The organism is Clostridium sp. C2-6-12 (assembly GCF_009928485.1).
Taxonomy (GTDB): domain Bacteria; phylum Bacillota; class Clostridia; order Clostridiales; family Clostridiaceae; genus Clostridium.
The window spans coordinates 1-57,671 of record NZ_JAABNP010000029.1 but is presented as its reverse complement, the minus strand read 5'-3'; the positions used below and the strand labels follow the sequence as shown (position 1 = coordinate 57,671).

53 protein-coding genes (1 of these 53 running past the window's edge) are annotated in these 57,671 nt (G+C 29.5%); 40 read left to right on the top strand and 13 right to left on the bottom strand.

Annotated features, from left to right (window positions below; translation table 11 throughout):
* Nucleotides 1–889, top strand: partial view of an aldo/keto reductase gene (locus tag GXK56_RS20485; protein WP_160690890.1) — the 3' portion only. It extends 122 nt beyond the left edge of the window; 889 of the gene's 1,011 nt are visible here — the last part of the coding sequence; its start codon lies off the left edge, out of view; it ends in the stop codon at nt 887–889.
* Nucleotides 890–1,118: 229 nt separating this feature from the next.
* Here GXK56_RS20485 and GXK56_RS20480 read toward each other — a convergent pair whose 3' ends face one another.
* A complete protein-coding gene (locus GXK56_RS20480; RefSeq protein ID WP_160690888.1) occupies nt 1,119–2,171 on the bottom strand; it encodes a LacI family DNA-binding transcriptional regulator in 1,053 nt (350 codons plus the stop codon).
* Between the two features lie 361 nt (nt 2,172–2,532).
* Between GXK56_RS20480 and GXK56_RS20475 the strand changes: the two genes are divergently transcribed.
* The 8 genes from GXK56_RS20475 to GXK56_RS20440 all read left to right on the top strand — a co-directional run bounded on the left by GXK56_RS20475 (nt 2,533) and on the right by GXK56_RS20440 (nt 11,181).
* Complete coding sequence (locus GXK56_RS20475) at nt 2,533–3,477, top strand: ABC transporter permease subunit (RefSeq protein ID WP_202127923.1); 945 nt, start codon at nt 2,533–2,535, stop codon at nt 3,475–3,477.
* 18 nt (nt 3,478–3,495) lie between these two features.
* On the top strand, nt 3,496–4,386 hold the full coding sequence (locus GXK56_RS20470) for a carbohydrate ABC transporter permease (RefSeq protein ID WP_160690918.1): 891 nt from the start codon (nt 3,496–3,498) through the stop codon (nt 4,384–4,386).
* A 33-nt stretch (nt 4,387–4,419) separates the two neighbouring features.
* Complete coding sequence (locus GXK56_RS20465; protein WP_160690886.1) at nt 4,420–6,033, top strand: ABC transporter substrate-binding protein; 1,614 nt, start codon at nt 4,420–4,422, stop codon at nt 6,031–6,033.
* A gap of 65 nt (nt 6,034–6,098) precedes the next feature.
* Entirely contained in the window at nt 6,099–7,586 is a 1,488-nt protein-coding gene (locus GXK56_RS20460; RefSeq protein ID WP_160690884.1) for a glycoside hydrolase family 32 protein, read from the top strand.
* Nucleotides 7,587–7,692: 106 nt separating this feature from the next.
* Entirely contained in the window at nt 7,693–7,899 is a 207-nt protein-coding gene (locus GXK56_RS20455) for a hypothetical protein (protein ID WP_202127922.1), read from the top strand.
* Nucleotides 7,900–7,927: 28 nt separating this feature from the next.
* Nucleotides 7,928–8,866 (top strand): carbohydrate kinase, encoded by a 939-nt coding sequence (locus GXK56_RS20450; RefSeq protein ID WP_160690882.1) that lies wholly within the window; start codon nt 7,928–7,930, stop codon nt 8,864–8,866.
* A 161-nt stretch (nt 8,867–9,027) separates the two neighbouring features.
* Nucleotides 9,028–10,851: a methyl-accepting chemotaxis protein gene (locus GXK56_RS20445; RefSeq protein ID WP_160690880.1), complete on the top strand. Its 1,824-nt coding sequence runs from the start codon at nt 9,028–9,030 to the stop codon at nt 10,849–10,851.
* Between the two features lie 108 nt (nt 10,852–10,959).
* A complete protein-coding gene (locus GXK56_RS20440) occupies nt 10,960–11,181 on the top strand; it encodes a hypothetical protein (RefSeq protein WP_160690878.1) in 222 nt (73 codons plus the stop codon).
* 32 nt (nt 11,182–11,213) lie between these two features.
* Here GXK56_RS20440 and GXK56_RS20435 read toward each other — a convergent pair whose 3' ends face one another.
* The gene (locus GXK56_RS20435; RefSeq protein ID WP_160690876.1) at nt 11,214–11,867 is read right to left on the bottom strand and encodes a flavodoxin family protein; all 654 of its coding nucleotides are present in this window, start codon (nt 11,865–11,867) and stop codon (nt 11,214–11,216) included.
* Nucleotides 11,868–12,012: 145 nt separating this feature from the next.
* Here GXK56_RS20435 and GXK56_RS20430 point away from each other — a divergent pair, with 145 nt between their 5' ends.
* Nucleotides 12,013–12,381, top strand: a complete 369-nt coding sequence (locus GXK56_RS20430; protein WP_160690874.1) for a helix-turn-helix domain-containing protein — start codon at nt 12,013–12,015, stop codon at nt 12,379–12,381.
* A gap of 242 nt (nt 12,382–12,623) precedes the next feature.
* Here the strand turns inward: GXK56_RS20430 and GXK56_RS20425 are convergent, their stop codons facing one another.
* Together GXK56_RS20425 and GXK56_RS20420 are read right to left on the bottom strand one after the other, a co-directional pair.
* A complete protein-coding gene (locus GXK56_RS20425) occupies nt 12,624–13,862 on the bottom strand; it encodes an MFS transporter (protein WP_160690872.1) in 1,239 nt (412 codons plus the stop codon).
* Between the two features lie 83 nt (nt 13,863–13,945).
* A complete protein-coding gene (locus GXK56_RS20420) occupies nt 13,946–14,344 on the bottom strand; it encodes a PTS sugar transporter subunit IIB (RefSeq protein ID WP_160690870.1) in 399 nt (132 codons plus the stop codon).
* A gap of 236 nt (nt 14,345–14,580) precedes the next feature.
* Between GXK56_RS20420 and GXK56_RS20415 the strand changes: the two genes are divergently transcribed.
* The 6 genes from GXK56_RS20415 (at nt 14,581) to GXK56_RS20390 (ending at nt 19,534) form a co-directional block, all read left to right on the top strand.
* The gene (locus tag GXK56_RS20415) at nt 14,581–15,507 is read left to right on the top strand and encodes a phosphotransferase (protein ID WP_160690868.1); all 927 of its coding nucleotides are present in this window, start codon (nt 14,581–14,583) and stop codon (nt 15,505–15,507) included.
* A gap of 92 nt (nt 15,508–15,599) precedes the next feature.
* Nucleotides 15,600–16,130, top strand: a complete 531-nt coding sequence (gene idi / locus GXK56_RS20410) for an isopentenyl-diphosphate Delta-isomerase (RefSeq protein WP_160690866.1) — start codon at nt 15,600–15,602, stop codon at nt 16,128–16,130.
* Nucleotides 16,131–16,363: 233 nt separating this feature from the next.
* Nucleotides 16,364–17,530 carry a putative heme d1 biosynthesis radical SAM protein NirJ1 gene (gene nirJ1, locus GXK56_RS20405; protein WP_160690864.1) on the top strand — a complete coding sequence of 389 codons (1,167 nt, stop codon included), beginning with the start codon at nt 16,364–16,366 and terminating at the stop codon, nt 17,528–17,530.
* 43 nt (nt 17,531–17,573) lie between these two features.
* Nucleotides 17,574–18,557, top strand: coding sequence for a putative heme d1 biosynthesis radical SAM protein NirJ2 (nirJ2, locus tag GXK56_RS20400; RefSeq protein WP_160690862.1), 984 nt, complete (start codon nt 17,574–17,576; stop codon nt 18,555–18,557).
* Nucleotides 18,558–18,605: 48 nt separating this feature from the next.
* Nucleotides 18,606–19,067, top strand: coding sequence for an AsnC family transcriptional regulator (locus tag GXK56_RS20395; protein WP_160690860.1), 462 nt, complete (start codon nt 18,606–18,608; stop codon nt 19,065–19,067).
* Nucleotides 19,067–19,534 carry an Lrp/AsnC family transcriptional regulator gene (locus GXK56_RS20390; protein ID WP_160690858.1) on the top strand — a complete coding sequence of 156 codons (468 nt, stop codon included), beginning with the start codon at nt 19,067–19,069 and terminating at the stop codon, nt 19,532–19,534. The genes GXK56_RS20395 and GXK56_RS20390 overlap by 1 nt, the downstream gene beginning before the upstream one ends.
* A 76-nt stretch (nt 19,535–19,610) precedes the next feature.
* Here GXK56_RS20390 and GXK56_RS20385 read toward each other — a convergent pair whose 3' ends face one another.
* Complete coding sequence (locus GXK56_RS20385; RefSeq protein WP_160690856.1) at nt 19,611–20,348, bottom strand: NADPH-dependent oxidoreductase; 738 nt, start codon at nt 20,346–20,348, stop codon at nt 19,611–19,613.
* A gap of 439 nt (nt 20,349–20,787) precedes the next feature.
* On the opposite strand from GXK56_RS20385, the gene GXK56_RS20380 reads away from it, so the two are divergent.
* The 11 genes from GXK56_RS20380 to GXK56_RS20330 all read left to right on the top strand — a co-directional run bounded on the left by GXK56_RS20380 (nt 20,788) and on the right by GXK56_RS20330 (nt 37,177).
* A complete protein-coding gene (locus tag GXK56_RS20380) occupies nt 20,788–21,204 on the top strand; it encodes a 3D domain-containing protein (protein WP_160690854.1) in 417 nt (138 codons plus the stop codon).
* A 515-nt stretch (nt 21,205–21,719) separates the two neighbouring features.
* Entirely contained in the window at nt 21,720–24,992 is a 3,273-nt protein-coding gene (locus GXK56_RS20375) for a response regulator (protein ID WP_160690852.1), read from the top strand.
* Nucleotides 24,993–25,007: 15 nt separating this feature from the next.
* A complete protein-coding gene (locus GXK56_RS20370) occupies nt 25,008–26,432 on the top strand; it encodes an HD domain-containing phosphohydrolase (protein ID WP_160690850.1) in 1,425 nt (474 codons plus the stop codon).
* Nucleotides 26,433–26,629: 197 nt separating this feature from the next.
* Nucleotides 26,630–27,718, top strand: a complete 1,089-nt coding sequence (locus GXK56_RS20365; RefSeq protein ID WP_160690848.1) for a hypothetical protein — start codon at nt 26,630–26,632, stop codon at nt 27,716–27,718.
* A gap of 176 nt (nt 27,719–27,894) precedes the next feature.
* Nucleotides 27,895–28,353: a hypothetical protein gene (locus tag GXK56_RS20360; protein ID WP_160690846.1), complete on the top strand. Its 459-nt coding sequence runs from the start codon at nt 27,895–27,897 to the stop codon at nt 28,351–28,353.
* A 179-nt stretch (nt 28,354–28,532) separates the two neighbouring features.
* A complete protein-coding gene (locus tag GXK56_RS20355) occupies nt 28,533–29,000 on the top strand; it encodes a spore coat protein (RefSeq protein WP_160690844.1) in 468 nt (155 codons plus the stop codon).
* Between the two features lie 336 nt (nt 29,001–29,336).
* Nucleotides 29,337–30,608, top strand: coding sequence for a glucuronoxylanase (locus GXK56_RS20350; RefSeq protein ID WP_160690842.1), 1,272 nt, complete (start codon nt 29,337–29,339; stop codon nt 30,606–30,608).
* A gap of 298 nt (nt 30,609–30,906) precedes the next feature.
* On the top strand, nt 30,907–32,652 hold the full coding sequence (locus tag GXK56_RS20345; protein ID WP_160690840.1) for a methyl-accepting chemotaxis protein: 1,746 nt from the start codon (nt 30,907–30,909) through the stop codon (nt 32,650–32,652).
* 202 nt (nt 32,653–32,854) lie between these two features.
* Complete coding sequence (locus tag GXK56_RS20340) at nt 32,855–33,964, top strand: DNA (cytosine-5-)-methyltransferase (RefSeq protein ID WP_160690838.1); 1,110 nt, start codon at nt 32,855–32,857, stop codon at nt 33,962–33,964.
* Nucleotides 33,965–34,011: 47 nt separating this feature from the next.
* Complete coding sequence (locus tag GXK56_RS20335; RefSeq protein ID WP_160690836.1) at nt 34,012–34,806, top strand: class I SAM-dependent methyltransferase; 795 nt, start codon at nt 34,012–34,014, stop codon at nt 34,804–34,806.
* 262 nt (nt 34,807–35,068) lie between these two features.
* Complete coding sequence (locus tag GXK56_RS20330; RefSeq protein WP_160690834.1) at nt 35,069–37,177, top strand: methyl-accepting chemotaxis protein; 2,109 nt, start codon at nt 35,069–35,071, stop codon at nt 37,175–37,177.
* Nucleotides 37,178–37,774: 597 nt separating this feature from the next.
* Here the strand turns inward: GXK56_RS20330 and GXK56_RS20325 are convergent.
* The gene (locus GXK56_RS20325) at nt 37,775–38,395 is read right to left on the bottom strand and encodes a DUF3267 domain-containing protein (protein ID WP_160690832.1); all 621 of its coding nucleotides are present in this window, start codon (nt 38,393–38,395) and stop codon (nt 37,775–37,777) included.
* A gap of 311 nt (nt 38,396–38,706) precedes the next feature.
* On the opposite strand from GXK56_RS20325, the gene GXK56_RS20320 reads away from it, so the two are divergent.
* Nucleotides 38,707–39,390, top strand: a complete 684-nt coding sequence (locus GXK56_RS20320) for a Crp/Fnr family transcriptional regulator (RefSeq protein WP_160690830.1) — start codon at nt 38,707–38,709, stop codon at nt 39,388–39,390.
* 433 nt (nt 39,391–39,823) lie between these two features.
* Here GXK56_RS20320 and GXK56_RS20315 read toward each other — a convergent pair whose 3' ends face one another.
* Nucleotides 39,824–40,351 (bottom strand): flavodoxin family protein, encoded by a 528-nt coding sequence (locus GXK56_RS20315; RefSeq protein WP_160690828.1) that lies wholly within the window; start codon nt 40,349–40,351, stop codon nt 39,824–39,826.
* A gap of 40 nt (nt 40,352–40,391) precedes the next feature.
* Here GXK56_RS20315 and GXK56_RS20310 point away from each other — a divergent pair, with 40 nt between their 5' ends.
* The 5 genes from GXK56_RS20310 (at nt 40,392) to GXK56_RS20290 (ending at nt 43,404) form a co-directional block, all read left to right on the top strand.
* Entirely contained in the window at nt 40,392–40,586 is a 195-nt protein-coding gene (locus tag GXK56_RS20310) for a hypothetical protein (protein WP_160690826.1), read from the top strand.
* Nucleotides 40,587–40,651: 65 nt separating this feature from the next.
* Nucleotides 40,652–41,164 (top strand): cupin domain-containing protein, encoded by a 513-nt coding sequence (locus tag GXK56_RS20305; RefSeq protein ID WP_160690824.1) that lies wholly within the window; start codon nt 40,652–40,654, stop codon nt 41,162–41,164.
* Between the two features lie 126 nt (nt 41,165–41,290).
* Nucleotides 41,291–42,190: a YafY family protein gene (locus tag GXK56_RS20300; RefSeq protein ID WP_160690822.1), complete on the top strand. Its 900-nt coding sequence runs from the start codon at nt 41,291–41,293 to the stop codon at nt 42,188–42,190.
* A 9-nt stretch (nt 42,191–42,199) separates the two neighbouring features.
* A complete protein-coding gene (locus tag GXK56_RS20295) occupies nt 42,200–43,078 on the top strand; it encodes a hypothetical protein (RefSeq protein WP_160690820.1) in 879 nt (292 codons plus the stop codon).
* 41 nt (nt 43,079–43,119) lie between these two features.
* Nucleotides 43,120–43,404 carry a GNAT family N-acetyltransferase gene (locus GXK56_RS20290; RefSeq protein WP_160690818.1) on the top strand — a complete coding sequence of 95 codons (285 nt, stop codon included), beginning with the start codon at nt 43,120–43,122 and terminating at the stop codon, nt 43,402–43,404.
* Nucleotides 43,405–43,634: 230 nt separating this feature from the next.
* On the opposite strand, the gene GXK56_RS20285 is transcribed toward GXK56_RS20290, so the two are convergent.
* The 6 genes from GXK56_RS20285 to GXK56_RS20260 all read right to left on the bottom strand — a co-directional run bounded on the left by GXK56_RS20285 (nt 43,635) and on the right by GXK56_RS20260 (nt 50,236).
* The gene (locus tag GXK56_RS20285) at nt 43,635–44,192 is read right to left on the bottom strand and encodes an HAD-IA family hydrolase (RefSeq protein ID WP_243156197.1); all 558 of its coding nucleotides are present in this window, start codon (nt 44,190–44,192) and stop codon (nt 43,635–43,637) included.
* A 131-nt stretch (nt 44,193–44,323) separates the two neighbouring features.
* Entirely contained in the window at nt 44,324–44,950 is a 627-nt protein-coding gene (locus tag GXK56_RS20280) for a hypothetical protein (RefSeq protein WP_160690816.1), read from the bottom strand.
* Nucleotides 44,951–45,219: 269 nt separating this feature from the next.
* Nucleotides 45,220–47,811: an FtsX-like permease family protein gene (locus tag GXK56_RS20275; RefSeq protein ID WP_160690814.1), complete on the bottom strand. Its 2,592-nt coding sequence runs from the start codon at nt 47,809–47,811 to the stop codon at nt 45,220–45,222.
* Nucleotides 47,808–48,491, bottom strand: coding sequence for an ABC transporter ATP-binding protein (locus GXK56_RS20270; RefSeq protein ID WP_160690812.1), 684 nt, complete (start codon nt 48,489–48,491; stop codon nt 47,808–47,810). Before GXK56_RS20270 ends, GXK56_RS20275 begins: the two co-directional genes overlap by 4 nt.
* 82 nt (nt 48,492–48,573) lie before the next feature.
* Nucleotides 48,574–49,563, bottom strand: a complete 990-nt coding sequence (locus GXK56_RS20265) for a HAMP domain-containing sensor histidine kinase (protein WP_160690810.1) — start codon at nt 49,561–49,563, stop codon at nt 48,574–48,576.
* Nucleotides 49,550–50,236: a response regulator transcription factor gene (locus tag GXK56_RS20260; RefSeq protein WP_160690808.1), complete on the bottom strand. Its 687-nt coding sequence runs from the start codon at nt 50,234–50,236 to the stop codon at nt 49,550–49,552. Before GXK56_RS20260 ends, GXK56_RS20265 begins: the two co-directional genes overlap by 14 nt.
* A 353-nt stretch (nt 50,237–50,589) precedes the next feature.
* Between GXK56_RS20260 and GXK56_RS20255 the strand changes: the two genes are divergently transcribed.
* From GXK56_RS20255 to GXK56_RS20225, 7 genes are all read left to right on the top strand, one after another.
* Nucleotides 50,590–52,140, top strand: a complete 1,551-nt coding sequence (locus GXK56_RS20255; protein ID WP_160690805.1) for a diguanylate cyclase — start codon at nt 50,590–50,592, stop codon at nt 52,138–52,140.
* A gap of 141 nt (nt 52,141–52,281) precedes the next feature.
* Entirely contained in the window at nt 52,282–52,896 is a 615-nt protein-coding gene (locus GXK56_RS20250; protein WP_160690803.1) for a cyclic nucleotide-binding domain-containing protein, read from the top strand.
* A 219-nt stretch (nt 52,897–53,115) separates the two neighbouring features.
* The gene (locus tag GXK56_RS20245; RefSeq protein WP_160690801.1) at nt 53,116–54,840 is read left to right on the top strand and encodes a methyl-accepting chemotaxis protein; all 1,725 of its coding nucleotides are present in this window, start codon (nt 53,116–53,118) and stop codon (nt 54,838–54,840) included.
* A 266-nt stretch (nt 54,841–55,106) separates the two neighbouring features.
* Nucleotides 55,107–55,949: an AraC family transcriptional regulator gene (locus tag GXK56_RS20240; protein WP_160690799.1), complete on the top strand. Its 843-nt coding sequence runs from the start codon at nt 55,107–55,109 to the stop codon at nt 55,947–55,949.
* Nucleotides 55,939–56,886, top strand: a complete 948-nt coding sequence (locus GXK56_RS20235) for a DMT family transporter (RefSeq protein WP_160690797.1) — start codon at nt 55,939–55,941, stop codon at nt 56,884–56,886. Before GXK56_RS20240 ends, GXK56_RS20235 begins: the two co-directional genes overlap by 11 nt.
* The gene (locus tag GXK56_RS20230) at nt 56,846–57,172 is read left to right on the top strand and encodes a DUF2000 domain-containing protein (RefSeq protein ID WP_160690795.1); all 327 of its coding nucleotides are present in this window, start codon (nt 56,846–56,848) and stop codon (nt 57,170–57,172) included. Before GXK56_RS20235 ends, GXK56_RS20230 begins: the two co-directional genes overlap by 41 nt.
* 64 nt (nt 57,173–57,236) lie before the next feature.
* Nucleotides 57,237–57,470 (top strand): MerR family transcriptional regulator, encoded by a 234-nt coding sequence (locus tag GXK56_RS20225; RefSeq protein WP_160690793.1) that lies wholly within the window; start codon nt 57,237–57,239, stop codon nt 57,468–57,470.
* Nucleotides 57,471–57,671: the final 201 nt, after the last annotated feature.

Sequence of the window (57,671 nt, the reverse complement as noted above, 5' to 3'; positions counted from 1 at the left end):
CGGAATTGATTTTTTTGATACAGCAAGAAGTTATACTGATAGTGAGGAAAAATTAGGCCTTGCTTTAAGTGAGGTTAGAGAAAAAATAATTATAGCAACCAAAACTCCATCAACAACTGTTGAAGGTTTTTGGAGTGATTTAGAAAAAAGTCTTACTATGCTTAAGACAGATTATATTGATATTTATCAATTCCATAATCCAAGCTTTTGTCCTAAACCAAATGATGGAACAGGTCTCTATGAAGCTATGTTAGAAGCAAAAAAGCAAGGGAAAATTAGATTTATAGGAATTACAAATCATAGACTTCCAGTGGCAATTGAAGCTGTGGAATCAGGACTCTACGATACATTGCAATACCCATTTAGTTATCTTGCTCACAAGAAGGAAGAGGATTTAGTAAACTTATGTAAAGAAAAAAATATAGGTTATATTTGTATGAAAGCTTTAGCTGGAGGGCTTATTACAAGAAGTGAAGTGGCTTATTCATACCTTGCTCAGTTTGATAATACTTTACCTATTTGGGGAGTTCAAAGAGAAAAGGAACTTGATGAATTTATTTCTTACATAGAAAATCCACCAGTGATGACTGAGGAAATTAAGGACTATATTGAGGGTGAAAGAAATGAACTTTCAGGTGAATTCTGTCGTGGCTGTGGATATTGCATGCCATGTCCAGCAGGAATAGAAATAAACAATTGTGCAAGAATGTCTCTTTTGCTTAGACGTTCTCCATCAGAAGGACACCTTTCAGAAGAAGGACAGGCTAAGATGAAAAAGATTGAAGACTGTATAGAGTGTGGAAAGTGCAAAGCTCATTGTCCTTATGGATTAGATACTCCAAACCTTTTAAAGAGAAATTATGAGGACTATAAGACTTTTTTAAACTAATAAGTTAGAAATTAAAAAGGATTTATTTTAACTAATTTTATCAAAATATATAAAATAGTTCTTAAAATACCCATATAAAGATAAGCAAAGCATTTATCTTTTTACTTTGAAATTTAAGATATAGGTTTTATTGTATTAAATGAGGTATGTTTAAAATTATTTTAAAACATCATATTATTTAATATTATATATAATGATATAAAAAAACCTCTGTTTAATAACAGGGGTTTTATTGTATTATATCTCCAGTGGATTCTCGGAATTTAGGTGAAGTTCGTACATGTATTGTTCTAAAAGGAATAGCAGGATTATCTATTCTTGAAAGTAATAAATTTGCGGCAATATCACCCATTTCATAGCTTGGAATACTAACAGTAGTAAGATGAGGTTCGATTATTTTTGATTCCATTGAATCATCAAAACCGCATATTAAAATGTTTTCAGGTACAGAAATATTTTTATGCTTTAAAGCACGTATAACATCAATTGCAATAAAATCATTTGCACATATAAAAGCATCAGGAAGAACTGAGATTTCAATTATTTTATTTCCAAGCCATTCAGGATCACCATAAGGTTCTTTGTCCTTTTCGAGAATACAATTATTAGTATCAAGGGAAATGTTAGAATCTAATAAAGCAGAACAATATCCTTTCCAACGCTCATAAAAGCTTTCGCAATGAAAAATATCTCCAACAAAACCAATGTTAGTTTTATTGTTATTAATTAAAGTTTTTGTAATATTATAAATACTGTGATAGTTTTCCATCAATAGAATGTCGGAATTCACGGGTGAAATGTTATGGTTGCTAGGTGAATCAACAAATAATGTTGGGATGTCTAATTCACATATGAGATCACTATATTTTTTATCAAACAACTCTATGCATATTATAGCATCAACAGATTCTGGTTTGAAGTTAAATGGTAGGTTTAAGGAATTCAATTCATTATCACGAATAACGTACATAGACAGTCTATACCCCTGATTACTAATTTTTTCTTCAAAACCTGATAAAAGGTGTGATCCAAAATGGGAACTATTTGGCATACTGCGTGTAAATAGTGCTATCTCTTTATTTAAAGGTATGTTTGAGGAAATTGATGGTGTATTGTTTATGTAAGCAAATTGCTTGTAACCCATTTCTATTGCTTTTTGAATAATCTTAGATTTTGTAGCCTCTGCTAGAGAACCTGTATTATTTAAGGCTTTGGAAACAGTATTTCTTGAAATGCCTAATTCATCAGCAATATCTTGAACTGTTATTTTCTTGTTTGGCATTATTAAATGCTCCCTTCTTTTTTTATAAAACTCCATATTAATATTTAAGTAGTGTATTGAAATTAGTATAACAAATAAAGTGTCAAATGTAAAATTTAATAATGCTATTTATATAAATGCAAATATATAGATAGGAAAAGTAAATGATTAGTGTGCAAATGTAAAAATAACAATATTACAAAATGTAAAATAAATATTGACAAATGTAATAATAATTTGTTAATATTTATTTGTAAGTTGTAGATAAGGTTTACAACTATGAAGAAAAAATAAAGTGTATTTGCAAATGCAAAAAAGGTTAGGTTTCAAATGTAAAAATGTGTTTCATGTTTTTATAATCAAATGAAAGGAGAAGGTAATTTTGAATGAAGTAAAAAGTGTATTGCCTAATATTAACAAAAAACACACCCAACTATACAGCAACTTGAAATATATCAAAAAAAATTATCAATTATATCTTTTCTTCACGTTGCCGCCACTAATACTATTAATTATTTTTAAGTATATTCCAATGGGAGGAGTACTAATTGCGTTTGAAGACTATAGTGCAATTTTAGGAGTTTTTAATAGTCAGTGGGTAGGATTAAAACATTTTGAAAGATTTTTAGCTTCACCAGATTTTATGAACTATCTTATGAACACTTTAAAGATAAGTTTGTATGGACTATTATGGGGATTCCCAATACCAATTATACTTGCATTATTTTTAGCAAGAATAAAGAGTGAAAGAATAAGAAAAAAAATTCAATTGATTCTTTATGCTCCAAATTTTATTTCTGTAATTGTACTATCAGGTATGATTATTATTTTCTTGTCACCTGCTGGACCACTTAATAAAATGCTTGGAACAGCAACTAATTTTATGACAATGCCAAGTGCATATAGAACAATATACATAGCTAGTGGAATTTGGCAGGGAGCAGGATGGGCGTCAATTATTTATACAGCTGCTTTATCTAGTGCAAGCAAGGAATTGACTGAAGCAGCTGTTATAGATGGTGCAAATATTTTTCAACAAATTTTAAATGTTGATTTACCAGCTATAAAACCAATCATGGTTATTCAATTTATTTTATCAGCAGGAAATCTTATGAGTATTGGTTTTGAAAAAGCATATGCTCTGCAAACAGATTTAAATTTACCTGCATCAGAAATTTTACCTACTTATGTATATAAAATGGGCCTACTAATGGGTGATTACAGTTTTTCAACAGCTGTAGGGTTATTTAATTCTGTTATTAATATAATTTTACTATTAGTTGTAAATTCAATTGTTAAAAAATTAAACGAGGGAGAAGGAATATAGAAGATGAGTAATGTGAGAATGAAAAAATTCAAAAATTTATCCTTTTCTGATAAGTCCATTACAATAGGTGGTCATGTAGGAGTGATGCTTTTTGTACTAGCTATTATTATACCACTAGTATATGTAGTAGTTGCATCTTTTATGGATCCTACTGAATTAAATAATAATGGTTTGACATTTAATTTAAGTAAATGGTCATTAGATGGATACAACAGAATATTTAAAGATGACATGATATTGAGAGGTTTCTTTAATTCTGTATTTTATTCTATTGGATTTGCTGTGATTTCAGTTGCTGCTACTCTTTTAGCTGCGTATCCTTTATCTAGACCAGATTTTGTAGGAAAAAAACTTATTACTACACTATATGTTATTACTATGTTTTTTGGAGGCGGATTGATGCCAACATATCTTTTAGTAGATAATTTAAAGATGCTTAATACAGTATGGGCAATTCTGCTTCCGGGAGCAATTAATGTATGGAATATTATACTTGCAAGAACTTATTTTCAAAGTTTGCCAAAAGAATTAAGAGAAGCATCAGCCATAGATGGTGCAAGTGATGTTACACATTTTATTAAAATCATGCTACCGGTATGTAAACCAATTATTGCAGTATTACTTTTATATCAATTTGTAGGTCAATGGAATAGTTACTTTGACGCAATGATCTATTTAGATGATTCTAAGTTGCAGCCTTTACAATTAGTGATCAGATCAATACTAATTCAAAATACACCAAGACCAGGTATGATATCTGATATCCAAAGTACAGCAGCAATGGCTAAAATTGCAGAGCTATTAAAATACTCTACTATTGTTGTTTCAAGTTTACCTCTACTAGTCATGTATCCATTCTTCCAAAAATATTTTGACAAGGGAATAATGGCAGGATCAGTAAAAGGTTAAATAATATATATGTTAAGGAAGGGGAAAAATAATATGAGAACAAGTAAAATCAAAAAATTAGTTAGCATTTCATTAGCATTGCTAACAGTATTATCATTCACAGCATGTGGCAATGGAGCAAGTAAGAAAGAGGAAAAAAGTGCACTAAAGGATGTTTCATTTCCATTAAAAGAAGCAGCATCTTTAAAAATGCTTACAAGTGCACCAGCAATTTCTACTCAAAATCCAAATGAAAGGCTTATTTTTCAGAGATTAGAGAAAGAAACTAATGTTCATATTGATTGGACATGCTATACAGACGATCAGTATGCTGATAAGAAAAATTTAGCATTATCAAAGAAAGATTCGCTTCCAGATGTATTATTTAATGCTGGTATGAGTAACTATGATTTACTTCGCTATGCTAAACAAGGAGTTATAGTTCCTGTTGAAGATTTAATAGATAAATATATGCCGAATTTATCCAAGGTTTTAACAGATAAGCCAGAATATAAGAAAATGATTACTGCACCAGATGGTCATATTTATTCGTTTCCATGGATAGAGGAATTGGGAAGCGGAAAGGAAGCCATACAAGCAGTTGCAGATATCCCTTGGATAAATAAAAAGTGGCTAGATGAATTAGGACTTCAAGTACCAAAAACAACTGATGAATTAGTTACAGTTTTAAAAGCTTTTAGAGATAAACATCCAGAAGGTAAAAATGATGTAATTCCTATGTCATTTATTATAAACAATGGAGACCAAGACCCTGCTATATTGCTTGGAGCTTTTGGTTTAGGTGATAATGGAGATCATTATTTAGTTAGTAATGATAAAAAAGTTGTCTATTCAACTACCCAAGATGGTTATAAAGATGGTATTAAATGGCTTCATAAGCTTCAAGAAGAAGGGCTTATAGATCAAGAAGCATTTACACAAAAATGGGATACATTTGTAGCAAAGGGAAAAAACAATCGTTATGGTATGTTCTTTACATGGGATAGAGCTAATGTAGCTGTAAACAAAGAAGACTATATACCTCTTCCAGCCCTTGCAGGATCTAATGGCAATGTAAATGTTCCTAGATCAAATGGATATGGTTTTGATTTAGGAAGATGTGTTGTAACATCAGCCAATAAAAATTTAGAATTAACAGCAAAATGGGTAGATAAGTTATATGAGCCACTTCAATCAGTACAAGATAACTGGGGAACATATGGTGATGAAAAGAATCAAAATGTATTTGAATTAACTGCAGACAAAACTCTAAAACATTTACCTCTAGGGACAGCATCGCCATGGGAAGTTCGTGCAAATCAATTTGTTGGTGGACCAGCTGCAATTCTTAATGATTATTATGGGAAATATACAACATCACCAGATGATGCACAAGAAAGATTAGATATACTGCACAAAACTTATGTTAAAGATATGAAAGCTGAATATAATTATCCACCTGTATTTATGTCTCAAGAAGATATAGAAAAACTTACACAATATGAAACCGCAGTAAAAGCATATACAGAACGTAAAAAGGCTGAATGGATTTTAAATGGTGGTATTGATGAAGAATGGGATTCTTATTTAAAAGAAATGGATAATCAAGGTTTATCAAAAATATTAGAAATTAAACAAAAATACTTAGATGCATATTTTGCAAAATAACTAACCTTCATAGGCGACTTTAGGGTCGCTTATGTAATATCTAGGATAATTGAAAGGAAATGATTATGAATAATATAGTGAGAAATAATAGTGAAGTTTTAGACAAAGCAAGAGTTTTTGAAGAAGAAGGTATTAATAGTATTCCTGAAGAACAGAGACCATTATTTCATTTATCTGCACCAATAGGCTGGATTAATGATCCAAATGGATTTTCAAAATTTGCAGGGGAATATCATCTTTTCTATCAATATTATCCATATGATACTAAATGGGGACCAATGCATTGGGGGCATAGCAAAACAAAAGATTTTATAAAGTGGGAACAGCTTCCAGCGGCGCTTGCACCAGATCAAGAATATGATATGGGAGGATGTTTTTCAGGAAGTGCTGTAGAGTCAGATGGTAAGCATATACTTATGTATACTGGAGTGTTAGAGAAAGTTGAAGAAGATGGTACTCATCTTATTAGACAAACTCAATGTATTGCTATTGGAGATGGTATGGATTATGAAAAATTAGATTGTAATCCTGTTATTACAAGTGATTCATTGCCAGAAGGCAGCAACCTAGAAGATTTTAGAGATCCTAAGATATGGAAAGAAGGAGATGACTTCTATTTTGTAGTCGGCAGTAGACATGCTGATGGAAGTGGACAAATTCTTTTATATAAATCAAAGGATTTAAGAGGATGGACCTTTGTTACTATTCTTGATAGGAGTGAAAATAAAATAGGTCGTATGTGGGAATGTCCAGATTTTTTTAATGTTGATGGAAACGATGTTTTGGTGATTTCGCCGATGGAAGTAAAGGCACAAGAGCTAAAATTTCATAATGGCCACAATACAGTATATTTAATTGGTAAATATGATAAGGAAAATCATAAATTTAATAGAGAGAATTATGGAACTATAGATTTTGGTTTGGATTTTTATGCTCCTCAAACCCTTGAAGCAGAAGATGGAAGAAGAATTATGATAGGGTGGATGCAATCTTGGGAAAATAATATTGTTCCAAGGGACCTTAAATGGTGTGGGATGATGAGTATTCCTAGAGAACTTACAATAAAGGATGGTCATTTAATTCAAAATCCAATTAGAGAAATTAAGAATTACTATAAAAACACTGTTAAATATGAGAATGTATCAATTAAGGATGAGGTGCAATTAGAAGATATATCAGGCAGAGAATTAGATATGTCTGTTGAAATTAATGGTGAAGCTTGCAAAGAATTTATAATTAAGATTGCTAAAAATAAAGAATATGAAACATTAATAACTTTTGAGCCAATAAGAAATATAGTTTCATTTGATAGAAGTTATTCGGCAAGACTTAGTGATACTTTACATAAGAGAGAAATGAATGTAAGGAATCAAAATGGAAAGGTTAAGTTAAGATTAATCATCGACAAATATTCTGTAGAGATTTTTGTGAATGATGGTGAACAAGTAATGACATCTACTTTTTACACTGCTTTAGATGCAACAGATATTTCATTTTATGCTAAAGGAGAGGCTGAAATAAATATTCAAAAACATAGTATTGTTTTAGACTAAAGATTATATTCAGATGTATTTAAAAAGTGACTAAATTAGATTTTATAATTTAGCCACTTTTAAATGTATAAAGAGTTTCTAGCAAAAAATATTAGTATTAAGAAACATGGAAGCAGAAATTGAATTTATTAGAGATGAATACGTAAGATTCACACTATATAAAGTATACTTATACCTTATTGAGGTAATAGAGTGTAATTATAGACAATATCTAGGTGAAGATGGAGACAAATGGGCAAGATCGCAGATTAATCAAGCATTAAAAGAATTAGAAAAAAATACACTTAGAAGATTAAGTTTAGTAGCTAGATGAAATATGAAGTAAATATGGAGGGATAAATATGAGTAAAAATATTTTTTGTATAGGAGAGCTTTTAATTGACATGGTTTGTGTTGATAATAAAGGGTTAATAAACGGAGAAAAATTTGAAAAAAAAGCAGGTGGAGCTCCTGCCAATGTAGCGGCTTGTATTTCTAAATTAGAGGGGAATGCTTATTTTTTAGGTCAAGTAGGAGATGACTTTTTCGGAAAACATCTAATTCAATTATTAAAGGACTTGAGGATAAACACTGAAATGACTGTGGAAAAAGGTAGTACAACAATAGCTTTGGTTGGAATTGATGAAAATGGAGAACGTAACTTTGATTTTTTAAGAGGAAGCGATGGTGAGTATTCATTTAACAATATTGATTTATCAAAGATAGCAAGCTCAGATATAATTCATTTTGGCTCAGCCACTGGATTTTTAGATGGTGAATTGAAGAAAACATATATTAAATTATTGGAATATGCAAAAAACAATAATATATATGTATCATTCGATCCAAATTATAGAGATGCATTAATCACAACAGATAAGTTAGCACAATTTATAGAGGATAGTATTTTTTTCATCAAACAAAGTGATTTCACTAAGTTAAGTGATGAAGAGTTATTTTTATTAACTAAAGAAAAGGATATAACAGCAGGAGTCAATAAGTTACATGAATTAGGCGTTAAAGTTGTAACTATTACACTAGGTTCTAAAGGAACATATATAAGTGTTAATGGAGAGAATGAAATAATTCCATCTATTAGAATTAAGCAGGTAGATTCAACAGGTGCTGGAGATGCATTTGTTGGAGCTGTATTAAAACAAGTATCTGATATTGAAGATAAGCAAAATATAAGCTTTGAAGAATGGAAAAACATAATTATATTTGCTAATAAAGTGGGAGCAATTACATGTACAAATTATGGGGCAATAGATTCTATGCCTAAATTAAGTGATATAAAGTAAAGAAGGAGATTATCATTATGAGAAATAGAATTAAGAATGAAATTCCGAAATAGTAATAAGTCTTTTGGATTAGATGGAAAATGTTTTACTGAAGTTAATGGCAATGAACTTACAATCAATTAATGAAAATTTAGGTACGCTACTTTGGAGGTTGTGCTAGAATGGATAAAAAATTAAAAAAACAAAGAGTTTTTGATGCAAATTCCAAAAATTTAAAAAATAAATATTTAAAGAATAGATTCTCTAAAAGCATTTTTGCAAAGCTATCATTAAAAAACATAACTATAATTAGAAGTTTTAAAGTTATATGCTTTATTTCAATTCTAACTACTTTCATTATTGGAATATCATCATTTTTTACTATTAATGCGACTCATAATAATCTTAAGCTAATGTATACAAGCTCTCTTCAACGAGACATACTATTAAGTTCTATTAATATGCACTTAAATGATTTGAGAAATGATATTCCAAGCCAAATAGAAAATCCAAAAGAATTGTATAAAAATAATATTAATAAGGCAATTGAGGGTATTTCTTCAGATTTGACTCAATATAAGTCATTAGAGTTTACATTCGATAACAATGAAACAAATGAGCTTATAGATCAACTATTTCTTACTTTAAAAGATAACTGTGAGGATATAACTAAAACTAAAAATAATGATGTGATTAGTACTTATACAAGAAATTTAAATAAATCCAATTTTGAAAAAAATAATTATAATTTTTCAGATGTGATTTCTTCGGCAGTTATTAAGAATAAAGCTGATGCAGAGAAATTATTTAATAAAACAGATAAAGATTATGTAAATGGAACTATTACTTTGATAGTGCTTTTTATTGTTTCAATTATTTTAATATTATTAATTGCAACTACGGTTATTAAATTATTAAAGAAATCTATTAGTTCATTTAACGGTATTTTAGATACTTTAGCTGGGGGAGATTTTACAGTTAAAATTGAAAGTGATGAAAAATCTGAAATAGGACTAATGAAAAAGGAATTAGCAGTTACTATAAATTCGATTTCTTATATATTAAAGTTAATTAAGGATGGCAGCTTATTAACTTTAGAAAAGTCTAAATCACTGGCATCTGTATCAAAAGGAATGGAATCTATAATGCAGGAGGTTGCCGCTGCAATACATAGAATCGCTGATGGGGCTACAGTTCAATCAAATGAATTAATAGTAATAAATGATACATTTTCTAAATTAGATGATGAAATTGTAAACATTACTGCATCAATTAAGGATGTTGATGAAAATACGACATCAGTTAATAATATGGCACAAAGTAGTAATGCTCAACTGTCTGCTCTTATTGAAGCAATAAATACTATCAGCAACTCATTTGGTAATGTTAGTAGGAAAATTCAAGGATTAGGCAAAAAAATTTCAGAAATTAATAAAATAACGGATGTTATAAACAGTATTGCAGAGGAGACTAATTTATTGTCATTAAATGCTTCAATAGAAGCAGCTAGAGCTGGAGATGCAGGTAGGGGATTTTCGGTTGTTGCTGAAGAAATTAGAAAATTAGCAGAACAATCAAAGAGATCATCTAATGATATTAATAAGTTAATTCAAGATATCTCTAAGGAAACAACCATGGTAGTAAGTACCACAAATGAAGTTAATTATGATTTAAAACAGCAAACAAATGTTGTAGAAATTTCGGTTGATAATTTTAAGAAAATAATTGAAGCTATTAATACAATTCTTCCACAAATAGAAGCAATTAATTCTACGGTTGAAGAAATTAATAATGAAAAAGATCAAATTGTTGAAAGAATACAATCTACGGCCAGCATATCAGAAGAGAATTCAGCTTCTTCTGAAGAAATAGCTGCTTCAACTCAAGAAGTCACTATATCAGCTGAAAATTTAGCAAATACCGCACAATTACTTGCACATACTTCTAATAATCTTATTAAACAAGTTAATAATTTTAAATTAAAAGAAGACATTAAACAATTGTGACACAGTGGGGAGTCTACTTCAAATAATAGAATTGAAGTAGACTCTAGTTTATTAGGTAAGGCTCGTAAATATTAATAATAAAAATTCTTATTTTGGAGGTCAAATATTATGAAAGGATATATATATAATAAAGATACTATGACAATAGTAACAATAATTAATAATGTTGTATCTTGTAATGGTACTACAATAAAGGGTGACAGTATTGCTGTATTAGGAATTGGTGAATATTTGGTTACAGATTTAGAATTTAATGAAGGTGATATATTACCAGTTGGTGTCGTTGATAAAAGGTTAGAAATAACTATGTTATATGCACATGATAAATAACTGGGAATTAACGATTATTTGTATAATTCGTATTACTTTATTAAATTTACACCTAGTTCAAATGCTTTTTCGCAATCTAAAGGAAATTGAAGTTTTCTATGTGCTGCTTTTACTTCTTCAGAAAAGGCACTAGATTCATATTTTGAGTAATCATCAAATTGGTAAGTATTATTAGAGTACATAACTAATGGTTTTGTGAGTATACGTCCAAGGATAGATTCGATTTTACTAAAAGTTGACAGGTAACCAGCTTTATCCATTAATTCCTCTTGAACATTCATTGTATAAATGAATGCTGTCGGCATCTTCTTTGGTGCAATTGTAGAATAGTTCTTATCATACACTAAATTGGGAAATAATAATCTTTCTAAAAATGACTGTAATTGACCTGTTATGTTGCCAAAATATATTGGAGAGCCAAAGATAATTCCATCAGCTTGAGATAGTTTTTCTAAAACTTCATAAATATCATCTTTTATAGCACATTTTCCATAACTTGTACCGCCAAGTCTTTTGCATGCAAAGCAACTTTTACATCCAGTATAGTTTAAATCATATAAATTAATAATTTCAGTTTCAACTTCCTTATCTTTTGCTGATTCTTTAACTCCATCTAAAGCTTTTTGAAGTAATGTAGCTGTATTTTTATTTTTTCTTGGACTTCCGTTAATAGCATAAACTTTCATAGTAGAGCTCCTCTTTCTTTATAATGTTTTATTTTTAATTTTTCTGCTATAATTAATATAGCATAAGGTCATAAAGATACAAGTATGCAGTTTTTTCTGTGTTAGTATAAAAAGTATACTAATGTAATTTAAAGGAGTTGTAATTATGAATAAGGATACAGATTGCAATGTAGAAGTTCATAGTGATAATATATATGATATTAAATGTCCTCTTATATATGCATTAGAGATTATAGGACAAAAGTGGAAGCTTCCTATTATGTGGTATTTATTTGATAATGAGTTCACTAGATATAATGAATTAAAACGAAAAGTTAAAGGTATTACTAATATGATGCTTACAAAATCTTTAAAAGACTTAGAAGAACATAATCTTATTGTTAGAATCCAATATGAAACGATTCCTCCTAAAGTAGAATATGCTCTGACAGAACGAGGTAAAGCACTACTTCCTGCATTGAGCGAATTGTCTAAATGGGGGGAAGAACAAATAAAACTTGATAAATCAAAATAAAATTATATGCAAGTATAGTTATTAGATGTTAGAGCTACATGTAGAAGAGAAAAATTTATATTTTGTGTCAGAAAATATGATTCATTAACGAATAGTATATTGAGTAATAGTAATAACCCAATTACCTAAACCCATAACCAATTACAATACATCCATTAAATAGGTGATTGAGGTATACTTCTAAAATTTTAATATTTATACCACAAAAAACCACTCGTATCCCCACGAGTGGTTTTAACTTTTTATTCTTGTACTGAATCTACTTGATTTTCAGATGAAACGTTAAATATTAAGGAAGTTAATATGGCACCTAACATAAACAGTACACTTGCTCCAATGTAAAGAATTGATAGAGAAAATTGACTTTTAAGCCATCCAGTAAGGGACATTGTGATTACCATAAAGCCCATAAACATAGGATTTAGAACTCCGTTTACTCTTCCTACAAATTCTGATTTTGTAAGCTTTAGAATCAATGTATTTATACCGATTTGAATACAAGGCATAAAAAAGCCGTTAAGAAATTGAAATAATAGTGTAACTAGCCAATTTGAAGATAGTCCCATTCCAACCATAGAAATTGAATTTACTATAAGTCCTATGGCTAGAAGCTTTTGAGGCATTATCTTTTTTGATACGGTCATAATAAGGCCGCCCCCAATAAACATTGCTGCTCCATTTACCATGAGTAATATTTGGAGGTTTTCTTTAGGCAATCCTAATCTTTCTACAATTAAGAAAACTCCAAGTGGTTGTATAATTCCAACAGCAAGACCAGATACTGCAAAGACAGAGCCTAATATAGTAAGAGCTCTTTTTTCCCAAACATAAGCAAAACCTTCCTTTAACTCTTCCACGAAATTAGAAGCCATTTCTTTTTGCTCGATTTTTTTATCAGAAGGTAATAAAGTTAAAACTGAAGCTGATAAAAGAAAAGCTACTCCCATAATAGCAATAGACACATCTATTCCAAATTTTTGAAAAACAATTGTCCCAAGCATTGGTCCGATAATCATAAAAATAGACATGAGAGTTTGGAAAATAGCCATTCCTGTTTGCATAAATTCTTCAGGTACATGGTATTTAAATAACTTCATTGCAGAAGGTTGAGAAAATTGAGATAAAATTGCGGAAATAAAGGTTACAAAAAATACAGCCTGCCAAATTCCTAAAATAATTGTAAGCAAAACTGCAAAAACTGAAATGGCACTTAATAGATCACACCAAACCATAGTGCGCTTAGGACGCCATCTATCTGCAAAGGTTCCACCTATAAATGAAAATATAAATATAGGCGCAAATTCAGCTACTGAAATTAAAGAAACTGCAACTGGATCATTATTTGTCTTATCCATTACAAATAACAATATTGCAAAGTTTCGAACCCATATTCCTATCTGCAGAAAAATAGATGAGGCCATAATTACTTGGACAAATCTATTTTTAAAAAATGTAGATATAGACATTGAAGAATTTGTCATAATAGTTACTCCTTTTAATCTGTTATTATTATCATAAATTAGATATACAATTATATCATAATATAAAATATCCGCAAATAAATTTATCTGTTTCTATAAGCTACATTTCTTGTAATTAACATAGTGTTTTCTTCGCCAGGAAAATGAACTGGATTTACTTTATTTTTATTATATAAGTTAATAATATCTGTCACATCTAAGGCTAATTCTTTTATACTAAGTAATCCATACATTCTTGGTGGAAGAATATAGATAGGTATATTAGGAGTTGATTTTTTTAGAAGTTTATTTACATCAGGAATTAAATGAGGACAACAGACTATTATATCAAATTCTGAACTTTTCTTTAATGCTAATATAAAGGGGGAAAATTCAATGTGAAAATCATTTTCCATATTATTTTCTTTTATTTCCTTTTCTGCCTTGCTGGCTAAGGCGCTTGAAGAAAAACCACCGCCACAGCATAAGAGTATTTTTATCATTATTAGGTACCTCCGTTTTATATAAAATAATATCTTTTTATGAATAAATCATATCAAAATTAATATATTCATACAATAGTGGATAATTTAGTATAAAAATTTATGCTGTTAAATTAATTATCTTTAGCCTTATATGTATATATGCTATTTTAATAATTGACAATTGTAAATTCAAAATTTATGAACTTAATTACAACTTATATATGATGAGATGAATAGAAAGTAGGAAATAGTATATGAAAGCATTTATTGAAGAAAATAAAATCTTAGCTAATTGGGGAATTTCAAATGAATCAGTCAAACAAATTTATGGTTCTGCATGGGATATAGGGGGCAGGTATGTTTTAAAAACAGGAACTAATTTTGCATCCTTAAACAGTAATTTATCGTTGATGAAAGTGTTAGCAGCTCAGGATATACCAGTAGCTTCAATAATAAAAACTCTTGATGGAGCAGAATATATAACACGAGATAATTCTTATTACTTTTTAAGCAAAAAAATTAAGGGAGAACATATTAATAATATTTATGGAGAAGATTATAAAGTATTGTCATTATTAATAGGACAAGTAATTGGCAAACTGCATATTGGATTTGAGAAATGCCAAGATATATTGCCTTGTAGGGACAATAATTTTTATGATGAAATAACTGGCTGGGTATTAAGTACTATAAGAGAGAAAGAAGTAAATCTAATTCCTAAAGATATTATTAATGAATGTATTTTGCAATTAGAAGCTATTTATTATAAACTCCCAAGACAATTAATCCATAGAGACATTCATTTAAACAATATGTTATTTTATAATAAGGTTTTAACAGGATATATTGATTTTGATTTGAGTCAAATTGATGTGCGCATTTTTGACTTGTGTTATATGGCATTAGGGCTTCTTATTGATAATATTAATGATGATAATAAAACAGCAAAATGGTTTGAGATAGTAAAAAATATTGTAGAAGGTTATAATGAAAAGATACCATTAACTATGGAAGAGAAAAAAGCTATGCCAGTTATTATGATGGCTATTGAAATGCTTTTTGTAGCATACTTTACTAATGAAAATAACAAGGTTTGTGCTGATGGGGCAGCGGAAATGCTAATATGGCTTTGGAAAAATAAAGAGAAGATTGAAGGTAGGGCTATAAGCAATGATATTTAACAATATATTATTAAATTGTATTTAAGCATTGTTAAAATAGATTTTATACTTTACACTTTAGAAGTAATAATATAAATTGAGGTGAAAATTTTATGGCAGAATATATAATAGCTGTTGATGAGTTTGATAAGGAAATAGGTTCTATTGAAAAAATGGAAGCTCACTATAAAGGGATATTGCATAGAGCTTTTTCTATATTAGTATTGAACTCTGATAATCAATTACTATTACAAAAAAGAAGTGTGCAAAAATATCATTCCCCTGGATTATGGACTAATACTTGCTGCAGTCATCCTCAATTTGGTGAGGACTTATATACGGCAGTTTATAGAAGGATAAAAGAAGAAATGGGCTTTACTTGTAACCTTAAAGAAATGTTCAGCTTTATTTATAAAGTAGAATTTGAAATTAATCTTTTTGAAAATGAATATGATCATGTATTTATTGGAAAATATGATGGAGAAGTAATTCCCAATAAAGAGGAAGTTGATGATTTCAAGTGGGTTGATGTTGATTATATTAAGGAGGATATTAAGGTTAATCCAGACATATATACTTATTGGTTTAAAACCTTAATGAATAAAATAGAAACTAAGGATATATTGGATTTTATTAATTCATAATGCTGAGTTATATTAGAATGATACACGCTATTTAGAAAATAAGTAGCGTGTATTTTTATTTAAAACAAGAACGTATTATATTATAGGGCATAAAAATTAGTAATGTAAATGAATACAAAATATAAGCAAATAAGGTTTACATAATTAAGTGTATGTGGTAATTTATTCTTAACATATAAAGTAAAAAATTGGTGAATACAGCAAGTGAAATATACATGAGAGGTATTGGTAAAATGATAAGTATAACTAAATTATTATGTGATTCTAAAAATTATGGCGATAACTTAAGATACGTGGAAGGAGCTTCAACAGAAAAATATGGAGTTAGTCCTGGACGAGGGCCAGTTGTGGCTTGGAACTGTACAAAAACCTGCAATTTAAAATGCAAACATTGTTATGCAAGTGCAGACAATAAAAAGCATGAGGGAGAACTTTCTTTAGAGGAAGCAAAACAATTCATTGATGATTTAAAGGAATTTAATGTGCCAGCCTTACTATTTTCCGGTGGAGAACCACTTATGAGAGAAGATATTTTGGATATATTAGAGCATGCTAATCAAAGAAAAATAAGGAGCACAATTTCAACAAATGGAACTCTTTTAGATAAAGATATGTGTAAAGCCTTAAAGAAGATTGAATTGGGGTATGTTGGAGTAAGTATTGATGGAATAGGAAGTAATCATGATAGATTTAGAGGAGTTCAAGGTGCCTTTGATAGTTCTTTAAGAGGAATTCGAAATTGTATTGAGGTTGATCAAAAAGTTGGACTTAGATTTACTATAAATAAAAATAATTATAAAGATTTAGAAGATGTGTTTAATTTAATAAAAGAAGAAAAAATTCCTAGAGTTTGTTTTTACCATTTAGTATACTCTGGCAGAGGTAGCAAAATGATGGAAGAGGATATTTCAAAGGAAGAAACAAGAGAGGTCATGGACTTAATAATAAGAAAGGCTATAGAATTTGGACCAGCAGTTGAGATACTAACAGTAGATAATCATGCAGATGCTGTTTACACTTATCTTAAAGCTTTAGAAAAATATGAAGACAAAGCTGAAAAGGTATTAAATCTTCTAAAAACTAATGGTGGAAATAGATCTGGTATGGCTTTTGGTAATGTGGATTTTTATGGGAATGTTCATCCAGATCAATTCACATGGCAATACACTTTTGGAAATGTGAAAGAACAAAAATTTGGAGACATATGGAGAAATTCAGAACACGAAATATTAAATGGTCTTAGAAATAGAAAGGAACTTCTAAAGGGAAGATGTGCTAAATGCAGCTGGTTAAGCGTTTGTAATGGGAATTTTAGAACAAGGGCAGAAGCCGTATATAGTGACTTTTGGGAAGAAGATCCAGCTTGTTATCTTAAGGATGAGGAAATATTTAATCTTTAAAATAACTATCCAGCTTAGTACATATGATGGGGGAGTGAAATAAATGATAATATCGTGGAATACTACAAATAAATGTAACTTAAAGTGTAGCCACTGCTATAGAGATTCAGGCAGAGAAAGTGAAGGAGAATTAACCACAGTACAAGCAAAATTACTTATAGATCAAATTGCAGAAGCAAATTTTAAAATAATGATTTTCTCTGGCGGAGAGCCTTTAATGAGAGAAGATATTTTTGAATTAATAAATTATGCTGCTAAAGCAGGTTTAAGACCTGTACTTGGAACAAATGGAACTCTTATTACTAAGGAAATGGCATTAAAATTAAAAGAAGCTGGAATTTCTGCACTTGGAATAAGCTTAGATAGCCTTGACTTTAAAAAGCATAATGATTTTAGAGGTCATGAAACTGCTTTTAGAGACACAATTTACGCTATGAAAAACTGTAGGGATTTAGGAATTAAATTTCAAGTTCATACAACAGTAATGGATTGGAATAAGGAAGAAATAATAGGCTTAACTGATTTTTCAGTTGCAATGGGAGCAGCAGCTCATCATATCTTTTTCCTTGTGCCTACAGGAAGAGGAAAAAATATAGAAGATGAGTTATTAAAGCCAAAGGAATATGAAGAATTGCTAACTAAAATAATGGAAAAGCAAAAAGAAGTTGATATAGAAATCAAACCAACCTGTGCACCACAATTTGTTAGAATAGCTGAAAAGTTAGGCATAGATAGCAGATTTAAAAGAGGCTGTATTGCAGGAACAAGCTATTGTATTATTAGTCCTAAAGGGGATGTGCAAGCTTGCGCATATTTAACGGAAGCAGCTGGAAATGTTAAAGAAACTCCTTTTAATGAAATATGGAAAAACAGTGAATTCTTTAAGCGTTTAAGAACTCAAGAATATAGTGGAGTTTGCAATGACTGTAAATCAAAAAAGAATTGCGGAGGCTGTAGAGCAAGGGCAGCATATTATAATGATGGGGATTATATGGCATCGGATAGAATATGTATTTATAATAATTAAATAGTTTTCTTAAACAAATGGTATGAATGGGTACAGGGAGGGAATCTTATGGATAAAATAGACGAAAAATTGCTCAATTTAATGCAAGATGAAATACCAATAGATAAAAGACCTTTTAAGTTGCTAGGGGAAAAACTCTTTATAACAGAAAAGGAAGTTTTGAGAAGAATAAACAATTTAAAAAAAGAAGGACTTATTAGGCGGATTGGAGGGATTTTTAATTCAAGAAAAATTGGATATACTAGTACTCTCTGTGCAGCTAAGGTCCCGGAAGATAAAATAGAAGAAACAGCTTTGTGTATTAATGGATATGACGAAGTTACGCATAATTACTTAAGAGAAGATGAATATAACATGTGGTTTACTGTAATTACTTATTCTGAGGAAAGACTAAGTAGCGTTATCCAAGAAATAAAGGATAAAACTAACTTAGAGGACATAATAAGTCTGCCATCAATAAAATTATTTAAGGTTAAAGTAGCTTTAAATTTTCAAGGAGAGGATAAGTAATGATTGAGAACTTAGATAAAAAAATAATAGGAAGGCTTCAAGAGAATATTTCAATAACAGAAAATCCCTATAAAGAAATTGCAGATGAATTTAGCTTGAGCGAAGATGAGCTTATAGGAAAAATAAAAAGCTATAATAAATCTGGAATCTTAAAAAGAATAGGAGCTATACTTTATCATAGAAAGGCTGGCTTTAATGCTAATGCCATGGTAGTATGGAAAATTGAAGATAATAATTTAGATGAAGTCGGTAAGTATATTGCATCAATAGATAAAGTAAGTCATTGTTATGAGAGAAAGCCTTGTTCAGCTTGGAATTATAATCTTTATACTATGATCCATGAAAAAGATAGAGAAAGCTGCGATAAAGTCATTAAAAGCATTGCAGATAATATTAGAGTTAAGGACTATAAAGTTTTGTATAGTACAAAAGAACTGAAAAAAACTAGTATGAAATATTTTAGGTGAAATAATAAATTCCCAAAGTAGTATGCTTTTTGCTATACTACCTTGGGAATTATTACTTTTTTGACTTTGCCAAGTATTATGATTTAAAGCCTTGCTTATCCATTGCAGGTTTTACTTTTGGATAATACACTGATTGGTAAACTCTCGAAGTGAAAGTACTCCAATTTGTTTCCTGTTCAGATCTTCCGATATCTTTTAGATATTCACTCATTTGATTGTCATATACATCTATAGATTCTTCAACGGCTTTAGCGTTATAACTTTCTTTGTGTCTAAAGCTGTCAAATGGAACTCTTGGTTTTGTATGAGATTCATTAGCAGGATATCCAACTACTAGACCAACCATTGGGAATGTATATTTAGGTAATCCTAAAAGTTCAATTACTTCTTCAGGATTTTTTCTTATACCTCCAATTGGGACAATTCCAAGTCCTAGTGATTCAGCAGCAATTATAGAAGTTCCTAAAGCTATTCCAGCATCTACAGAACCAGCCTCAATACCTTCAATATCCTCATGTATTACTTGTTTCATGCCAGTTTTTTCACCAGCAAGATATGTTCTATAAAAGTCCATTACAAAGACTAAAAATACAGGTGCTTTTGCAACATAAGGCTGGTTACCTACAAGCTCAGCAAGCTTTTCTTTCTTTTCCTTATCTCTCACAACTATAACACTTGTTTGTTGACCATTAATTGAGTTAGGCATAGCTTGGGCAGCTTTTACAATTTCATCAACAATTTCATCTGGAATGTCCTTGTCTAAATATTCTCTTATTGATCTATGGTTGTTAATAGTTTTTATAATATTATTCATAATTTGTCACCTCATAATTTAGTTTTATTTTAATTCGTTTATTTTGTTGACTTAATAATACTCTTACTGAAAAAGAAAGTCAATAGTACTTAATTAAATTTTATAAAATTTAATTTTAAGCGTAACATATGAACTTTAAGAAATATCATTCATTAAGCTGTAAGTTTTGAATTAGGTAGGAAGCGAAAGGTAAAAGCGAATAGTTGAGGAAGAAAAGCCATAGGCTTTTCAATAATAAATTTTGTAGAAATTCCTTTAATGGATTTCATCTACAACTCTTATTTCTTAACTTTTATCTTTTACTTAATCAAAAAATTCAACTTTTTATGAATTTAATTAATTTAAACGTATAAAAATTAAATTATAAAAAAGTCTATACGTTTACATAAATATATGTTATAATTTAAACCATAGTTTGTGAATTGAAGGGAGAAATTGGATGTTGAAGGGTTATAAATGGAGAAAAGTTATAAAGAAATCAGCTGCATTTGCAGCAGCACTAAGTATTTATTTAGGAACAGGAATGGCTTTTTCAGTTAATGAAGTAAAAGCAGCAACACCAAATGAAATTATTTGTTCATCCACAGCATATACTGCAAGGGCTGGAAGCTTAACAGCAAGTGGACTAGCAGTATCAAGAGATCCTAATGGTATAAGCACAGTTTCAGTTGATCCAAGTGTAATTCCATTTGGAACATATTTATATATTGATGGATATGGATATGCAATTGCAGCAGATAGAGGAAGTGCAATAAAAGGAAACGAAGTAGATGTATTTTTTACTAGTAATAGTGAATGTAACAACTGGGGAAGGCAAGATGTTAAGGTAACCATATTAGGAGATCATTTAAATTAATAAACATATTAAATAATATAATAACTTAACTGAGTAAATGAAGCATACATACACTTAAATTTGTAGCTGTATATAGAATATGAAAAAATAAACAAGGAATAAAACGAATATAAACTAAGCTGATATTGATTATTGTGGCTAGTTTGTATTCGTTTTTTTATATATTTTTATCGTAAGTTACAGTGGGTAAAAGTAATAAGTTTAATATGGGTGTAGAAAAATGTGGAAAATAGGGAGAAAAAAGGTGGAAAAATTTAAAGGGAAAAAAGAGATATATGTAGAAATAATTTATTTAAGGGTAATCCAAGTTTAATATCGTAAATGTATGAAAAAAATAGATGTTTAATATTTTATATAGAAGATGACATAAAGGATTAGTTGCACTATAGTTAAAAAAGCAGCTAATCCTTATGTCTTTTTATGAAAGGAAAAATATAGTTTAAATGCTATTATGACAATGTTCCAATAGCATCATATTTACAAAGAAAGTAAAAAAATAAATGAGGGGAAGGTTTATGTTTAAGATACCAAGAGTAGAAAGAATTCTTAAGGTTCTTAAAAAGGGATCGTTAAGGCTGTTAATAAGTGCCTTATTTATTGCACTTATGACGATTACTGTAGGAATTATAACTTTTATTATAATTAATAATTGGAAGAGTTCAATAGATAATACCATAACAAAAATGGAGGAAAATTCAAGTAAAGATACTTTTGATGAAATACAATCCCTTTTTAGCGTACCTTTATATAATAATGAGATTAATCATAATTTAATAGAGTATGGAATTATAGACATACACAATAAACAACAAAGAGACGCTTTTTTTGCAGGTATTATTGAATCAAGTAATGAAGAAATATATAGCTTTAGTTATGGAAACGAAGATGGGGAATATTATGGTGCAAGAAAAAACGAAAAAAATGATATTGAAATATATAGAAGTAACCCAGAAACTAATGGGAATTCAATGTATTATAGCATTGATAATGAGTTACGAGAACAAAACTTTATTAAAGATTATGGTAAATTTGATCCTAGATCAAGAGATTGGTATATAAAGGCTAAAGAAAGTGGAAAGCCAGTATTTTCAGATATTTATAAACATTTTATTAAAGACGATTTAGCCTTATCTGCAGCTTATCCCATTTTTGATAAAGATCATAAGCTTAAAGGAGTAATGGGTACTCATATAACTTTAGCAAAACTTAATGAGTCATTAAAAAAAATTGGTGATAACAATTTGGCTACAACTTATATAATAGAAAAGAAATCAGGATATCTAGTTGCTAATTCTGTTAATGAGTCTAATTTTAAAACACTTTCAAATGGAGATATAGAAAGAACTTCAATTGAAAATAGTGAAAATAAATCAATTTCTGAAGCATATGAAAATTATATAAATACTTCAGATTCTAGTTTTATTTCTCAAATAGATGAGGAGAAGTATCACATAAAGATAGTCGAATATGAAAAAGAAGGTTTAGACTGGCTTATAATAACTTCTATCCCCGAAAGTATCTTTACTAAAGAAATAAAAAATAATATTAATATTGCAATGATATTGATAATTATTGCATTTATTTTAGCAAGTATTATTCACATAGAAAGTACGAGATTTATATTAAAACCAATTGATAATTTAATATTAGTTTCAGATAGGCTTTCTAAAGGTGATTTATCTCAAAGAGCAAAGATTTTTAGAAATGATGAAATAGGAAGTTTAGGTAAGGCTTTTAATAGTATGGCAGAAGAGTTATTTTCATTAATAAATAATCTTGAAGAAAAAGTAAAATCCAGAACAAATGAACTGATGACGGAAAAAGAAAAAGCTGAAGAAGCTAATATGGCAAAGAGTCAATTTTTAGCAAACATGAGTCATGAGATAAGAACACCTATGAATGGTATTGTAGGGTTTTTAAGTCTTTTAGAAAAAACTGAAATGAATGATATACAACGAGATTATATTAAGATAATAAAATCTTCTTCTGAAAGCTTAGTTTCAGTTATTAATGACATATTAGATATTTCTAAAATTGAAGCTGGAAGAATGGAAGTTGAAAAAATTCCTTTTGAAATTAGACCTGTACTTGAAAGTACTGTATTTTTATATGATGCAAAAGCAAATGAAAAAGAAATTGAGCTAAATATGCTTATAAATTCTAATATACCAAGCATTCTTATGGGAGATCCAACTAAATTAAGACAGGTAATGAGTAATTTAGTAAGTAATGCAGTTAAATTCACACATAAGGGAGAGATTTTCATAGAAGTATCTTTGATTAGAGAAGAAGAAAAAGCTGTGGAAATATTATTTAAAGTTGTTGATAGTGGAATAGGGATTTCAGAAGATGAAATAAAAAAATTATTTAAGCCATTTAGCCAAGCAGATTCTTCTTCTACAAGAAATTATGGAGGAACTGGTTTAGGTTTGGCGATTTGCAAGAGAATGATTGAAATGATGGGGGGAACAATAGGTGTTGAAAGTAAAAAGGGTATAGGAAGTACTTTTAGTTTCAATTTAACCTTACAAAAGGGAAAAGATTCAGTTATTCCAGCAATGCCAAACTATTCAATGCTTAAAGGCAAAAACATTTTAGTAATAGATGATTACGAAATGAATAGGTATATAGCAAGGATTTATCTTGAGGAAGTTGGATGTATAGTCACTGAAGCAGAAAATTTAGAAAGTGTTTTAGATAATTTTTTTATAAAGCAAAAAAGATATGATGCTATTTTAGTAGACTATCAAATGGATGGAATCACAGGTTTTGAAATGGCAAAAATTATAAAGAAAAATGAGTTTTTGAAAAATACTCCATTAATACTTTTAACCTCTGTTACAACAAATCTAGAATTAAAAGTAGCAAAACAAAATGGTTTTTCAGGATATATTTCTAAACCTTATAAGAGAAATGAATTACTTGATTGTGTTTCTATGGTAGTTGAAGGTAGTAGTTCAAAAATGGAAAATAATCAGGTTTTCATTACTAAATATAGCGCTGGAGAAGCTAAATATAACAAAAAAATAAAGATTCTATTAGTTGAGGATAATGATATAAATATAAAATTTTTTGTTAATAGCTTAAAGTTAATTGAACTTACTTGTGATGTAGCTATAAACGGAAAGGAAGCTTTAAAAGCATATAAAGATAATGAATATGATGTAATATTTATGGACTGTCAAATGCCTATAATGGATGGTTATGAAGCAACAAGGGAAATAAGAAAAATAGAAAATTTAAAAAAGCATATTCCAATTATAGCTATGACTGCATATTCAATGAAGGATGATGAAGATAAATGCTTAGAGGCTGGAATGGACGGCTATTTGAGCAAACCTTTTGATTTTGATCAAGTTATAACTATTCTAAAAAAACATGTTATTTCATTTATAGAAAGCAATACGAAAGAGGAGGAAAATAATTTTAGGAAGTTAGATGAAGTTGTTTTACAAGAAAATATAGCTAGTAATTTTCATGAAATTGTGAAGTTATTTAAAGAAGAATCAGGATTTGATGAAGAGTTTTGCAGGGAACTAGTAGAGGAATTTATAATTCAAGCAGAAAAGCTTATTGTTGATATTAAGGAAAGTTTAAACGACAATAATTTTAAAGAAATAGCTATGATTCTTCATAAGTTAAAGGGTGCAGCAGGTACTGTAAGAGCTGAGAAAATAGCAAAGAATGCAGTAGAAGCTGAAGCAGCGGCTAAAAATCAAGATAAAAATTCATTAATTCAATATGTAATAAGAATAGAGGAAGAAATAAAAAAATTACAGCAAGATTGAAAGGAGGAGTAAGCAATGGGAGGAAATATATTAATTGTTGATGATTCTCCGATTGAAAGAAGAATAATTGGACAAGCGATAAAAAAGAAGTTGAAGGATATTACAATTTTCGAAGCTGAAGATGGCTTGAATATTTCAAATAAACTTTTGCAAAATGATATTAATGCATGTATTTTAGATATACTTATGCCAATAAAAAATGGATTTGAAGTCTTAGAGGAAATTAAAAAAGATTGTAATCTAATGGATATACCTGTTATCGTATGTACAGGTATTTCGGATAAGGAGGCAATAGAAAAAGCATTAAATCTTGGGGTATACGACTATTTTTCTAAACCTTTAAGTGAAGAAGCTATAAAAATTGCTCTTCCTTTGAAAGTTAAAAATGCTATTGATTTAATGCGAAGGAAAGAGGAAATAGTATATTTAAGTTATCATGATCAACTTACTGGATTATACAATCGAAGATTTTTTGAGGAAGAACTAAGAAGACTTGATAATAAAGAAAATCTTCCGTTAACAATAGTAATGGGGGATTTAAATGGATTAAAACTCATAAATGATTCATTTGGACATGCTATGGGAGATGAAATCATTAAGAGAGTAGGAAAAATAATAAGTTCTGAGGGTGCTAAAGTAGGTATCTCCGCTAGGCTTGCAGGTGATGAATTTGTTATAATATTGCCTAAGAGTAAAGCTTCAGAAGCAGAAGAAGTTATTGATAAAATTAAAGAAGCAATAGAAAGAGAAAAAATTGAATCCATAGAAATATCAGTTTCTTTTGGTTATGGCTGCAAGTATTATGAAGAGGAAGAAATAGAAGGTATATTTAAGATTGCTGAAGATAGTATGTATGAAAAAAAATTATTTGAAAGTCAAATTATGAGAGGGAAAACAATTAAAACAATAATTAATGTCCTTCGTGAAAAAAGCAATATTGAAAGAGAACATTCATACAGAGTTTCTGAATTATGCAAAAGTATGGCAGAGGTTTTAAATTTATCAAAGACTGAAATCGATCAATTAACAATGGCAGGAGAGTTTCATGACATAGGTAAAATTGCTTTAGAGGATAAAATAATAAATAAAGAGGGGCCGCTAACTGAAGACGAATGGAAGGAAGTTAAGCATCATCCTGAAATAGGCTATAGGATGATTAATAATGTTAATAATATGTCAGCTATAGCTAATTATATCTTATATCATCATGAACGCTGGGATGGAAAAGGATATCCTAAAGGATTAAAAGGTGAGGAAATTCCTTTTATGTCAAGGATTATAACAATAGCTGATTCTTATGATGCTATGGTTAGCAAAAGATGCTATAAAGATTCTTTGCCAGAAGAATTTGCTATAAAAGAGTTAAAAGAGAATTCAGGAAGGCAATTTGATCCACAGCTTGTTCACATATTTATTGAAAAAGTATTAATGGAAAGATAAAAATTACGCTTATAAACTGATATGTAAAACAAGTAAGTTTATAAGCATAATTTTATTATTAATATTTAATTAATTTACTTAGCAAATCTAAACAACACTTGCCAGACTTGTCTTACTCTTGACTAATATAATTAGACTTTGTAAAATTAAGATAAATAAAGAAAAACGAGGTAGTAAAGAAGTGAGGCGATTATATAATGAAAGATGACTTACTATGCTCTGAGGATAATAAAATAAATAATAAATTTTTTATAGATGTCTTTAGTGAAAAAGTAAATAAAATAAAAAATTCAATTAACTATAGATTAAGAAAAATCAATTTTAAAGAAAAAGAAAATTCAAAATTAGAATCAGTGAAAAAGCAATATGAGGAACTTAAAGCTAAAAAACAGGAATTTGAAAAGTATGAAGATGATTTATTAAAGTATGATGACGAGTTGAAGGATATGGATTATTGCTTAATAAAAGCTAATGATTTAAATTCAGTTATTACCTGCAAAAAGAATAGTATATCACAAAGATTTTTCAAATATGAAAAGATTAAGATGGATAGTAAAGCTATAAATGCTTTGATGTTCTTTAATAAGGAAAGTGTTATAGTTATAGAAGAAGTAATAAAAAAGCTAAATAATGATGAGTTGTTAATAGAAAAAACTTATAAATTAAATAAATTTTATATTGAAAATGTATGTAATTTATATATAAGTTATGAAAATAACCAATATGTAATTAAGAATATTGAAGCTTTTGATAAAGAAATATCAGAGACTATAAATGAAATTGGAAATAAATATGAAGAATATCATTTGCAAAATAAAGAAATAAGGGATAAATTTATACAAGCTTTTTCAGATGCTAAATATGAACTTAATATAGCAAGTCCATGGATGAATAATTATGTAGTTAATGATAAATTAATGAATAAGATGGAGAAGTTTTTGCTTAGGGGAGGAATTATTAAAATAATATATGGAATAGAAGAGAATAATTCATTTTCTAATTTTAAAAGAGACAGAAATAGCAAGAATGAAAACAGTGATAGAATAGCAGAAAAGCTAAGTGAAAAATTTAAATGTTATAATGATGGCTTTAAAATAAAAAAAGTTAATTCACATAATAAGCTTTTAATTTGCGATGAAAGTTATTATATAGAGACAAGTTTTAATTTATTATCTTTTTCAGGAGAATATGATGAAAATTCCAATGACACTAGAGATGAAGGGGCAACATATAGCACTAATATAGAAGTTATAAAAGATTTACGAAATAGATATTTTGATTTTTAATTATTCGTAGAGTGGATAATTTTAATAAACCTAGTAAAAGGCACTTGGCTTGGTACTAGGTTTATTTTTATTATGGACAATTGTAAGGTGAACAAATATACTGTGGGATGAATAAAATAATATATATGAAATGGTTACTCATGAATAAAAAGCGATTAACTTAAGCAGGTGTTAATATGAGTGATATATTTAACAAAATTATGTTTAATATAAATAGAGGATATTACTGTTATATTGGTTCTGGTTCAAGTAGAGATGTATTTGATTTAAATAATGGTTACGTGATAAAAGTTGCAAAGAATATAGCTGGAATTGCGCAAAATCAAACTGAATATGTCATTTCATATTATGATGATTCAGATTTATTTGCAAAAGTTGTTCAAGCTTCAAATGATTTTTACTTTTTAATTATGGAAAAGGCAGATAAAATAAATAATATTTCAGAGGTATTCAAGTATTTTAACGTCAGCGACAAAAGGGAATTGTTCCACCTAAAAGAAATACAAAATATAAAAAAGAAATATAATTTGCTATTGGGCGATTTTGATAGGAAAAGAAACTGGGGAATTATTAAGGGAAGACCTGTTATTATTGATTATGGTTTTACAAGAGAAGTCAGTGACAGATATTATTGATTTATTTTATGGAAGGATAATATTTTTATATCCGTCCATAATACATAATAAGAGTATATAGTGTGAAAATATAAATACGCTACTAATTTTTATGATATATAGAAAAATAAATATTTTATTCTAATTATTGAGGTATAAAAATATAATAACTCCACAAAATAGTGATGGAGGTGTTAATTATGCAAATAACTTTAACTCAAAAGGAAAGAATGTTACTTGAAGATCAAAAAAGTCATGAAGAAATCTGTATAAAAAAATATTCTAATTATGCTAGCATAGCTAAGGATAGCCAGCTAAAACAAATATGTAACAATAATGAACAAATTGAAAGACATCATTTGGATACTATTAATCAATTGTTAAGTGGAAATGTACCTCAAATGAATCAAAGCCAAAGTCAAAATTCAAGTCAAAGTATGAATAGCAATAGCACACAACAAATGCCTGCTAATTTATCAGATCAAGAGATATGTTCGGATTTATTAATGACAGAAAAATATGTATCAGGAGCTTATGATACAGCAATATTTGAATTTAAAGATACAGAAGTGCGTGATGTATTAAATCATATACAAAAAGAAGAACAAAAGCATGGTGAAGCTATATTTAAATATATGGAAAGTAAAGGCATGTATAATCTTCAATAGTGTTTTAGTATTTTATGAAAACCACAAGTAGGTTTAGTTTTGATAAGCTAAGCTTTACTTGTGATTTTTCTATCTAACATTATAAGACAGCCACTCGCATATGAAAAATAGCAATTCATAATTGTATAATTAAAGAAATTTTGGGGCATATGTGGAAATGAAGTTAAATCTTTTAGGGTATATATGTCAAGGTTTGGAGAAAAATTAAAAATATGATAATGTTTACGACTAAAAAACGTTATTTCATGACAAAAGTATTGTCAGGAAATAACGTTTTTGTTAATATTGATACGAAAATCTTAATATATTTTTGAAAGAAAAACAGGGGGTATCAAAATGAATATTAAATTAAAAAAAATATTACTTTCATTGTTAACGATTTCTATAACAGGTTCGCTATTTTTGGGAATACCAACAACAGCTAATGCGGCATCAAATGCAACAGTAAATTTATCGTCAGAAAAACAAGTTATTCGAGGTTTTGGAGGAATAAATCTACCTGCTTGGGCTGGAGATTTAACAGAAGCTCAAAGAGAGACGGCTTTTGGAAATGGAAATAATCAGCTTGGTCTTTCTGTTTTAAGAATTTATGTAGATGATAATAAAAATAATTGGTATAAAGAATTAGATACAGCAAAAAATGCAATTGCACATGGAGCAATAGTATTTGCAACTCCATGGAATCCACCTAGTGATATGACTGAGACTTTTAATCGTAATGGGGATACAAAGGCAAAACGTCTTAGACACGACAAGTATGCTGCATATGCTCAGCACCTTAATGATTTTGTTTCATATATGAAAAGTAATGGTGTAAATTTATATGCAATTTCTATACAAAATGAACCTGATTACGGAAAAGAATGGACATGGTGGACACCAGAAGAGGTGCTTAAATTTATGAAAGAAAATGCGGGAACAATAAATTGCAAGGTTATGTCACCAGAATCGTTTTCTTATCAAAAAAATATGTACGACCCTATTTTGAATGATCCACAAGCTCTTGCTAATATGGATATTCTAGGAACTCATACTTATGGTACTAAGGTTAACCAATTTGCTTATCCACTTTTTAAACAAAAAGGAGCAGGAAAAGAACTTTGGATGACAGAAGTATATGTACCAAATAGTGATGCTAATTCAGCAGATCGTTGGCCAGAAGCATTAGATGTTGCAGAGCATATAAATAATGCAATGGTAGAGGGTGATTTTCAATCATATGTATGGTGGTATATCCGTAGATCATACGGCTTCATAAAAGAAGATGGAAATATAAGTAAACGTGGTTATATGATGGCACATTTCTCTAAATTTGTTCGTCCAGGATATGTAAGAGTTGATGCAACAAAGAATCCAGCAGCTAATGTTTTTGTATCTGCATATAAAGGGAATAATAAAGTAGTTATTATTGCAATAAACAAAGGAACTTCAGAAGTGAAACAAAGCTTCAATATTCCAAACAGTAAAGTTTCTAGTGTAGCATCATGGCAAACTACTCAAAATGCAAATTTAGCTAAATCAGCTTCAAACATAAATGTAACTAATGGAAGCTTTGAAGCATCTCTTCCAGCACAAAGTGTAACAACATTTGTAGGAGACATTAAGTAAAAATATTATACAAATAAGTGAGTGAGTTATAGTTAATATTATATTTATATACAAAGATGCAGTCATTAATTTGGCTGCATTTTTGTTTGGATATACTAATGGAATTCTTACTATTTTGGTAATAAAAAATATTCTAATTTCAAACTTATAGTATAAAATTACAAAAAATAACCATAAAATACATATTTGGTATTCAAACGTGATTATATTTATGTTATATTTTCTATATAGATATTTTTTTATGTTAAGTTATCAGAAAATTCAAAAAAGTAACACTGAGTTTTGAGAGGTGATAAAAATGCTTAAATTATTAAACAATATTAAATTAGGGTACAAATTAATTACAATTCTACTTATTCCTGTATTAGCATTGAGCATTGTATCAATAATTTCTTTGATAAATGCTGATAACGTATCTAAAATGCTTGTAACGAACTTATATGAAGAATTACACATTAGTGAATATTGGCTTTTGAATGCAGATAGAGATTTCTATCAAGCACTTTCAGCTGAACAAAGTATGGAAACTGAAAAAAATCCAGACAAATTAAAAAAACTTAAAGATGCTTATAATGAAAATAGGACACAGACAGTTGAAAGAGTTCATAAGGCTTATGATATTTTATCGCAAAACAAGGATAAATATATACAAATAAAACATAAAGACACTAAAACTGAAATGTTCGAAGAATTTAAGAATTTTGATGCAGCTTTTGCAGAGTGGGATAGCAATTTTAATGTAGATACAAATACTATTAAGGATAAAGCAGCTTATACTAGTAGCTTTAGTAAAACAAGATCTTCAATAAACACTATTGAAGAAATTTTGGATCAATATTCAGAGAAGAGTATTGCTGATAGTAAAGCTTCTATTTCTAATATGAAAAACATTATTATAACAATATCAGTAATATCATTAATATTATCTTTATGCTTAGGTGTATTAATGATAATAAATATAAATAGAAGGGTAAAGAAGGCTTTAGCATTAATAAATAAGACTGCATCTTTTGATTTAATAAAAGATGATTCGTTTGAAGAATATATTGAAGAGAAGGATGAATTGGGACAAATAATTTCAGCAGAAGCTTTTGCAAGAAGTCAGTTTAGAGAAATAGTTAGACAAGTTATTGAAGGAGCTAATATTGTAAAGAGCACAATAGAAATATCTAATGAAAATATGAGAAATTTAGATACTGAGATTGATAAGATATCAGAAACAATAGAAACCCTTTCAAGTGGATTTGAAGAGACTTCAGCATCTACAGAACAAATGACTGCATCTGCTAAAGAAATAGAAGGATCTGTTGAAGATATGACTTCAAAAGCTAAAACAGGATCAGAATTCGCTAAGGAAATTAGTGAAAGGGCTTTAAATGTTAAAACTGACGCAGTGAAGGCTCAAAAAGATTCTAATGATATGGGAAATATGCTAGATGAAAAACTTAAGGTTGCATTAGGACAAACTAAAGCAGTAGAACAAATTTCAAAGTTAACAGAAGGAATATTAAATATAACTTCACAAACTAATTTATTAGCATTAAATGCAGCAATAGAAGCGGCTAGAGCTGGAGAGTCAGGAAGAGGCTTTGCTGTTGTTGCTGATGAAATAAGAAAATTAGCAGAGATATCGAAAGAAAGTGCAACACAGATTCAAGTAGTAACAGCTACAGTAGTAGAGGCTGTAAATAGCCTTCAAGATAGTGCTCTAGAACTATTAGATTATTTAAAGGTAAAAGTCGTACCAGATTATTTGAAATTAGTTAAGACAGGTGAGCAGTATAATGATGATTCTGAAAAATTTGATGATTTAGTTTCAGAATTAAGTAAGACTTCATCACATCTTTTAACATCAATTTACGATATTTCAACTGCACTTAATGAAGTTAGTAATGCAACTAATGAAGGTGCTAATGGAATAGTAAATATTGCAGGGAAAACTGGTGATATAGTTAAATTATCAAATAATGTAATAGAACTTTCTAATAAGTCAAAGGAAAATACTGATAAACTTGTAGAAATGGTGGCTAAGTTTAAGATATAGTATTTAATACAAAATAAAAAATAATGTACTTTTAAGTACTCCTTTTATAGTAGGCGTTTAACATAATATAACTACCTACTATTAAGGGAGTATTTTGTATTTATTAGATTCGCTTACTGTTTGAATAAATTAGAATAGTGCGTTATAGTTTGAAGATATATGCTGTGATACAATTTTATTATTGAAAGAAGAGGTGATGATTTTGAGTATAAAGATTAAAATTGCGGAATTGAGAAAGATGAAGAAGGTGAGTCAGCAGGAACTAGCAGATTATTTAGGAGTTACTTTTCAGTCCGTAAGTAAATGGGAGACAAAAACTACCTTACCAGATATAACATTATTGCCGCTAATTGCAGAATATTTTGGAGTTTCAGTAGATGAGGTGCTGGGACTTAAGCCAATTAAGTCTGCTGCGTATCAACCAAGAGATACTGATAATAGAGATAACTGGGTTGGTAGAGAAAATATCTTTAACAATCGTAAGTTCTTTTGGAATGAAGAATATTTACTTCATTTAATAAAGGAAGTATGGAAAATAGAAAAGCCAATTGATGTTATAGAAATACGTTGTGGAAATGGTGAATTGGGAAAGATTATAATGCCTTTGCTTCCAAAGGGAAGTACATATACCGGAGTTGATACTAAGTATTTTATTGAAAAGGCAAGAAAGAACATGGAGCAGGAAATTTATAAAGTGTCCTTTGTAGAATCTGATATTTATGATTTAAATACAAAAACTAAATACGATTTTTGTATTTGTGAAGCAACTTTAAGGCATATGAATAAGCCACTTGAAGTCATTAAAAAAATGAAGGCTTCTGTAAAAGATAATGGACTGGTTGTTTGTGTGGAAATCAATAGAGAAATAGAAAATGTAGGTTTGTATGTAGATGGAATGGACTACAACGAATTATGTACTTCTTTTGATTGGCATAAATTATGGCTTAAAGAATTAGAAAAAGAAGGGCGAGATTATGGAATAGGAATGCGAGTACCATTTTATATGAAGGAGATAGGCTTAAAAGACATAGATGTTAGAATGAATGATAAAGTATCTTTTGTAACACCAGATTGCGAAAATTATTCTAAATTATGTGAAGAATTTGCAGCCTTAAGAGGCTTTGATAAGATGATAAAAGGTGATGATAAAGAGCAGACAATCGAATTTTTTATGAGTAGAGGATATACAAGGAATGAGATGGAAAGGTATTGTGAATTTCATAATTTAATGGTACGACAGTTTAAACAAAAAAATGGACAGCTTTCATTTCTACAGTTATTTGGCTTTCTTATTTCATATGGAAGAAAGTAAGGTATTAAAAAACTTTGTAACAATTATGAATAGAAAAGGAGAAGAGTATGGAATTTGATGTGAAAAAAGAAAGTGAAATGTTTGATAAGGCAGCAGAATATTATGATATATATAGACCAAGTTATCCAAAGGAAATCATAGAAGCATTTGTAAATAATGCAGATCTGAATAAAGATTCAAAAACATTAGAAATTGGTGCAGGAAGTGGAAAAGCTACAGAATTGTTTAAAGATTATGGTTTTTCTATAAATTGCATCGAATTAGGAGAAAATTTAGTGCGTAATGGAAAAATCAAATTTGAAAATTATTCAAATATAAATTTTCAATGTGGTAGATTTGAAGAATTAGCTGAGACTGAGGCGAAATACAATGCTATTTTTGCAGCTCAGGCATTTCATTGGATTACCCAACCGCTTGGATATGAAAAGTGTGCAAAATTATTGAAAAATGGTGGTTATTTAGCACCTTTTTGGAATATGTATTTATACGATGAAAGCGAAGAGAGTAGAGAATTGATAGAACTGTCAAGAAAGTATGGTGGAATTGCTGACTTCGTAAATATAAGACAAGCAGAAGAAAGAATAGAGAACATATCTAGTGAAATTGAAAATAGCGGACTATTTTACAGACCTATCGTATATAAACATTTTTGGAAAATGGAATATACAGCTGATGAGTATTATGGATTTGCTTTAACAGGAAATCATTTTTTGCAATTACCAAAGGAGATTAAAGAAAATGCACATAAAGATTTGATTAAACATGCAAATAAATTTGGAGGAAAGATAGTTCGACCATATTTATGTGTGCTTTATTTGGCAAAGTTGAGAGAAGAACTTTGAAATTTTAACAAACTATATTAGAAGATTTATTGAATAATATATGTATATATAAAAATGCAGTCATTAATTGGCTGCATTTTTATATGCATAAATTAATCAAATAGTTATGAAATAATAAATAAAAAGCTAAATTAAGCAATTGTTAAAAAAATATTGAATAATAGTAAAATTCGATAAAATACAACAAAAAATTTAAAATAAGTGATATAATTATTTAAAAAGTTATAATAGGTAATTGTTATCTGGAGAAAGGGAGAGGTGTATGTTCAAAAAATTAAAATTAGGAACCAAGATAAGTATAATAATTGGAGTGTTGATTCTTCTATGTTATTTAGGTGTATTTGCAAGTATATTAGTTCAAGTGAAAGCTAAAAGTATAAGTGATAGTGAGACTTTAGCAAAGGAGGTTTCGTTGTCATATGCAACCCAAATAACTTCTAATTTTAAGCAATTAGAAATTGTAGGAAAAGGTTTAAGAGATGAAGTTATTAATCAAAAAAAGCTAGGTTTACAAAATAGAGAGTTAGTTATTGAAATACAAAAACAAATATTAAATACAAATCCAGAGATCTTCGGGGTAACGGTTGCCTTTGAAGCAAATGAATTTGATGGAAAAGATCAATTGTATGCAGGACAAAAAGAATACTCAGAAAATGGAATGTTTATACCATATGCCAGCAGAGGTGGAAATGGAATAGTAGTAGAGGCAGCATATAATGAAGAAACTGATATGACTTGGTATAATAAACCTAAGGAATTAAAAGGGACTTATATTACGGAACCAACAATTTATACTGTTAATGGGAAGGATGTATCAATGATATCCTTGGCTATGCCTATAATAGATAGTAATGGGAAGTTTCTTGGTGTAATTTCCTTAGATTACAAACTAGACACATTAGAGAAGATTATATTAGAAAAGACACCACTTGGCGGAAGCGTTGAATTAATATCAAATCAAGGAATTTATGTTGCTAGTGGAGAAGAACAAACCTTAAAAATGAAGGATGCAAAGCAAAATAGCGACATATGGGCAAAAATAATAAGTGAAACTTCACAAGGTAAAGAATTTTATACATATGGGAATAAAGTAACAACAGGTAAAGAAGTTTTAATGGTGGCATATCCAGTAAATTTAGAAAATACAAAAACAAATTGGATTTTATGCAGTCAAATCCCTAAAGAAAAAATATTAGAAAGTTATAACAAGGTATTTAACATTATTATTGTTTCAGCAATTGTATCATTATTAATTGTAATATTTGCAATACATATTGTAATTAAAAGAATGACAAAAGATATAAAATATGCAGAAATGAAAATGGGATTACTAGCGGAAGGAAATCTTGCAATAGAGCTTGAAGCTAAATATTTAGAGAGAAAAGATGAAATTGGTAATATGTTTAAATCAATTGCCAATATGCAAAAATCTTTTAAAGAAATAATTACTGGAGTTAAAAATGAATGTGATATAGTACTTGATTCAGTAAATGTTACTAAAGAAAAAATAGATGATTTAAATACAAAAATTTCTGATGTATCTGCAACTACAGAAGAATTATCAGCTAGTATGGAAGAAACAGCTGCTTCTTCAGAAGAAGTAAATGCTTCAACAACAAAGATGAAATCACTAATACATACAATTGGAGGAACTGTAGAAAATGGGGCGAGTATAGCAAAAGAAATTGAAGAGAGAGCAATAAAGCTTAAATCAGAGGCTATAAGATCACAAGAAGAATCAAATATAGTAACTTCAAAAATAAAAGAAAGCTTAAAAGTTGCCTTAGAAAAGTCCAATTCGGTAAATAAAATAAATGAATTAACATCAAGAATATTAGAAATTACAGAACAAACAAACTTATTAGCATTAAATGCAGCAATAGAATCAGCTAGAGCCGGAGAAGCTGGTAAAGGATTTGCAGTTGTAGCCGATGAAATAAGAAAACTTGCTGAAACTTCAAAGGAAACAGCAATAGAAATTCAACATATTAATAAAGAGGTAGTTGCAGCAGTAAATGACTTAAAAGATACTTCAAATGAAGTAGTTAATTTTATTGGAACTCAAGTGGCAGAAGATTATAATAAACTGGTAGATACAGGGGAACAATATAAAAATGATTCTATGATATTTAATCAATTGGTTGAAAGTATAGGAGAAACATCAGATAAGCTTATTAATTCAACTGGAGATATTATTAATGCTATAGATGAAGTATCTCAAGCAACAAATGAAGGGGCAACAGGCACAACTATAATTGCAAATAAGTCAAATGAAGTCGTTAATTTAACAGAAGAAGTTGTAGGACAAACCTATAAGACTAAAGAATGTGTGGATAATCTTTTAGAAGCTGTATCTATATTTAAATTATAGAGTTGATATGTAGGTTAAATATTTTAGAGTTGACATAGTTAAAGTTAGATGGGTAGAAGCCGAAATTATTGAATTGAGTTTATTTTAAAACATATAGGATAAATTCGACAATGTATATTATATATTATGTGATATTACCTCGAATAATAATAATATGAGTTATTAAATACAAAAAAAAACTGGTAATTTGTTTTATGATTTCTTTTGCTAAAATTGGTTATAGAATATATACTTTTATTTAGAATAAAAAGCCAATTAAGTAGAAATAGGAGTTATTATGAGGAAAATAAAATGTTTTATACTTAAGTTCAATATAATCTTAAGAAAGTGTTTACTCAATCTTGCTTTAATGATAGCTTCACCTAGAAACAAGGTGATTTTAGTCTTATCTCAGAATTTGGACAAGTACATTACATTGGAGCAAAAAGTTTTATATATGGAATATAATTTGGAGTAAGTTAGTTTTAAGCATTTAGAAGAAATTAAGCTATGGAATATAAGAAGACTGTAGAATTTGTGAGAAAAGCAAATTCTACAGTCTTATTTAGTTGTTTAAGGATTAGACAAATTAACAGGGCTAATTCTTATAATAAGAAGTTACTTGAAATATGTTTCAAACCCATTATTCACAATGTATGAACCACTTGGAACTTGAATTCCCACAATAAATATGTTTAAGCAATCAACACATGACCCCATTGCATTTATTAAACATAGAAATATTGTGAACCCATTTAAGCAGCCCAAAATATTGAGAATGAAAGGTAATATAACTGATAACAAAATAAAAGGCATAACAGAAATAATTAGAAATCTGCCCTTTTTGATTTTTTCAGTAGTGTAAACAAATCCGACAAATGAATTAATACCCCAATATATTTTATCTGATTTTAATACATTAGGTATAAAACAGGCATGAAGAAATTCATGTATTGACATAAATATAAAAATGGTGACAATATACACTATCATAGTATACAAATTTCCTTCCAATGTAATGTTAAAGCCATCCTTACTGCTGTTAAAAAATTCTTTAAATGGAGGATATAAATAAAATACAATAACCATAAAAATAAATCCATTTATGAGCATAAAAGGTACTGATAATAAAATTGCCATACCTAAATTAGCTGGCTCATTTAGTTTTTTCCATCCATCTGATATTAGTTTGTTGCTTAACTCTTTATCGGAAGTGGGGATTTTTTTTATATATTTCATTAATAACAGTCCTTTCGCAGAATATAAATAATATTTGTTACACAACACATATTACTATTGTTTATTAGATTATAGTAATATATAAAACTTATTGTAACATAATTTACAAAATACCACACATGCTATATATTGGATCTCTATTTTTATAATGTTTCACTTTAGTATATTTCACTATATGTACATGTTCTTTCCTATATTTAATAGTTTACTTTATACATCTTATGAATATGTTGCACTTGCAACATATTCATAAGATGGTAAAATAGAGAATGAACGCTTTTGAGTGGAATAAATTTCGGAGGTTCTAAGTTATGCAAAATTTCTGCAAAGAATATATTCCAGATTTACAGTCCATGTATTTGTTCAATGGCATAGGGCATAATGAAATGGAGTTAATGCTGAATTGTCTTGGAGCATATATAAAAGAATGTAAAAAAGATGAATGTGTTATTTTATGTGAAGATACTGTAGATTTTGTGGGAATTATATTATCAGGGAAAGTTGATATGATTCGAGAAGATTTATGGGGCAATAGAACGCTACTGGTATCTATGGGAAAAGGAGAGCTATTTGGCGAGAGTTTTTCTTGTGGAACTGCTAGAAATGCAACAGTATCATTTTGGACTTCTATGGACTCAAAAATTTTGTATTTGTCATTTAGTCAAGTTATGCAATCCTGCTCTATGGCATGCAAATTTCATCATAGATTAATCGAAAATATGGTAATGCTAATTGCGAAAAAAAATGTGGCGTTAATGAATAAGGTAGATATATTATCCAAGAAGACGTTACGGGAAAAAATCTCAACTTATTTATTACAAGAGGCAGGGAAACAGAATAATCCTTATTTTGATATTACTTTAGGCCGTGTACAATTAGCAGAATACCTTTGTGCAGATCGAAGCGCATTGACAAGAGAATTAAATAAGATGCGAAATGAAGGCTTGATTGACTATGATAAGAATTCGTTTCATATTTTAAAAAGTTTGGAATAAAATAGGCACCTATAAAAAGAGTGGCTATGCCACAATTCGGAACTTCTCACATATAAAAAGAGCAGCTATGCTGCAATACGGATCATTTCACCTATAAAAAGAGTGGTTATGCCACAATTCGGAACTTTCCACATATAAAAAGAGCAGCTATGCACTTCTGAAAGGAGTAGCTATGCTACAATGCTGAACTTTCCTGCAATAAGGAGTTTTTCTACAACGGGGAACTTAAATTTAGGTAAGAGGTAATAAGTAAAAAGTAAGAAGTAATAATTATTGATGAAATTCCTTAAGTGGATTTCTAAAAAATATTTTTGTTGAAAATCTGAAGGCTTTTCTTCCTTAACTTTTACTTCTTATTTATTAACTAACCGGCAAATATATAAATTAATTAGAATTTATATAGTTAGAAGTTTTACTTTTTTATGTAATAAACTTAATTGCTTAAATCTTCTAAGTATGAGTTTAAAAAATCAATAGCATTTTTAATATCAGTTTTATTTGGATGGTTTCGGGATTCCATATGTCTTGCATATCCGTCATCATTTAGATGATGTGGGTGATCAACAGGAAGTTTTCTTCGACGTTCTGTGCTAGATGGAGATACAGCTCCCTGGCTTAGAAAAACATCTATACATAAGTTTCCATCATTGATATATTCGGTAACATTTTTTTTGACTTTATTACCATAATCGGAATCTGGATAATGACCACATGTACCAATAGCAAGGAAAGGTGTATTTTTGTATTGAGCTAACAGTTTTTTACTGTTATCATCTAGTGAGGTACGTCTGCACCAAAAGCAAAGAATGTAAAATTGTGCATTAGTAGGAGTTTTCATTATCATACAAGAATCCTGCATGATTACGGAATAATTTTTCAGTTCTAAATCATTTTTTATAGCATCAGCAATTTTCTGAGTATTTCCAGTGAGAGAGGATACAAATATAGCAATATCTTTCAAAATTAATATCTCCTTTTTAATAAATGTTCATAGTTATTTTATGAAAAAAGAAGCATCTATAACGTTGCCTACGCAACATGACAGGTGTTTTTTTTATTATATTTCCCATCTACATCATAGATGTGGAACATTAGAAGAGGGAGAACCTGCAGATATTAAAACAATATTCATGGATGATTACAGGAAAGAATTAAAAGTAACTGCTTTTTATGATAATAAAACAATATATAAATAGGGCAGCACATTTTTAAAAACAAAAACATATTATAATTTTGAAATAATATAGAAGGATGAAAGAATATGGAGAATAATGATAATTGGGGTTATCTGAATTCTTATTTTAGATATGTGCCATATAATGAACTCTTTGATGAAATGGAGTGTGATTCAAGAGCTGATATGGGAAGTAGTAAACAGATTACATTGCAAGATCATGGACCAGAACCTTATGCAGTTAACATTGATGTAGCTACTAAGCAAAATAATAATTATCGTACAGCATTATGGACAGGAACTCATCTTCAGGTTACTTTAATGAGCATTAAGGTTGGTGAGGATATAGGTTTAGAAATTCATCCAAACATTGATCAATTCATACGAATTGAAGATGGACAAGGAATGGTTAGAATGGGAAAAAGCAAAGACAATTTAGATTTTCAAGGAAGAGTACGTGATGGTTTTGCAATAATGATACCTGCTGGTACTTGGCATAATGTTGTAAATACAGGTAATAAACCTCTTAAACTATATTCTATCTATGCACCACCTCAACATCCTCAAGGTGTAGTTCAAGTAAATAAAACTGCTGATTAAATTTAAATATTTAATATTAAGAATGGCCTATTAATTATAGTAGATCATTCTTATTTTTTGTATTATTATTTAAACATGACATTACTTGTCAGGTTGTACCTATATAATGATAAATGAGGGATAAACATGAAGAATGAGCGATTATTTCAAATTGTCAACTTATTGATTCAAAATAAAGTGCTTACTGCTAAGGAATTGGCAGAGAAAGTAGGAGTTTCTTTACGGACAATATATCGGGATGTTGATTCATTATCAATACTAGGAATTCCAATTTACACTTTGCAAGGAAAGTCTGGTGGAATTGCTATTATGGAGGACTATAAAATTGACAAAGCAGTTTTAACAGAGGAAGAGAGAGATACAATTTTGCTTGCACTGGAGAATTTTCAATTACCAGAGAAAAATATAGGCGCTTTACTAGAAAAACTAGGGGCACTATTTCAAAAAGAAAATCCAGATTGGATGGAAATTGATTTTACGAGATGGGGAAAAGAGAAAAAAGATACTAATAAGTTTGATTACCTTAAAAAAGCATTGCTGAATCATATTGAAATGAAGATTTCTTATTGTAGTTATAAGGGAGAAGATGAGCGAAATATTTATCCGTTGAAGCTTATATATAAGTCAAAAGAATGGTACATTTGGGCTTATTGCTTGAAAGCAGAAGATTATCGATTGTTTAAAGTAAATCGCATATTAAAGTATTCATTGACAATGGTAGAATTTGATAAAAGGAAATATACAAAAAAAATTTGTTTTTCAGAAGAGGAATCTGAAGATATGGTCAACATAATATTAAAATTTAATTCTAGTGTTGGTTTTCGAATCTATGATGAATTTGTGACGGAAGTGATTAGAAAAAATGATGTAGGCGATTATATTGTAACAGCAAAGATTCCAAGAGGAGCTTGGATATATGGATATATATTATCTTTTGGAAATCAAGTAGAAGTGCTAGCCCCTCAAAGTGTTAGAGAAGAAATAAAAAAACTTGGAGAAAGTATTGGAAAATTGTATGAAAGGTAGGAAGAGTATATGGAACAACAAAAGCGAGTGGTTGAATGGTTATTAGAAGATAAAAATCCAGAGGTTAAGCTTAGAACATTAAAAGAATTCCATGAGTATGACAATGATCATGGAGACGTGATCGTAGCAAAACAACAATTACTTCAATCTCCATTATATGAAAAGGCAATGGAAAATCTTAAAGGTGATAAAAAATGGGGTAAATATGATGCACTAACATGCTTTGCAGAATGGGGCCTAACGCGAGAAGACATAGATATTGATAATTATGTGTTCGCGTTAATAGAAGAGACTGGTTTTAAAATGATGTGTGGAGAAGGGCTACTGTTAAGGAATTTGGTGAAATTGGGATATTATATAGAGCCTATTGTAAAAGAAGAAGTAAATGCCATGTTCTTGAAACTAAAAAGTGATGGTGGATTCGGCTGCATTAGTAAAAATAAGAAAATAAATGATCCTGCAAAGGAGCATAAAAGCTGTGTAAAAATAACGCTTGGATATCTTTTGTTATTGGCGGAGCTAAAATTACAGAATGTGAATATGGAATGTGAGCAGCTGTTAGTTAATTACTTTACAAGACGAAAGCTTTTTTATCGCACTGATGATATGAATACAATTATGGTACCGGTTATGGCTGAAACATTTTATCCACTTGATGCTATTCAGATAGGTGCACAAAATCTTATGTATGCACTAGCAATTTTAGGACAAGGCAATAGTGCTGCTGTTGCAGAGGGCTGGAAGTATTTAAATTTAAAGAAAGATTCGGAGGGTAGGTATAAATTATCAAAAACAAAGACAGTACCTGCATTTAAACCAGGGATGAAAAATAAGCCTAATAAGTGGATAACGTTGTATGCATTGCTCACTGAAAAGCAGTATAATTAGATTAGATGTAATTTAATTATCATAAAGGAGAAATTAATAGTATGGAAATAAAAAGAGGAGTAAATAAATTTTATATTGGAGATACAGAAGAAGATCCTTTAGCACAAATAATACTAAGTGATATTGAGAAAAATATAATAAAAATTGAACATACTTATGTGTATGAACAATTGAAAGGCAAAGGCGCAGGCAAGCAATTAGTAAAAAAAGTTGTAGAATTTGCAATTAGTAATAATAAAAAAGTAGATCCAATATGTAGTTTTGCAAAAAAAGAATTTGATAATAATAAGGAATATGAGTGTGTTTTATACAATAAAAATAAATAAGATATAGGAATAAGTTATTTTCCATAGATAAGTCATTTTTACAAAATGTTGTGATAGATTCCCAAATGTGAATGATTTCTGCAAAAAATCAATTTAGTTTAATTATATTAATAGAAAGGAATAATTAAACTAAATTGTTTTTTGTTTGCATAAATGTAAGTTTGCTAAACTTATAAAACAGAAAAGAAAAAATATTAAATTTAAATATTAAAATAATCCAATTGAATAAATTACACTATATCCAAAAGCTCTGAAATATCACATATAGTATACTTGGAATATGTACATGTAATATTTTTATGGTATTGATAAAAACAAGCGTCAATTCCACTATTAATTGCTCCTTGTATATCAGAAGTAGGGCTATCCCCAACCATTAATATTGAATTTTTAGGAGCTTCAGATAAATTTTTTATACAAAAGTCAAAGAAATAAGTGGAAGGCTTTTCATACTTTATTATTTCAGATATAAAATGTCCATCAAACAAGTTGATTATGCCTGCATTTGATAAACGCTTCATTTGAGTTGAGTATACTCCGTTTGATGCTGAATATATTCTTTTATCCATTTCCTTTAATTTCATTAAGGTATATTCTGCATTAGGAATAAGAGCAGAAGAATTATCAAGATAAAACCTGTACTTTTTTTCTATTTCCTTTCCATCAACTTGTATACCATATATCTTGAAAAATTCCCTGAAGCGAGTATTAAGAACAGTTTCTTTAGAAATTTCACCTTGCTCAAGTTTGTGCCATAAAGAGTGATTGATTTCTTTATATTTTTCCAATAACTCATCTGTGTAGGTTAATCCTGTTTCTTCAAGGACTTTTTGAAGCTATCTTTTTCAGCATAATTAAAATCTAAAATAGTATTGTCTAAGTCCATTAAAATAATATCATACATAATTATCGTCTCCTTTTATATAAGTTTTTTATGATAATAATATGCGAAGCCCATTAATCGGGAGAGTAGTAAAAAACTAATAATAGTTCCTTCTCTTATATAAAGAGTGTGGTTAGTTATTAAAGTTAGTATTATTGTAGTAAGCATAAAGAAAATATCAAAGCTCATTCTTATTACTGTTAAACTATATCTGAGCTTTTCACCTAATACAAGGCATAAACTTTCAAGAGGAAACTTGATGATTTCCATAGCAAGAATTCCACCTAAGCTAATAGAAGCCAAGCCAAGTCCAATCATAAATGTAACTAATCTAAAAACATAAGATTCAATTACAAAATTATTTAAAATGAAATAAATAAATAAGTTGATTATATATCCATTTGCTATAGTAGCAATTATTTGAATAATATCATAGCGACTTAAGTTGGATTTTCTAATAATAAGATAGATTATAAAAAATAATAAATTTAATAAGTTTAGGAAAGTTCCAATCTCTAAATTTAAAAGATCAGCCATTAACAAAGAAAAGGCATTAAGCATACTTTGACCAATTCCAGCCTTAATTTGCAGAGAAATTCCTAAACCAAGCATTAAAAATAGTAATGCTGAGTATAAAGTTTTTTTTATATATTGATTATTCATTTTATTTCACCTCAGAATTTCAATTGTTTTATATGAGTATGATAAAATGAAATAAGAAAATTTTATATGAGAAATATCATATTTATAAGAAAAATATGAGGTTTTTAATAAGAAAATATTATTGTTAATATTAAAAAGTGGAAAGAAAATGTATAGTTTTTTTGATTATCTATTGCCTAAGAATGTGTATATATAATAAAAACGGCGATACATCTAAGATATCGCCGTATGTCTAGATTTTAGCTACAAAACATCATCATAGTTTTGAATTAAGTCATATCATCCCGAAGTGCGTCAATTATATTTTCTTTTTTTATCTTGCTAGTGGCATATAGCATTGTAATGAAGACTATAAAGAGTACGCTGATCACACTGATTGCCATACTAGCCCAAGGAAATACAAAATCGAAGTTGTCTAACCTTTCTACGGTCACCAACCCTTTGTAAATAAGCCACGAGATAATTCCCGATATTGGATGCCCAAATAGCAATGTCCTCATGCCATAAAAAATACACTCAAAATTCATCATCTTTTGGAAATCCCGTTCAGACATACCAACAGAGCGTAGCATAGCAAGCTCCCTTTTGCGCAGTTTGATATTTGTTGAAATAGTGTTGAACACATTGGCAACTGCAATTAGCGAAATCATGATAACAAAAACATAGGTGAAAACATCAATTACAAATGTGATACTACGGTATTGTTCAACTAGTGCATGTACATTGTATAGGGTATACGCAGACATAATCCCAGAGTTCTTAATCATTGTTTCCAGTTTAGACACTGATTGGGAAGGATTTTTTGAGAGAAAGTCCACACCAATATAATCATGGATATCTTGGATTTCAAACTTATCCTTAAGAGAATATGGAGCTACAATCATAAAAACGCATGATTTCTTATGAGAAAAATCCTCTGAAATTGGGTCAACTGGGTACGTATCAACAAGGGTAATGTTTAAGGTTTGTATTTGTTTCATAATTGATTTATCATTTGCTTCAGGAGATACACTAAAAGTAATGGAATTACTCTTAAACATATCAAATGCTTCAATGGATCCGTCCTCCTTATCATACCCCTGTTTGGCCAAAGCAATCATTTTGGCGTTTTGTCCTGTATATTCTTCTTGTGAAAAGCCTAATGACTTTACAAAATTCAGATATTTACTATCGTCAATAAACTGTATATCCACTGGTAGATTAATTGTTTGATCCAGATCAGTATAGCCTGAATATTCTCTATAACGGTCTGAAAAGTTACTTACTTTAACCGCACATGAATATGGGAAAATGACTTGGTAGGTGCTTTCGTAAATCCCATCTGCGGTTTTTAGTTTGTTGTAAAGTGAGTACATTTCGCTGTCGTTTATGTCTTTCGTGCTAAGACGAATGTCATAGTCAAATTTTGTTATAAGCTGTTCTGAAAGCCGTTTTAGAGTTGTCCCAAAAGCATTTCCAGATACAAACAAAATGACGCTTAAAACAAGAGATAGTATAATACTGCGATAGCGTTTTTTATTTCTCTTAAAATTCTTTAGTGCAAGAGTTCCCTCCAAACCGTAAATACGCTGAGAGAGTTTTGATGTTTTCAAAGCTTTCGATTGGGTTTTGACCTCATTTGTCTGGCGAATACTATCCATAACTGGAGTATTCGCAGCTTTCCTAGCCGGGATATAGGCTGAAATCAAAATGGTAACCAAACTGATCACAGCTGCCGCAATAATGGCGGGTACAGACAGTGACAAGGTTAAAGGAACAGTGCTTTGTTGCATAATGTTGCTAAAATTTCCTGAAACAATAGGAATTACAAGCGCAATACTGCCTATTCCCACCACAACTCCAATGGGGATTCCAATTGCACCAATGCAAATTCCCTCAAAGAGCACTGAATTCCGAAGTTGCTTTGGCGTAGCTCCAACAGATGAAAGAATCCCGAACTGCCGTGTACGTTCGTTCAGTGAGATATTGAACGAGTTATAAATAAGAAAAATTGAACCTAACATTATTATGGCAATCAAAATGCCGCCAACTGTATATAAAAGCGCGTTGAACAGTTTGTTATCAGAAACACCCATAAATTGCAATACATTATCGTTAAAGACATAAGCTCCTGCACCAGCTGTGTTTTTTGCGTAAGCATGAACTCCCCGTGGGTTTTTCAGGGTGACAAATATGCTAAAGCTGTCCGCTTGGTCTTGAGTATCTGCTTTTGTTATCAAAGTGTATCCAGGTGCAGAATGTTCTTCGAAACCAGGTCTTTCGCAGATACCAACAACTGTGTAGGTTTTCTTAGCTTTTGGTACAAGAGTTTCTTTAACATTCCCAGACTCTCCTCCAGAAATGTAAGGGTCGTGTTGACCGAAATTTTTGTTTCCATCCATACGGCTTCCAACAGCAAGTGAAATCGTGTCTCCAACTTTGAAGCTAACGCCACCTTTGATAGCGACATGGGATGGGACAAGAATCTCACTACTGTTTTCTGGCAGCCTGCCTGACCTTAGAATTAAGGGCAAGGTATCAAAGGCTTCCTTGGTGAATCCAGCAATAAAAAGATATGGCTTTTCTGGACTTTTCCCTCCATCAAGAGTTGCATAGCCGATATTTTCAAAGGCTGCGGTGTTTGAAACTCCATTGTCGTGGGTTCGCTCCTGCATGAAAGAGGAATCAACATCTAAAAACTCAACGTGCCAACCGCCATGGTTCGCAATAGCACCGTTTATCAGATAATTTAGCAGGGAAGTGCCAAAGGTAGCGACTGCTGTAATCATAGCAGCGGACAGAACAACTCCAATAATTGTTACAATTGTTCGTGTCCGGCTTTTTTTCATACTTTGCAGGGTAATTTTGTTGAAAATATTCATGATTTCACCCTCTCATCTCTTACTACTTTGCCATCTGATATGCCGATAATCCGATCTGCTTGTAGAGCGATATTTTCATCATGTGTGACTATGATAAGGGTCTGATTATATTTGTTATGGCTTTCTTTTAGAAGCTTTATAATTTCATGTCCATTTCGGCTATCTAAACTACCTGTTGGTTCATCAGCAAGCATGACTGCTGGGGCATTCATCAAAGCACGTCCTATAGAAACACGTTGCTGCTGACCACCAGAAAGCTGATTTGGTAAATGGTTCTTTCTGTCCTTTAGGCCAAGCAGTTCAAGCAGTTCATCAAGCCTATTCTTGTTGACTCTTCGCTTGTCCATCAGTATAGGTAATGTGATGTTTTCCACTACATTCAAAGTGGGGATAAGGTTGTGAAACTGGTATATTAACCCAACCTGACGTCTACGAAAGATAGCAAGCTTTTCATTATTTTGGGCATATACATCCTGACCATCTAAATATACTTTTCCACTTGTTGGGACGTCAACACCTCCAATAATGTGAAGTAATGTAGATTTACCAGAACCAGAGGAGCCTATAATTGCAGTAAACTCCCCCTTTTCAATTGTAAGGGAAACATGGTCAAGAGCGGTAACCTGATTTTCACCTTTGCCATACACCTTACATAAATTTTCTATTTTTAAAAACTCCATTATGTGAGCCTCCTTTTTAATGTTCTACCCATATAATAGAACTTTAAACTTACATTTCTGTGACTTTAAGGTGAGAGATTTGTCACTTTGGGAAGCGAATCGAAAATATAGCACCACCCTGTGGATGATTTTTAGCGGTGATTGTTCCTCCTTGACGTGTTATAATCATCTTGCAAAGGGCTAAGCCGATTCCATATCCTGTTGCACCTGTATTTTTTCCGCGATAAAACCTATTAAATAGGTTGGGTAAATCTTCTTTTTTAAAGCCAGCACCATTATCGTGAATGGTAAGTTCGGTAAACAATGGGTTGTCCACAGCAACGATCTCAAGCTTTCCGTTTTCTCCTGCGCTTTCCATGCAATTTTTGAGGATATTTTGAATTGCTTCAGAAAGCCAACCTGAATCCCCTTGAATAATCATTCCTTTCGATACGTCTATTTGATAGTCAATATTATGCAGTTCCATTGGGATTAGAAAAGGACGAATTGCAGTAAGTATTAAGTTGTTGACATCTATCTGCTCGCTTTTAAACATTACAATGCCTGCATCTAACCGTGATAATTTTAATAGAGAATTAAGCAGCCAATCCATCTGTACAAATAATTCTTTTGTTTCTCGTATCAAGGCTTTCCGTTCATTTTCGTCAGAGTTATTCTCTAATAATGACAGGATAAGGTTCACAGATGTGAGGGGAGTACGGAGTTGATGTGCTATATCAGCTAGCGAATCAGCAAGATGTTCTTTTTCTTTTTTCAGTGTTTGGTTTTGTTCTCGAATACGCAGCGTCATTTTTGTTATCTCGCTTTGCAAAATAGAAAGTTCTCCTTCCTCAGATTCGCCGATATAGAGATAGTCCTCATTATGAAGCACAAGATCAATTTGATCTGAAATCTGAGCAATGCTTTTATATCTGGCTTTGGTAAATGCAAAAAACGATGTTCCAAAGGCAGCGGCAGAAGAAATGGCAAGGATTCCAGCTGACGTATTGATTACAAATCCTAGTATTACAGTGGTGGCAGCTATTAAGGAAAATAAAATTGCAAACTGACGAAATTCTCTATTCCGAAGCATATTCGTCCCCCAATCTATATCCAGTTCCGCGAACTGTCAAAATGATTTTCGGGCTTGTAGGGTTATCTTCAATTTTCTCACGTAGGCGTTTTATGTACACTGTTAATGTATTATCATTGACAAATTCGCCAGCAGCGTCCCATAATTCATCCAGTAGTCTGCTTCTTGTGATAATACTTTTTGGGTTGCTAATAAAAACCAAAAGCAAGCGATATTCTAATGCTGAAAGAAAAACTTCGATGCCATCCTTTTTCACTACGCCGCTTGCTATATCTACATGAAGATCGCAGATTTTAAAAGCCGATGGAGAACGTCCGCTTTTTCGGAGGGCAGTTCCAATTCTTGCAATTAATTCACGTGGACGAAAAGGCTTGGTTATATAGTCATCTGCGCCTATGTTAAGTCCAGTAACAACACTTGCTTCATCGCCAGAAGCCGTCAGAAAGATAACTGGAATACCCTGTGTTTCTTTAATTTCTGTGCAAACTGTAAAGCCATTTCCATCAGGCAAAGAAATATCAATAAGCGCCAAGTCAAATTTATTACCAATAAATGCAGCAAGAGCTTCACTTCGAGTAGGAGCATGAGTGACTATAAATCCCTCTGAGCGTAGTAAAAGTATAAGATTTTTAGCAATTGCCTTATCGTCCTCAACTAAAAATATATGTTTCATTTATTTTCACCATCCTTTATTGCTATATAATATATACGCAACACATCTATAGGTATATTGTATTTCCTTTGACAGAAATATACAAGTTCAGTTCCAAAGCAGTAAGGATAACTCGTCTTATGAGTGCTTGATTGTACAGCAATTTTTATTAAGTTCATTTTATTATTTTATAGCAGTTAATTTACATTTTGTGTATTTTTTAATAGACTTTAGACTTTTAAGCTAAGAATTTTAGCTCATATTGAGAAATGTGAGGACAAGGGAAGAAAAATGTAGAAAATACTCATAATTATAGATATAATAATATTAGTATAATTTGGTATAAACCATAAAAATAAAAATGAGGTATATGTATGGATTATGTTAGTTTATTTTCATCGGTGTCACTTGTTTCTGTATATATATATGTGTATATTGGTATTTACACTTTTAGACAGAATAAAAAATCAATTGTTAACAGAGTTTTTCTTTTGTTATGTATAAGCTATGCTATTTGGTCATTTGCATATGCTTTCGCATATGTATCTAATAACCAATATGTTTTTTCAATATGGAATAAAATTTCAGCCATAGGATGGTGTAGTTTCAGCGCTATTACCTTATATTTAGTCCTTTTAATTACAGAGAAAAAAATTATTAATAAAAGAATAGTCAAAGTTGCTATCTTTTCTCCAGCAATTATATTTTTTTATATGGCAGTGTTCTTATTTGGAGTGGATATTAATACTTCACCATTAATAACGGATATTTTTTATATTGGTGATTTTTTATATAATTTTATGTTCCTAATCATTAGTATAATAATTATATTTATTTGGGGATTAAAAAGTGATAGTAAAAGGGTAAAATATCAATCAAAGATATTAGTTTTATCAAGTATAATACCATTTTGCCTAAACTTAATAACGCAAACTATAATGCCATTATTTGGAATTGAGAACTTCCCATTAATGGGCCAATTGTATTCTGTTATTATGATAATAGGCAATTATATAGTAATTACGAAATATAAGTTTTTAAGGATGCCTGAAAAATTTTTAGTAGAAGAAATTGAAAATGAAATGATGGATATGATTATTTTAGTAAATAATAAATTTGAGATTATTAGAGTTTCTTCACATACTTTATGTATGTTGAATTTTGAAAAAAGTGAAATACTTAATAAAAACATAAATGCATTATTTAATGAAAATATTATTGGGCAAATTTACAAAAACAATAATTTCAAAGAATTAATAAAATACAATGACATAGAAATGATAGGTAACAATGATAAAAGAATTCCAACAAACATTACTTTCATACCTGTTTATGATAATAAATTTGATGATTTTCTAGGTGCAGCTCTTGTTATACAAGATATTAGTATAGAATATGAATTGAGAAAAAAAAATGAACAATTACAGGAAAAGACTATTAGAGATGGTTTAACTAAACTTTATAATCATAAATATTCAATGGAAATAATTGAAAAAGAATTGAGTAAGCTTAATTTAGGAGAAAATAAAAAAGAACTATCATTAATGATGATTGATATTGATTATTTTAAGAAGGTTAATGACACTCATGGTCATTTATTTGGAGATTATGTTTTGGAAACAGTAGCTAACATTTTGCTGAATAATACAAATGATAAGGGGTATGTAGGAAGATTTGGAGGAGAAGAATTTATAATAATACTACCCCAAATTGGAATACATAAAGCATACGACATAGGTGAAAAAATAAGAAATTCAATTGAAAAATATAAATTTAATAATGATCTTAAATTAACAGTAAGTATTGGAATAAAAGAATGTAAAAATGAATCTTCTGTAGAATTGGTTAAAAATGCTGATGATTTATTATACAAAGCTAAACAAAATGGAAGAAATCGAATAGAATATAGTAAAATTAGTGATTAAGGTTAATAATTATAAATGCATTGATTTATAGAAGTGAGGTTCTTGAATCAATGCATTTTGTTATTTTAACTATTTTATATGAATATGATAAAATAGAATAAGAAAAATACGTTAAAATATCATTTTTAGGAGAAGAATAAAATGTTTTTTGATATGGAAATACCATCGATAATATTAGAAAGTGGAAAGAAAAGAACTTTTGAAAAAAATTATAATATCTATAAAATAGACAATAAAATAACACATTGCTATTTTATTTTATCAGGCACCGTTAAAATTTATATAGATCATAAAAATGGAAGGCGTTCAATTCTTGACTTTGCAGGAAAGAGTGATTGGTTGGGGGAACTTTCTTTATTTTGCAAGGAATCTGATATAAAAGAAAATAAAGTTCTTCAAGAGGTTGAATGTTTAGAATTTCATATAGATAAATTAAAAGCATTATGTAGAGAAAATGCAGAAGTATCCTTTTACTTTGCATCATATATTTCAAATAAATTATTAACCAGAAGCTATAGAATGAGTCAAAACTTGAATTATTCCTTGGAAAACAGACTTGCTACTTTTATTCTTCAATATGAGCAAAAAGGTATATATAATATTAATCACACAGATGTTTCTGAATATATGAATGTTAGTTACCGCCATGTACTTTATGTAATTAAACAATTTTGTGAAAATGGAATATTAGAAAAGGATAAGGGAAAAGGATATATTATTTTAGATATAGAAAAATTGAAACAATTGTTAGAGTAAAAATAAACTTAAAAGTAAAGTGCTTAACTATAGTGTGAAGTTAACTTTAATTTTATGTTGTTTTTTATAATAGAAAATGTTCATGAATATAAAAAAGTTTGTAATAATTAACAATATATTGTTAATTATTAGAGATAATTGTCACATATAGAATAATATGTTAAAATATATACGATAAATAGAATATTTACATATAATAAAAGAAATGGGGAGAATGAAATGAGATGGCTAAATAATTTAAAGGTTGGGAGAAAATTATTTTTATTAATTACGTGTGCTATGATAGGATTGTTTGCAGTAAGTGGAACTGGATATTATTCATTATTATCCTCTAATAGAGGTATGGAGATTATGTATAATGAAAGATTAATGTCTAGTGAATGGTTAAATGAAGCAAGAATAGATGCGAAAACTATTATAGCTGATATTTATAAGCTTATGGTAACTACTGATAAAAATGAAAATGTGACTTTAAAGAATGAAATTGATAAAAGTGCAAATGAATTTAATGAGTATATGAATAAATATAAGAGTTTAAAATTGGATTCTTTTGAAACTTCAAAAATAAAAGAAATAGAAGATAATTTATCAAAGTATAGAGAAGGAAGAAAAATTGTTATTAGTTTAGCAGAAGAAAATAAAAATCAGGAAGCTTACGAATATTATCAAAAAAATGTGGATGCATATGTTCAAGCATTTATGAAGGGCCTAGTTGAATTAGGAGAACATAATAAACAATTTGCTGAAGGCATAAATAATAAAAATAATGCAGATTTTAAACTTGCAGTAATAATATTTATATGCATAATAGTTGCAGCATCAGTTGTAACAATTTTATTAGGTACATTAATAACTAAAAGAATTGTAAAGAGATTGAATGATTTTGTTCTATTTATGAATAAATTAGCATTAGGTGATTTTTCGGTACAAGTAAGTAATGAAAGTCTTGAAGACAAGAGTGAATTTGGACAAGTTTCGAATTCAGTTGAAAAAATGAGGAAAAATGTTAATGAACTGATAAAAAAATTAGGAGATACATCTAACCAATTAGTAGCTTCTTCTGAGGAATTAACTGCAAGTGCAGAGCAATCAGCTGATGCATCAAATCTTGTTGCTACAGCTGTAACAACAATGGCAGATGGTGCAGATGATCAACTTTCTCTTGCCAATAATACAACTAAAGTGGTTGGAAATATATCTCAAAGAATAAACGTAGTGTCAGAAAATACAAATTCTGTTTCATCATTAACAGATAATGCAAAATCATCAGCAAATGCTGGGGAAGAAGCTGTAGAAAAAGCAATTAACCAAATGAATATAATAGAGAAAAAGACTAATGAAACAGCAATAATTGTCAGTGAACTCGAAGAAAAATCAGAAATGATCGGTAAAATAGTTGATACAATTAATAGTATTTCAGAACAAACAAATTTACTTGCATTAAATGCTGCAATAGAATCTGCAAGAGCAGGGGAAGCAGGAAAAGGCTTTAGTGTAGTAGCAGAAGAAATAAGAAAATTGGCTGAGCAGTCTCAAGAGGCTACAAAAGAAATTGCATTAATAATTAATGACGTTCAAACAAAAACAAATAATGCAGTTTTAGTAATGAGTGAAAATTCTAAAGAAGTAAATACAGGAGCAAAAGTTGTTAATGTTGCAGGAACAAGCTTCCGTGAAATACTTCAAATGATAAATGAAATTTCAAACCAAATTCATAAAATATCAGAATCTATTAATGAAATAAATAATGGAACAAAAGAATCAGTTGATTCAGTAAATAATATTCAAAATATAAGTGTGAAGATAGCTGATGAAGCGCAAACAATATCAGCAGCAGCAGAAGAACAATTAGCATCTGTTGAAGAAATATCTGCATCAAGTAAGCTATTAGCAAAAATGTCAGAAGAGTTAAGAGCGGTTATCGATACATTTAAAGTTAGATAAATCAATAGAAATAAGTAAAGACTATAATAAAAATATACATTAATCATAAAAGCCATGAAGATCTGAAATGATTTTCATGGTTTTTTGAATTGAGAATAGTTGGATTTTACTATTAAGCTGACTTAAATAAAATAAAACTATTAATCTTATAATCTTATGAAGGTTATTTTCAGAACTTTTAGAAAAAGTTGAACAACATCATACAAGAATTAGTTAAAGCTTTATGATATTCTTTAAAACATATAAGAATGAAAGGTGGAAAATGAATGTTAAATGAAATTAGAACTGTTTGTTTTGATACGGAGCTTAATATAGAAGCTTATAATTTTAAAGGTGTCATGCAGAAGTTTCCTAATCACTTTCACGATTACTATGTTATTGGTTTTATTGAAAGAGGAAAAAGGAATTTATCTTGCAAGAACAAACAATTCATTGTAGAAACTGGGGATTTAATATTATTTAATCCTGGCGATATTCATACCTGTGAACAAATTGATGATCAAGCACTGGATTATCGATGTATTAACATTCAAGAAGATGTAATGAAAAAAATTACATTTGAAATAACGGGAAAAGAATATTTGCCTAATTTTAATGAAGTTATTTTATTTCATAACGAACTTGTAGCTTCTTTGCGGGAGTTACATCTTATGATAATGGAAGAGGAGAAAAATTTAAAAAAAGAAGAATTATTTTTATTTATTATTGAACAATTGATAAGAGAATATTCAAACCTAATTTCAGAAGAAAATACAAAGGAAGTTAATAATGAAATTAAGACCGTTTGTGATTTTTTAGAAAATAATTATATGGAAAATATTACGTTAAATCAATTAAGTAATTTAACTGGATTAAATAAATATTATTTGCTACATTCATTTACCAAACAAAAGGGAATATCACCATATAATTATCTTCAAACAATTCGTATTAGTAAAGCAAAGAAGTTGTTAGAAGAGGGCGTTAGTCCAATAGAGGTTGCGTTTAAAACAGGATTTACGGATCAAAGTCATTTTACAAATTTTTTTAAGAAACTAATTGGTTTAACCCCAAAACAATATATGAATATTTTTACTAATAGGTACAGGAGTAAAGAAAATGAGCAATAACAAAATAAAAACTGGACATATATCAGCAGTTATGACCATATTTATTTGGGGAACAACTTTCATTTCAACTAAAGTATTATTAGAAGATTTCACTCCAGTTGAGATTTTGATCTTTAGATTTGTAATTGGGTATATTGCATTATTTTGTTTATGTCCACAGCATTTAAAGAAAGGCTCTCTTAAAGAAGAAATCCTTTTTATGCTAGCAGGATTATCTGGAGTAACGTTGTATTTTTTATTAGAAAACATTGCATTGAGCTATACACTTGCAACTAATGTAGGAGTAATAATTTCAATTGCTCCATTTTTTACATCTATTTTTGCTCATTTGTTTTTAGAAAATGAGAAATTAACCACCAGCTTTTTCGTTGGATTTACAATAGCTTTAATTGGGATAATTCTTATAGAAATTAATGGAGGAGTTGTTTTGAAATTAAATCCTTTTGGGGATATGTTAGCAATACTTGCTGCTGTTTTATGGGCTGTTTACTCTATTTTTATGAAGAAAATAAGTAAATTTCAATATAATACAATTATTTGCACGCGTAAAGTGTTTTATTATGGCTTGATTTTTATGGTCCCTGCTATATTTGTTTTTGATTTTAAGCTTGAATTATATAGATTTACTAATGCATTAAATCTAATGAATATTTTATATTTAGCCTTAGGAGCATCAGCATTATGCTTTGTAACCTGGAATTGGTCTGTTAAAATCTTGGGAGTTGTAAAAACAAGTGTATATATTTATTTGGTACCTGTAATAACCACCTGTGCTTCAGTGCTTATTTTGCATGAAAATATAACTTTAATTTTAATTAGTGGAATTATTCTAACGTTAGCAGGACTTTTTATTTCTGATGGAAAACAAATTATTAGTCTGAGGAGAAAAATGAACAATGAAAGAACAAGATACAAAATGCGTTATAGTAATAAATGAGGACCTTCCTTTAGGTGTTATTGCAAATACTTCAGCAATACTAGGTATTACCTTGGGAAAAAATATTCCTGAATTTGTGGGAGAAGATACATTTGATGCTTCAGGCAAAGATCATTTGGGAATTATTAAAATTCCAGTTCCAATCCTTAAGGGAAATAAAGAAATTTTAAGGAAATTAATACAAGAATTATATACGGAGGCTTATGCAGAGATTATTACAGTTGATTTTTCAGATGTTGCACAATGTTGTAATGTTTATAGTGAATCTAACTTATTTTGTATTTAAATATGTAGTATAATAACTAAATAAAATTTAGACTATGTACATACAGTATAAGGAGAAAATTGATATGGATAAATATTTTACAATAGGTGAAATATCAAAACTATTTAATTTACCAATAAAAACTCTTAGGTATTATGACGAAAGAGGATTGGTTAAACCAGCATATATAAATAAAGAGAATAACTATAGATATTACTCAGTTGAACAGTTTATAGTTTTTGATGTAATTAAAAATTCTAAGAAGATGGGAATGTCTTTAGAAGAAATAAAAAGCATGGGAGTGTCGCAAAATGATTAAATTTTAATCAGAAGAGATACTCCTTTTCGGTTTAAATCGGTAAATTTCTAAATATTTAAAATTCCACATCAATTATTTAAAGATTTCTGCTTTTTAAGCGCACTTAAATAGGCCTAGTTAATTTATTCCATAATTAGGCAGTAGTTTTTAATTCATGAAGATGCTTCTGAGTTCTTTCATTTTGTATTTTAGAATGTAATT

What these genes read in the sequence shown, in the direction of transcription:
- GXK56_RS20480 (WP_160690888.1), bottom strand. Translation starts at nt 2,171, where the DNA reads ATGCCAAACAAGAAAATAACAGTTCAAGATATTGCTGATGAATTAGGC.
- GXK56_RS20470 (WP_160690918.1), top strand. Translation starts at nt 3,496, where the DNA reads ATGAAAAAATTCAAAAATTTATCCTTTTCTGATAAGTCCATTACAATA.
- GXK56_RS20465 (WP_160690886.1), top strand. Translation starts at nt 4,420, where the DNA reads ATGAGAACAAGTAAAATCAAAAAATTAGTTAGCATTTCATTAGCATTG.
- GXK56_RS20460 (WP_160690884.1), top strand. Translation starts at nt 6,099, where the DNA reads ATGAATAATATAGTGAGAAATAATAGTGAAGTTTTAGACAAAGCAAGA.
- GXK56_RS20455 (WP_202127922.1), top strand. Translation starts at nt 7,693, where the DNA reads ATGGAAGCAGAAATTGAATTTATTAGAGATGAATACGTAAGATTCACA.
- GXK56_RS20450 (WP_160690882.1), top strand. Translation starts at nt 7,928, where the DNA reads ATGAGTAAAAATATTTTTTGTATAGGAGAGCTTTTAATTGACATGGTT.
- GXK56_RS20445 (WP_160690880.1), top strand. Translation starts at nt 9,028, where the DNA reads ATGGATAAAAAATTAAAAAAACAAAGAGTTTTTGATGCAAATTCCAAA.
- GXK56_RS20440 (WP_160690878.1), top strand. Translation starts at nt 10,960, where the DNA reads ATGAAAGGATATATATATAATAAAGATACTATGACAATAGTAACAATA.
- GXK56_RS20435 (WP_160690876.1), bottom strand. Translation starts at nt 11,867, where the DNA reads ATGAAAGTTTATGCTATTAACGGAAGTCCAAGAAAAAATAAAAATACA.
- GXK56_RS20430 (WP_160690874.1), top strand. Translation starts at nt 12,013, where the DNA reads ATGAATAAGGATACAGATTGCAATGTAGAAGTTCATAGTGATAATATA.
- GXK56_RS20425 (WP_160690872.1), bottom strand. Translation starts at nt 13,862, where the DNA reads ATGACAAATTCTTCAATGTCTATATCTACATTTTTTAAAAATAGATTT.
- GXK56_RS20420 (WP_160690870.1), bottom strand. Translation starts at nt 14,344, where the DNA reads ATGATAAAAATACTCTTATGCTGTGGCGGTGGTTTTTCTTCAAGCGCC.
- GXK56_RS20415 (WP_160690868.1), top strand. Translation starts at nt 14,581, where the DNA reads ATGAAAGCATTTATTGAAGAAAATAAAATCTTAGCTAATTGGGGAATT.
- idi (WP_160690866.1), top strand. Translation starts at nt 15,600, where the DNA reads ATGGCAGAATATATAATAGCTGTTGATGAGTTTGATAAGGAAATAGGT.
- nirJ1 (WP_160690864.1), top strand. Translation starts at nt 16,364, where the DNA reads ATGATAAGTATAACTAAATTATTATGTGATTCTAAAAATTATGGCGAT.
- nirJ2 (WP_160690862.1), top strand. Translation starts at nt 17,574, where the DNA reads ATGATAATATCGTGGAATACTACAAATAAATGTAACTTAAAGTGTAGC.
- GXK56_RS20395 (WP_160690860.1), top strand. Translation starts at nt 18,606, where the DNA reads ATGGATAAAATAGACGAAAAATTGCTCAATTTAATGCAAGATGAAATA.
- GXK56_RS20390 (WP_160690858.1), top strand. Translation starts at nt 19,067, where the DNA reads ATGATTGAGAACTTAGATAAAAAAATAATAGGAAGGCTTCAAGAGAAT.
- GXK56_RS20385 (WP_160690856.1), bottom strand. Translation starts at nt 20,348, where the DNA reads ATGAATAATATTATAAAAACTATTAACAACCATAGATCAATAAGAGAA.
- GXK56_RS20380 (WP_160690854.1), top strand. Translation starts at nt 20,788, where the DNA reads ATGTTGAAGGGTTATAAATGGAGAAAAGTTATAAAGAAATCAGCTGCA.
- GXK56_RS20375 (WP_160690852.1), top strand. Translation starts at nt 21,720, where the DNA reads ATGTTTAAGATACCAAGAGTAGAAAGAATTCTTAAGGTTCTTAAAAAG.
- GXK56_RS20370 (WP_160690850.1), top strand. Translation starts at nt 25,008, where the DNA reads ATGGGAGGAAATATATTAATTGTTGATGATTCTCCGATTGAAAGAAGA.
- GXK56_RS20365 (WP_160690848.1), top strand. Translation starts at nt 26,630, where the DNA reads ATGAAAGATGACTTACTATGCTCTGAGGATAATAAAATAAATAATAAA.
- GXK56_RS20360 (WP_160690846.1), top strand. Translation starts at nt 27,895, where the DNA reads ATGAGTGATATATTTAACAAAATTATGTTTAATATAAATAGAGGATAT.
- GXK56_RS20355 (WP_160690844.1), top strand. Translation starts at nt 28,533, where the DNA reads ATGCAAATAACTTTAACTCAAAAGGAAAGAATGTTACTTGAAGATCAA.
- GXK56_RS20350 (WP_160690842.1), top strand. Translation starts at nt 29,337, where the DNA reads ATGAATATTAAATTAAAAAAAATATTACTTTCATTGTTAACGATTTCT.
- GXK56_RS20345 (WP_160690840.1), top strand. Translation starts at nt 30,907, where the DNA reads ATGCTTAAATTATTAAACAATATTAAATTAGGGTACAAATTAATTACA.
- GXK56_RS20335 (WP_160690836.1), top strand. Translation starts at nt 34,012, where the DNA reads ATGGAATTTGATGTGAAAAAAGAAAGTGAAATGTTTGATAAGGCAGCA.
- GXK56_RS20330 (WP_160690834.1), top strand. Translation starts at nt 35,069, where the DNA reads ATGTTCAAAAAATTAAAATTAGGAACCAAGATAAGTATAATAATTGGA.
- GXK56_RS20325 (WP_160690832.1), bottom strand. Translation starts at nt 38,395, where the DNA reads ATGAAATATATAAAAAAAATCCCCACTTCCGATAAAGAGTTAAGCAAC.
- GXK56_RS20320 (WP_160690830.1), top strand. Translation starts at nt 38,707, where the DNA reads ATGCAAAATTTCTGCAAAGAATATATTCCAGATTTACAGTCCATGTAT.
- GXK56_RS20310 (WP_160690826.1), top strand. Translation starts at nt 40,392, where the DNA reads ATGAAAAAAGAAGCATCTATAACGTTGCCTACGCAACATGACAGGTGT.
- GXK56_RS20305 (WP_160690824.1), top strand. Translation starts at nt 40,652, where the DNA reads ATGGAGAATAATGATAATTGGGGTTATCTGAATTCTTATTTTAGATAT.
- GXK56_RS20300 (WP_160690822.1), top strand. Translation starts at nt 41,291, where the DNA reads ATGAAGAATGAGCGATTATTTCAAATTGTCAACTTATTGATTCAAAAT.
- GXK56_RS20295 (WP_160690820.1), top strand. Translation starts at nt 42,200, where the DNA reads ATGGAACAACAAAAGCGAGTGGTTGAATGGTTATTAGAAGATAAAAAT.
- GXK56_RS20290 (WP_160690818.1), top strand. Translation starts at nt 43,120, where the DNA reads ATGGAAATAAAAAGAGGAGTAAATAAATTTTATATTGGAGATACAGAA.
- GXK56_RS20280 (WP_160690816.1), bottom strand. Translation starts at nt 44,950, where the DNA reads ATGAATAATCAATATATAAAAAAAACTTTATACTCAGCATTACTATTT.
- GXK56_RS20275 (WP_160690814.1), bottom strand. Translation starts at nt 47,811, where the DNA reads ATGAATATTTTCAACAAAATTACCCTGCAAAGTATGAAAAAAAGCCGG.
- GXK56_RS20270 (WP_160690812.1), bottom strand. Translation starts at nt 48,491, where the DNA reads ATGGAGTTTTTAAAAATAGAAAATTTATGTAAGGTGTATGGCAAAGGT.
- GXK56_RS20265 (WP_160690810.1), bottom strand. Translation starts at nt 49,563, where the DNA reads ATGCTTCGGAATAGAGAATTTCGTCAGTTTGCAATTTTATTTTCCTTA.
- GXK56_RS20260 (WP_160690808.1), bottom strand. Translation starts at nt 50,236, where the DNA reads ATGAAACATATATTTTTAGTTGAGGACGATAAGGCAATTGCTAAAAAT.
- GXK56_RS20255 (WP_160690805.1), top strand. Translation starts at nt 50,590, where the DNA reads ATGGATTATGTTAGTTTATTTTCATCGGTGTCACTTGTTTCTGTATAT.
- GXK56_RS20250 (WP_160690803.1), top strand. Translation starts at nt 52,282, where the DNA reads ATGTTTTTTGATATGGAAATACCATCGATAATATTAGAAAGTGGAAAG.
- GXK56_RS20245 (WP_160690801.1), top strand. Translation starts at nt 53,116, where the DNA reads ATGAGATGGCTAAATAATTTAAAGGTTGGGAGAAAATTATTTTTATTA.
- GXK56_RS20240 (WP_160690799.1), top strand. Translation starts at nt 55,107, where the DNA reads ATGTTAAATGAAATTAGAACTGTTTGTTTTGATACGGAGCTTAATATA.
- GXK56_RS20235 (WP_160690797.1), top strand. Translation starts at nt 55,939, where the DNA reads ATGAGCAATAACAAAATAAAAACTGGACATATATCAGCAGTTATGACC.
- GXK56_RS20230 (WP_160690795.1), top strand. Translation starts at nt 56,846, where the DNA reads ATGAAAGAACAAGATACAAAATGCGTTATAGTAATAAATGAGGACCTT.
- GXK56_RS20225 (WP_160690793.1), top strand. Translation starts at nt 57,237, where the DNA reads ATGGATAAATATTTTACAATAGGTGAAATATCAAAACTATTTAATTTA.